This window comes from Roseospira goensis (assembly GCF_014197795.1).
GTDB classification, from domain to species: domain Bacteria; phylum Pseudomonadota; class Alphaproteobacteria; order Rhodospirillales; family Rhodospirillaceae; genus Rhodospira; species Rhodospira goensis.
Window position 1 is genome coordinate 1 of sequence record NZ_JACIGI010000021.1, and the last position, 56,745, is coordinate 56,745.

The 56,745-nt window shown below is 70.7% G+C and carries 49 protein-coding genes and 1 pseudogene (1 of these 50 only partly in view); 32 read left to right on the forward strand and 18 right to left on the reverse strand.

The window, feature by feature from the left end; all coding sequences use genetic code 11:
* Positions 1-167: 167 nt before the first annotated feature.
* From csb2 to cas3g, 4 genes are read right to left on the reverse strand one after another with little or no spacing between them, the layout of a single operon-like run.
* Positions 168-1,772 (reverse strand): type I-G CRISPR-associated protein Csb2, encoded by a 1,605-nt coding sequence (csb2, locus tag GGD88_RS12365; protein ID WP_184435884.1) that lies wholly within the window; start codon positions 1,770-1,772, stop codon positions 168-170.
* A gap of 5 nt (positions 1,773-1,777) precedes the next feature.
* Positions 1,778-2,746, reverse strand: coding sequence for a type I-G CRISPR-associated RAMP protein Csb1/Cas7g (gene cas7g, locus GGD88_RS12370; protein ID WP_184435886.1), 969 nt, complete (start codon positions 2,744-2,746; stop codon positions 1,778-1,780).
* The gene (gene cas8g1 / locus GGD88_RS12375; protein WP_184435888.1) at positions 2,736-5,168 is read right to left on the reverse strand and encodes a type I-G CRISPR-associated protein Cas8g1/Csx17; all 2,433 of its coding nucleotides are present in this window, start codon (positions 5,166-5,168) and stop codon (positions 2,736-2,738) included. Before cas8g1 ends, cas7g begins: the two co-directional genes overlap by 11 nt.
* Positions 5,161-7,581 carry a type I-G CRISPR-associated helicase/endonuclease Cas3g gene (gene cas3g / locus GGD88_RS12380; protein ID WP_184435890.1) on the reverse strand — a complete coding sequence of 807 codons (2,421 nt, stop codon included), beginning with the start codon at positions 7,579-7,581 and terminating at the stop codon, positions 5,161-5,163. The genes cas8g1 and cas3g overlap by 8 nt, the downstream gene beginning before the upstream one ends.
* 351 nt (positions 7,582-7,932) lie before the next feature.
* Here cas3g and GGD88_RS12385 point away from each other — a divergent pair, with 351 nt between their 5' ends.
* The 4 genes and pseudogenes from GGD88_RS12385 to GGD88_RS19410 all read left to right on the forward strand — a co-directional run.
* A complete protein-coding gene (locus GGD88_RS12385) occupies positions 7,933-8,307 on the forward strand; it encodes a hypothetical protein (protein ID WP_184435892.1) in 375 nt (124 codons plus the stop codon).
* Entirely contained in the window at positions 8,297-8,971 is a 675-nt protein-coding gene (locus GGD88_RS12390; protein WP_184435894.1) for a hypothetical protein, read from the forward strand. Before GGD88_RS12385 ends, GGD88_RS12390 begins: the two co-directional genes overlap by 11 nt.
* A 121-nt stretch (positions 8,972-9,092) precedes the next feature.
* Entirely contained in the window at positions 9,093-9,257 is a 165-nt protein-coding gene (locus tag GGD88_RS12395) for a hypothetical protein (RefSeq protein ID WP_184435896.1), read from the forward strand.
* A pseudogene (locus tag GGD88_RS19410) lies at positions 9,241-9,351 on the forward strand (IS110 family transposase); the annotation flags it as partial. The gene GGD88_RS12395 and the pseudogene GGD88_RS19410, both read left to right, overlap by 17 nt.
* 582 nt (positions 9,352-9,933) lie before the next feature.
* Here the strand turns inward: GGD88_RS19410 and GGD88_RS12400 are convergent.
* Entirely contained in the window at positions 9,934-10,518 is a 585-nt protein-coding gene (locus GGD88_RS12400) for a hypothetical protein (protein WP_184435898.1), read from the reverse strand.
* A 440-nt stretch (positions 10,519-10,958) separates the two neighbouring features.
* Here GGD88_RS12400 and dnaK point away from each other — a divergent pair, with 440 nt between their 5' ends.
* Positions 10,959-12,899 (forward strand): molecular chaperone DnaK, encoded by a 1,941-nt coding sequence (gene dnaK, locus GGD88_RS12405; protein ID WP_184435900.1) that lies wholly within the window; start codon positions 10,959-10,961, stop codon positions 12,897-12,899.
* 184 nt (positions 12,900-13,083) lie between these two features.
* A complete protein-coding gene (gene dnaJ / locus GGD88_RS12410; RefSeq protein ID WP_184435902.1) occupies positions 13,084-14,226 on the forward strand; it encodes a molecular chaperone DnaJ in 1,143 nt (380 codons plus the stop codon).
* Positions 14,227-14,301: 75 nt separating this feature from the next.
* Here the strand turns inward: dnaJ and GGD88_RS12415 are convergent, their stop codons facing one another.
* Positions 14,302-15,735, reverse strand: coding sequence for a cryptochrome/photolyase family protein (locus tag GGD88_RS12415; RefSeq protein ID WP_184435904.1), 1,434 nt, complete (start codon positions 15,733-15,735; stop codon positions 14,302-14,304).
* Positions 15,736-15,970: 235 nt separating this feature from the next.
* On the opposite strand from GGD88_RS12415, the gene GGD88_RS12420 reads away from it, so the two are divergent.
* Both GGD88_RS12420 and GGD88_RS12425 read left to right on the forward strand, forming a co-directional pair.
* Positions 15,971-18,166, forward strand: coding sequence for a malate synthase G (locus tag GGD88_RS12420; RefSeq protein WP_184435906.1), 2,196 nt, complete (start codon positions 15,971-15,973; stop codon positions 18,164-18,166).
* Positions 18,167-18,338: 172 nt separating this feature from the next.
* Positions 18,339-18,785, forward strand: a complete 447-nt coding sequence (locus GGD88_RS12425) for a GlcG/HbpS family heme-binding protein (RefSeq protein WP_184435908.1) — start codon at positions 18,339-18,341, stop codon at positions 18,783-18,785.
* A gap of 83 nt (positions 18,786-18,868) precedes the next feature.
* Here GGD88_RS12425 and GGD88_RS12430 read toward each other — a convergent pair whose 3' ends face one another.
* Positions 18,869-19,216, reverse strand: a complete 348-nt coding sequence (locus GGD88_RS12430; RefSeq protein ID WP_184435910.1) for a phasin family protein — start codon at positions 19,214-19,216, stop codon at positions 18,869-18,871.
* Positions 19,217-19,533: 317 nt separating this feature from the next.
* Here GGD88_RS12430 and GGD88_RS12435 point away from each other — a divergent pair, with 317 nt between their 5' ends.
* Entirely contained in the window at positions 19,534-20,160 is a 627-nt protein-coding gene (locus tag GGD88_RS12435; RefSeq protein WP_343056353.1) for a hypothetical protein, read from the forward strand.
* Positions 20,161-20,220: 60 nt separating this feature from the next.
* Positions 20,221-21,699 (forward strand): diaminopimelate decarboxylase family protein, encoded by a 1,479-nt coding sequence (locus tag GGD88_RS12440; RefSeq protein WP_184435912.1) that lies wholly within the window; start codon positions 20,221-20,223, stop codon positions 21,697-21,699.
* 234 nt (positions 21,700-21,933) lie between these two features.
* On the opposite strand, the gene GGD88_RS12445 is transcribed toward GGD88_RS12440, so the two are convergent.
* From GGD88_RS12445 to GGD88_RS12485, 9 genes are all read right to left on the reverse strand, one after another.
* Positions 21,934-22,425, reverse strand: a complete 492-nt coding sequence (locus tag GGD88_RS12445; protein WP_184435914.1) for a Dps family protein — start codon at positions 22,423-22,425, stop codon at positions 21,934-21,936.
* A gap of 147 nt (positions 22,426-22,572) precedes the next feature.
* Positions 22,573-23,013, reverse strand: coding sequence for a DUF2141 domain-containing protein (locus GGD88_RS12450; protein WP_184435916.1), 441 nt, complete (start codon positions 23,011-23,013; stop codon positions 22,573-22,575).
* Between the two features lie 112 nt (positions 23,014-23,125).
* Positions 23,126-23,413: a hypothetical protein gene (locus tag GGD88_RS12455; RefSeq protein WP_184435917.1), complete on the reverse strand. Its 288-nt coding sequence runs from the start codon at positions 23,411-23,413 to the stop codon at positions 23,126-23,128.
* 461 nt (positions 23,414-23,874) lie between these two features.
* The gene (locus tag GGD88_RS12460) at positions 23,875-25,077 is read right to left on the reverse strand and encodes an aminotransferase class I/II-fold pyridoxal phosphate-dependent enzyme (RefSeq protein ID WP_184435918.1); all 1,203 of its coding nucleotides are present in this window, start codon (positions 25,075-25,077) and stop codon (positions 23,875-23,877) included.
* A 61-nt stretch (positions 25,078-25,138) separates the two neighbouring features.
* Positions 25,139-26,104 carry an iminosuccinate reductase BhcD gene (bhcD, locus tag GGD88_RS12465; RefSeq protein ID WP_184435919.1) on the reverse strand — a complete coding sequence of 322 codons (966 nt, stop codon included), beginning with the start codon at positions 26,102-26,104 and terminating at the stop codon, positions 25,139-25,141.
* A 342-nt stretch (positions 26,105-26,446) separates the two neighbouring features.
* A complete protein-coding gene (locus tag GGD88_RS12470) occupies positions 26,447-27,601 on the reverse strand; it encodes a DSD1 family PLP-dependent enzyme (RefSeq protein WP_184435920.1) in 1,155 nt (384 codons plus the stop codon).
* Positions 27,602-27,624: 23 nt separating this feature from the next.
* A complete protein-coding gene (gene bhcB, locus GGD88_RS12475; RefSeq protein WP_184435921.1) occupies positions 27,625-28,602 on the reverse strand; it encodes a beta-hydroxyaspartate dehydratase BhcB in 978 nt (325 codons plus the stop codon).
* Positions 28,603-28,646: 44 nt separating this feature from the next.
* Positions 28,647-29,858, reverse strand: a complete 1,212-nt coding sequence (gene bhcA, locus GGD88_RS12480) for an L-aspartate--glyoxylate aminotransferase BhcA (RefSeq protein WP_184435922.1) — start codon at positions 29,856-29,858, stop codon at positions 28,647-28,649.
* Between the two features lie 473 nt (positions 29,859-30,331).
* Complete coding sequence (locus GGD88_RS12485) at positions 30,332-30,535, reverse strand: DUF4169 family protein (RefSeq protein ID WP_184435923.1); 204 nt, start codon at positions 30,533-30,535, stop codon at positions 30,332-30,334.
* Between the two features lie 174 nt (positions 30,536-30,709).
* Here GGD88_RS12485 and hisN point away from each other — a divergent pair, with 174 nt between their 5' ends.
* The 3 genes from hisN to GGD88_RS12500 all read left to right on the forward strand — a co-directional run bounded on the left by hisN (position 30,710) and on the right by GGD88_RS12500 (position 33,614).
* Positions 30,710-31,513 carry a histidinol-phosphatase gene (hisN, locus tag GGD88_RS12490; RefSeq protein ID WP_184435924.1) on the forward strand — a complete coding sequence of 268 codons (804 nt, stop codon included), beginning with the start codon at positions 30,710-30,712 and terminating at the stop codon, positions 31,511-31,513.
* 92 nt (positions 31,514-31,605) lie between these two features.
* The gene (gene mgtE, locus GGD88_RS12495) at positions 31,606-33,006 is read left to right on the forward strand and encodes a magnesium transporter (RefSeq protein ID WP_184435926.1); all 1,401 of its coding nucleotides are present in this window, start codon (positions 31,606-31,608) and stop codon (positions 33,004-33,006) included.
* A gap of 65 nt (positions 33,007-33,071) precedes the next feature.
* Positions 33,072-33,614 (forward strand): MerR family transcriptional regulator, encoded by a 543-nt coding sequence (locus GGD88_RS12500; RefSeq protein WP_184435928.1) that lies wholly within the window; start codon positions 33,072-33,074, stop codon positions 33,612-33,614.
* A gap of 7 nt (positions 33,615-33,621) precedes the next feature.
* Here GGD88_RS12500 and GGD88_RS12505 read toward each other — a convergent pair whose 3' ends face one another.
* Complete coding sequence (locus GGD88_RS12505; protein WP_184435930.1) at positions 33,622-35,013, reverse strand: hypothetical protein; 1,392 nt, start codon at positions 35,011-35,013, stop codon at positions 33,622-33,624.
* 318 nt (positions 35,014-35,331) lie between these two features.
* Between GGD88_RS12505 and GGD88_RS12510 the strand changes: the two genes are divergently transcribed.
* The 19 genes from GGD88_RS12510 (at position 35,332) to GGD88_RS12595 (ending at position 54,947) form a co-directional block, all read left to right on the forward strand.
* Positions 35,332-36,450 (forward strand): isovaleryl-CoA dehydrogenase, encoded by a 1,119-nt coding sequence (locus GGD88_RS12510; protein WP_184435981.1) that lies wholly within the window; start codon positions 35,332-35,334, stop codon positions 36,448-36,450.
* Positions 36,451-36,456: 6 nt separating this feature from the next.
* Positions 36,457-37,266: a DNA polymerase beta superfamily protein gene (locus GGD88_RS12515; protein WP_184435931.1), complete on the forward strand. Its 810-nt coding sequence runs from the start codon at positions 36,457-36,459 to the stop codon at positions 37,264-37,266.
* 41 nt (positions 37,267-37,307) lie between these two features.
* A complete protein-coding gene (locus GGD88_RS12520) occupies positions 37,308-38,450 on the forward strand; it encodes an acetyl-CoA C-acyltransferase (RefSeq protein ID WP_221237134.1) in 1,143 nt (380 codons plus the stop codon).
* Positions 38,451-38,625: 175 nt separating this feature from the next.
* Positions 38,626-39,309, forward strand: a complete 684-nt coding sequence (locus GGD88_RS12525) for an SDR family oxidoreductase (protein ID WP_184435935.1) — start codon at positions 38,626-38,628, stop codon at positions 39,307-39,309.
* A gap of 28 nt (positions 39,310-39,337) precedes the next feature.
* The gene (locus GGD88_RS12530) at positions 39,338-40,480 is read left to right on the forward strand and encodes an acyl-CoA dehydrogenase family protein (protein ID WP_184435937.1); all 1,143 of its coding nucleotides are present in this window, start codon (positions 39,338-39,340) and stop codon (positions 40,478-40,480) included.
* A gap of 124 nt (positions 40,481-40,604) precedes the next feature.
* Entirely contained in the window at positions 40,605-41,207 is a 603-nt protein-coding gene (locus tag GGD88_RS12535) for a 2-hydroxychromene-2-carboxylate isomerase (protein ID WP_184435939.1), read from the forward strand.
* Between the two features lie 38 nt (positions 41,208-41,245).
* The gene (locus GGD88_RS12540; RefSeq protein WP_184435941.1) at positions 41,246-42,853 is read left to right on the forward strand and encodes a carboxyl transferase domain-containing protein; all 1,608 of its coding nucleotides are present in this window, start codon (positions 41,246-41,248) and stop codon (positions 42,851-42,853) included.
* Positions 42,854-42,953: 100 nt separating this feature from the next.
* Entirely contained in the window at positions 42,954-43,763 is an 810-nt protein-coding gene (locus GGD88_RS12545; protein ID WP_184435943.1) for an enoyl-CoA hydratase/isomerase family protein, read from the forward strand.
* A 7-nt stretch (positions 43,764-43,770) separates the two neighbouring features.
* Positions 43,771-45,771 carry an acetyl/propionyl/methylcrotonyl-CoA carboxylase subunit alpha gene (locus GGD88_RS12550; RefSeq protein ID WP_184435945.1) on the forward strand — a complete coding sequence of 667 codons (2,001 nt, stop codon included), beginning with the start codon at positions 43,771-43,773 and terminating at the stop codon, positions 45,769-45,771.
* A 3-nt stretch (positions 45,772-45,774) separates the two neighbouring features.
* Positions 45,775-46,203, forward strand: coding sequence for a hypothetical protein (locus GGD88_RS12555; RefSeq protein ID WP_184435947.1), 429 nt, complete (start codon positions 45,775-45,777; stop codon positions 46,201-46,203).
* A gap of 52 nt (positions 46,204-46,255) precedes the next feature.
* Positions 46,256-47,161: a hydroxymethylglutaryl-CoA lyase gene (locus tag GGD88_RS12560; RefSeq protein WP_184435949.1), complete on the forward strand. Its 906-nt coding sequence runs from the start codon at positions 46,256-46,258 to the stop codon at positions 47,159-47,161.
* Between the two features lie 92 nt (positions 47,162-47,253).
* Entirely contained in the window at positions 47,254-47,769 is a 516-nt protein-coding gene (locus GGD88_RS12565; protein WP_184435951.1) for a response regulator, read from the forward strand.
* A gap of 177 nt (positions 47,770-47,946) precedes the next feature.
* Positions 47,947-48,555, forward strand: a complete 609-nt coding sequence (locus GGD88_RS12570) for an Hpt domain-containing protein (RefSeq protein WP_184435953.1) — start codon at positions 47,947-47,949, stop codon at positions 48,553-48,555.
* A 381-nt stretch (positions 48,556-48,936) separates the two neighbouring features.
* Positions 48,937-49,284, forward strand: a complete 348-nt coding sequence (gene clpS, locus GGD88_RS12575; RefSeq protein WP_184435955.1) for an ATP-dependent Clp protease adapter ClpS — start codon at positions 48,937-48,939, stop codon at positions 49,282-49,284.
* Between the two features lie 6 nt (positions 49,285-49,290).
* Complete coding sequence (clpA, locus tag GGD88_RS12580) at positions 49,291-51,642, forward strand: ATP-dependent Clp protease ATP-binding subunit ClpA (protein ID WP_184435957.1); 2,352 nt, start codon at positions 49,291-49,293, stop codon at positions 51,640-51,642.
* Between the two features lie 278 nt (positions 51,643-51,920).
* On the forward strand, positions 51,921-52,793 hold the full coding sequence (locus GGD88_RS12585) for a protein phosphatase CheZ (protein ID WP_184435959.1): 873 nt from the start codon (positions 51,921-51,923) through the stop codon (positions 52,791-52,793).
* Positions 52,794-52,863: 70 nt separating this feature from the next.
* On the forward strand, positions 52,864-52,986 hold the full coding sequence (locus GGD88_RS19180; protein WP_281392932.1) for a hypothetical protein: 123 nt from the start codon (positions 52,864-52,866) through the stop codon (positions 52,984-52,986).
* 249 nt (positions 52,987-53,235) lie between these two features.
* The gene (locus GGD88_RS12590) at positions 53,236-54,435 is read left to right on the forward strand and encodes an SPOR domain-containing protein (protein ID WP_184435960.1); all 1,200 of its coding nucleotides are present in this window, start codon (positions 53,236-53,238) and stop codon (positions 54,433-54,435) included.
* 35 nt (positions 54,436-54,470) lie between these two features.
* A complete protein-coding gene (locus GGD88_RS12595; protein WP_184435961.1) occupies positions 54,471-54,947 on the forward strand; it encodes a hypothetical protein in 477 nt (158 codons plus the stop codon).
* 103 nt (positions 54,948-55,050) lie between these two features.
* Here GGD88_RS12595 and GGD88_RS19315 read toward each other — a convergent pair whose 3' ends face one another.
* Positions 55,051-56,745 carry the 3' portion of an O-linked N-acetylglucosamine transferase family protein gene (locus GGD88_RS19315; protein ID WP_184435962.1) on the reverse strand. It continues 366 nt past the right edge of the window, so 1,695 of the gene's 2,061 nt are visible here — the last part of the coding sequence; its start codon lies beyond the right edge, outside the window — the gene reads right to left on this strand; it ends in the stop codon at positions 55,051-55,053.

Here is a 56,745-nt window from a genome sequence, read left to right on the forward strand (position 1 = left end):
CAAGGTCATCAAGCGGATGGCCTACGGTTTCCGGGATGACGCCTACTTCTTTCTCAAGATCCGCGCCGCTTACCCCGGAATTCCGTGATGAACCTGATTTTAGAGCAGAGTCACCCGCCGAAATGGGACCGTGGCGCGATTCCATTTTGGCGCGATCTGCTCTATGATCAGGGCGCAAGGGAGGGGCCGAAGAGGCCCAGGCCGAAATGACTGGCAAAGCCCAGGGCCAACGGGCCGGGTTGGTCCGTTGGAAAGGTCAGGGTCAGGAACGCGCCCAAGCTGTCCGGCTGGCGTTCGCCCCGGCGCGAGCGGACGCGGTGGAAGTGGATGGGGCGCAGGTCCTTGCCGCCCTCCAGGCGCAGGGCTGGTTCCGCGTTGACACGGAAGGCGGCTGCGTCCGTGTGGCCCACAATGCCTCGCCGGAGCAACAGGCGGCGCACCTCGGCGTCGTACCCGCCCGTCTTCAGGTGACCGGCGGCCAAGAACGGGGTCAGGCTGGTCCAGGCGCGGGACGGGCCGAACAGGCGGCTGACCGGCGCGAAATCGTCCGGCCGACCGAAGCCCTCCAGCGCCAAAGACCATTCCCGCGCCGCATCCATCCACAGCTTGCGCAGGCCGGACAGCTTGGCTTGCGCCTCGCCGTCGAACCCGCGGGGCAGCCAGACCGTGACGTGGTCGATCCAGCCGTCGTTGTCGGCGTCCTCCGGCAGCCAGAAGGCGTGCGCGTGTTCGGGGATGCGCAGCGCCTTGTTGTCCTCACCGTGGCCGGAGATCTCGGGTGGGGCCTTGAACCGCCCTGTTTCCGTGTCGCGCCCGAACCTGCTCATGGCCGCGAGGCGCATCACCTCGCCGATGTGGATGGTGTCCTCGACGCGCGGGCGGGGCCGGCCGGTCAGCACCCAGCGGGCGACAGTGGGCAGAGTCTTGCCGGTGGGGGCGGCCGGGGCACGGCGGCGCCGGCGCCGGGCGGTGGGAGAGAGCGGCGGCCGGACATAGACCACCTCGCGCGAGGCGGGCGGGCGGGTCCATCCGACCTTCTGAAGGTCGCCGGTGTCCAGCGACAGGGCATCCAGCAGGGTGTCCGGAAGGGTGCCCTTGAGGGTTCCGTCCACCTTCTGCGCCAGCGCCTTGGGTGTCGGCGGTTTCTTGCCGGCCGCGGTGTATTCCGAAGTCAATCGTGCCTCAGTCTCCCCGATCAGGCGGGCGCGCTCTTCGCAATACTTGGCCGCCTGCAGCGGCACCAGCACACGGACGGGATCGCCTTCCGCCTCCGTGGCGGCCGTACCGTTCACGGGCTTGCAGTTGGCCTTTTCGACGGGCCACTCGGTTGAAACCGTCGCCTCGACCCAGCTTTCCGCCCGGCCGAGGTAGCCGAGCCCGTCCGCCAGATCCCGGGCCAGGGCCAGCAGGTCGTCGTCCAGGGTCACGTCAGGCCATGCGGCGACGATGGCGCCGTCCCGGGGCAGATGGGCGAACGCATCGAAGACGAGCGTCGTTTTCACCGGCGCCGGCATGTAGTGGCGGGTGTGGCTGTGGACCGCGTCGTCCGGCAGGTGGAAGACGGGTGGAGTTTCCGCCAGGGCCTCGACCAAGCGCGCCAGGGTGTCACGCGGCCAGCGGTCATGGTCGCCCTTGCGCCACCAGGTGGCGACAAGCGCGCGCAGCAGCCGCCACGGCTCCGGCGGCCAGGCCACGTCCGCCTCGTTGACGTTCCGCCCCCAGGGCGTGGCGTGATAGCGCCCGGCCGGGAAGCTGAGGATCAGAGCAAACATGGAGGCTACTTCTTTTCATAGGAGACGGTCAGCACGCGGTCATCGCCGAACAGGCCCTTGGCGCCCACGGCCTCGATCAGGCCCGGCAGGGCGGCCTCAAGGTCTTTCAGCGGCGGTACCGTGAATCCGCTTTCCGGCCGGGTCACCCTGGGCTCGCCCATCGGTTCCAGGTCGCAGGCGGTGCGCAGTCGCAGACCATCGGTCAGCAAGCGACGGATCTTGAACAGGGCCAATGCAATCAGCAGGTCGCCGACGTCGGTGCCCAGACCGAAGGCGCGGATCTGGCGCAGGTCGAGGTTGAAGAAGGCGGTGATGGCGGGCGAGGTGTATTCATCGCGGGCAAAGGGAACGTTGCCGAAGCCCTTAGCCGCGTCGCCGGACGGGTTGACGGAATCGTTCTTCACACCACCGCTGGCCGCGACCTTGGCATCGCCGGCCTCGATGAACGCGGACAGGGCGCGGGGCAGGCGCAACCGCCCGCCGGCCAGCTCCTTCTTGGCCAGGAACACACCGTGCAGCAGGGCGTTGGCGTCGAACTCCAGCAGAACGCGCGCCAATTCGCGCAGGTCCACGCGTCCTTCCTCCATGGAGGCCAGGCGCGCCTTGAGCATGTCCAAAACCGTCTTGTCCTTACCTTCCAGAATATACGGCGAATTGAGCCGGTGCGCCTCCAGCAGGGAGTTGGTGAGCGGCTTGCCGTCCTTATCCACCACCTTGACCACCGGCAGGCCTTTCAGGGGTGCGACCCAGTCGTCGTTGGGCTCATCCCAGCAGACGGTCTCCAGGCGGTTGGCCATGCTCTGGGCGCTTTCGACCAGCACCACCTGTCCCTTGTCGGCGTCGGGATGGCTGTAGACGGCGGCACCCAGGTTGGGGAAACCGGTGGGCTGAAACCGCGTGCCCTGCACGGGCCGTAACGGCACCTCGATCAGCAGGCGGGATTCGGTTGCCAGGGCGGAGAAATCAAGCGGCATCGGTGGTCTCCTCGGAGGGGTTCGCTGCAGTGGGGTCGGGGTAGGCGATGTCGATCAGCGTTCTTAGGTCCCGCGAACGCAGCGGGATCAGCAGGGCGGCGGCCAGCCGGTCGCCCTCCAGGCCGGCGCCGAAACAGGTCTTTGTGTCGCCTAGGCGGGCTGGGTCGAAGGGCGAGGCCAGCCCGGAGGCGCGCGCCCGCGCCAGAGCCGACCGCACCGCCGCGTCGGTCTCGCCCGTCCGCAGGCGCGCGATCAGGCCGGGCGGCACCGGCAGCCGGGCGCCGTCCGGCAGGATCGTTTCCGCCCGCAGGGCGGCATCCGGCGTGAACAGCGGTTTCAAGGCCGCATAGGCGAAGGGCGGGTGTTGGCGTTCCCGCTGATCCACCTTGAGACGCGCTGGCTTGGCCCACACCAGCCCGGCCAGCAGGCGGGCACAGCGGGTGTCGTCAAAGCCCCGATCGGTCAGGAAGGCCAGCACGTCGGACAGGCGGGCCGGCGCGGCGGCCGCCAGGGGCTTGTCTTCCAGCCCGCGCATGGCCTGCTCAATCAGGCGGCGGTCCAGTACCGCGACCATATTGCGCACCAGCCCGCCCGCGCCCCACACGGCCAGGGGCTCGGCGCTACGCTCCCCGGCGGGTCGGTCGTCATTCCAGCGCCACCACGGTTGATCCGCCACGCTCAGGTCAAGCGGGGCGAAATGCGCGGCCATGGGAAGCCGGCGCGGTGGGTGGTCGCGCGCGGGCGCGTCGGAGGTCACCTCGGAAACATGGTCCGCGCCGTCACCATTGGCGCCGAGCGTGGCTTCGGAAGGCGGGCCGGTTCGGGTGTCGCCCCACCCCAGGCTGGCCAGCGCGGCGGCGATACGGAATTCGGCGGAGCGGTCGTCGGCTTCCTGAACCCATGCAGAGCGCAGGCGAGGCGGCGGAGAAAGCTTGTCCCGCGCCTCCTTGCTGGAGACCATCCAGGCCACCACATCGCCCAACGCTATCAGGGCAGCGCGGGCACCGTCCTCGCGTCGGTTGGCCGAGGTCATCAGAAACAACGCGTCCTCCAGCCGACGGAACGCTGTCGTGGCGCGGGCCGGCGCGGTCGTGTCGCGCGCCATGGACCGCACCCGTGCCAGCCAGTCCCCGCGGTCCAGATCGGCGATGAAGTCGTCGGAAGCCTGCCCCGGCCGGGGCGTGTGGAAGCGGCCCAGGGGCGCGGTGATGAACATGTTGCCGTAACGCGCCTCGAAGCCGACGCGCTCGAACGCGTCGAGTCCCCGGTTGACGCCCAGGGCCGCCACTGCGCGGGCAAAAGACAGTCCATCCCTCGCGGCACGCTCGCCGATGTGAGCACGGCCCTCCGCGAACAGGGCGCGCAATTCGGGGTAGAGCGCGGGCCGGGTCCACAGCGGCAGCCAGATCTCCCGTGACCGGTTGGAGTCCTCATCGGCCAGGACCACGGCACCCGATCCCGTGCCCCGATGCGAGACCGTGAACGGGAAGCTGCCGCGCGGCCGGTGGGCCTCGCCGCGGCGCGTAACCGTGCCAGCAAAGGCCAAGGAACCTTCTACGAGGAAGATGATCGACCAGGCGTCCTCGCCGCCGTCCCCAGAGAATCCGGTGGTGGCGTTGGGCGCCGCGATGCGCCCCGGCGAGAATTGGCTCAGGCCGTTTGTCTCGCCGACCATGCCGGCTTGCCCGAACAGGGCCAGGGAGAGGCCGGCGCCGTTGGTGGATGGTGCCAGACCCGTCGTCGGGTCAATCAACGACATCAGAGCCCGATGAAAGGCGCCGGAGAACTCCAGGTTCCCGTCATTGCCACCGCTGCCCAGAAGAGCCGCCGGATCGAATTCGTCGCCTGTCAATGCAACGGCGGCATCGAGCCAGTCGGCGATGCTGTCGTCCGGCATGGCACGGAGCCGCTCCATCAGGGCCACCTTCTCGGTTTCGGACGGTGCCCGATCGGCGCCCAGAGCGTCCAACAGCGCGCGAACATCCCGCATAGCCCGAGCAAGACGCTCCAGGCGTGGGGCTTCGGTCGCGCTCAAGGCGCTGATGCGGCGTGTCGCCTGCGTTTCCTGGTCCCGGACTCCGGTCTTGATCTTCTTGCCGGTTGTCGGATCCTTCTCGCTGCTTTTTCGCTCCTGGAAATAGAACCCGCTGCCCGCATTCCACGGCGCCACGATGGGCGACGGGGCGTAGTCCTCCAGGAAGAACCGCAACAGGCTCTCGCGGTCCAGGCGGGTTTCGAGGTGGAACGCCTCGTCCTTCCAGAACCCGCGCGCGGTCGGGTCGGCGGCCTCCCCCGTTGCGCTGTTGTCGGGCGTGGAGAGCAGGCGCAGCACCCCCAGGGCCTTCAGGTAGCCGGCCAGCGGGGTCGGCGTGCAGCCCTCCAGGCGGTGGGTATGCACGGGTGCCGTGCGTGTGTCAGTCATTGGTGCCCCCCTTTTGCTCCGCCTCGGACGCGCGCCAGTCGGCGAGGCGCACCAGGGCTTCCAGCCACGCCAGCCGGAACGGCCCGTATCGGTCCAGCAGGGCGCGGGTGCGCTCGGTCCAGCTTGCGCCAGTTTCGTCGTCCCACCCCAGGTCCATGACCGAAAGAACCAGCGTCCGCTCCGGCGAGGCCGTGCCGTTGTCCAGGTCCACGGCCGGCAGGGGATCGCTCTCCCACACGCCCCGGGCGAAGCGGCGGCCGTCGGGGGCCGGCTGTTCCTTGGGCAGGGCGCGCAGCGACAGCCGCACCTTGCCGTGGTGGGCGGCGATCAGATAGGCGGCCAGATCGGCCTCGCGCGCCCAGCCATGGTGGGCCAGGAACGCCAGCGCCGAGGCCAGTTCATGGCGGAAATAGGCGCGCCCCCTGTCCCGATGGTAGGCCGCCGCCTTGGCCAGCGGCGCCGCCCCCGGCTCGGCATTGCCCAGCCGCGCCTGAAATGCCGCATGCGCCTTGCCGACATCGTGCCAGCGGGCGGTGGTCACCACCGCATCGCGGTCCGCTCCGGTCACGCCCAGCGTGTCGCACAGCGCCTCGGCCTCCTTGGCCACATGGCCAAGGTGCGCGGTCAGCGGCACCGGGACGTCTTTGCTGCTGTCTGGGTCGGCGTCGGCGGTCTCGGCAGCGGAGTCCGGGTCGTGCGGGACCGGCGCCACCGGCGCCCTGCTGTCGGGGTTAAAGCCGCCGTCCGGCGTGTAGCCGCCCACTGACACATCCAGCATCAGCACCAGTCCAGGCCACGGGCCGTCCGAGGACAATGGCCGCCACGTCGGGACGCGGTCCCCGCCGTCCTTCCCGGGCCGCGCCTGCGGATCGGCGTGGTAAGCCGTCTTGCCCTTCAGCCATGTCCTGGCCCGACCGATGGGAATGGCGCACAGCTCGTCGCGCGTCGGCGCGGGCTGGGTCTCCAGGGTGTTCGCAGCATCCTCGCGCCAGAACACGCGCACGTCGGTGTCGTCGGCGTCGCGGACGTAGGGCGAGATGTCGACGTCGAAGCCGGTCAGGTCCGGGTCGGTGTCGAACAGCTCGATCAGGTCCTTGCGGCGCAGCACCCGGCGCACTGGCGTCGGATCGCCGGGTCCGCCCAGAGCCGACGGCGCGGCGTCGGACAACTCATGCAGACGGTCTCTCGCCTCTTCCAGGTCCTTCACGTCATAGGGCGCGGCGCGGGATGGCGCATCCTTGTCGTCGGCCCCGTCCAGGACGTCGATCCAGACCAGCGGGGCGCCGCCGTCGGCGCTGTACTCGCCGCGCCGATTGACGCGGCCGAAGCGCTGCACCAGCGAGGCCCAGGGCGCCAGTTCCGTCACCATGACGGCGGCGGACAGATCCACGCCGGCCTCGATGGCCTGGGTGGCGACGATGATGACATCCCGTGGCGCGCCCGGCGCGGGCAGCGCCTTGGCCTTGGCCGCTCGTTCCGCCGGCCGGAACCGGGAGTGGATCAGCAGGGTTTCCGAGCCCGATGCGGCCGATAGCACCGCGTGAACCGCCTGTGCCCGGGCCACGGTGTTGACGATGACCAAGGTGGGATGACCGGATCGGTGTTGGTCCTGCACGGTCTGCGCCAGGGCTTGCGCATACGCCTTGGCTTCGTCCTTCTTCTGGCTGGGCGGCGGCGCCTCGACTCGGGTCACCGGCTTGCGCGCCGAGACGATGGCCTGCACGCGGTCGCCGGCGGCATCCTCCGGAAAGTCCTCAGGCACGCGCCAGACCGTCGGCGTGGTCTGAAAATCCACGCTGGCCAGCCACTCTTTCTTCAGCGTCGCCGACACCCACAGGCTGCGCGCCGGCCGCGCGCTTCCCATGGACCGCCGGAACGCCTCAAGCTGGGTCGAGGTCGGCCGCGCCGCTCCCATGGCCTGCACCTCGTCGAACACCCACAGGGCGTCGGTGTGCAGCAGGGCGAAGTCCACCGGCCAACGAAACCGGCTCATGGCGTAGCCACGCATCAGCGCCCGGCTGACCAGCATGTCCTGGGTGCCGATCAGGATGGCGGGGCGGTCCGGGTCCCGGTACCACGGCGGCTCGTCCGCGCCGCCCATCAGGACATGGACATCCTCGCATCGCGGCAAACCCGGGAACGCGGCAAGGTTGGTCATCCAGCCTTGCGTTGCGCCCGCCGTCTGCTCGACCAGCGCGCGCATGGGAAGGCAGTAGACCAGCCGGCGCGGCGCCGCCGGGTCGCCCTGGGCATGGCGCCACGCCCAGCCCAGCACCACGCCGGCGGTCTTGCCGAGTCCGGTAGGCGCGATCAGGGCGTCGGGCCAGTCGGAGGCCTCCGCCAGCGCCGATTGCCACGCGTATGGATCATGTTCATGCCCAAAGGCGGTTTGGAAAAACGCGCGATACGTCATGCTCTCCCCCGACCAGGCGCCGTCCCTGCGACCCGTGAGACCCATGCGACCCATGCTGGCATTCAGTCCGGCGCATCCTGAACGATACTCATGCGTTCTCATCCACAACGCAAGGGATAGGCAGGCGACGCGGTACCGCGTTGGATTGTTGAAAGCCACGGCGACCGGGAGTCGTTCGGTTCCCCAAGCGGAGTCCATTCCTCTCATGGCGGCATGCCAGAACCGGGCACGTGCGTGTCAGGTCCAGTCGGGCATCTTGTTGATGCCATGGTCGACGGGGCGGGCGGGTCCGGCTACCCTCAACGATGGGTGGCGCCCCCCTGGTCACGGGCGATGTGGAGGGTTGGAGCGATGCTCAGCCTCATCCTGGCCGGCATAGGTGGGGTCCTGGTTCTTTACGTTGTCTGGGGCCTGCTCTTCGGTCTCTTCAGGCTGGTGTCCGGCTGGGCCGACCGGGAGACCCGCGAACGGGCGCCCTCCAAGGGCGGCCGGGAGACCCGTGAACCGCGGTCCTCCGACGACCCGGTTGAGGCTCTCGTGGGCGCCGGTGCGATGGCCCTGGCCGTCGGGATGGTCGGGGCGCCCGTCGCCTTCGTCGTGGCGCTGTTCACCAAGAGCAACGGTGCGCCCGAGTTCGGCGTTCTGCTGAACATCATGGTCCTGACCTTCTTCGGCGTGCTTGTGCTGCAGGTGTTGACGGCGAGCCGCGATGACCATGACCGCTGACCCGCGCCGGCGGCTGCGCGCGGGCCGTCTCCTGGCCCTGGCCGGGGTCGTCCTGGCCCTGCTCGCGGCCGAGCCGGCCCACGCCGACCGCGCCGGCCGGGTGCGCGCCGACGCCGACCGCCTGGTCGCCGCCATGCTGGACCACTGCCGCGACGACCCGGCCCGCACCCTCAACACCGCCGGCCTGCTGGAGCCGCTGTCCGACCCGGTCGTGTTCCGCGCCGCCTGCGGCCGGGGCCTGCACGGCCGCCCCCTGATGGGCACGGCGTACACCGCCTTCTTCCACCGCGAGAGGAACGCCACCGGCCTGTTCGAGGTGTTCGGCGCCGCGCGAGAGGTGGCGTTCGCCGGCCGCCGCTACCGGGTGGTGATCGGCCAGACCGCGCGCGCGGCGGTGCGTGACGGTGCGGTCGTCGACGCCGAGATCCGGCCGTCGGCCTATGCGATGGAATTCCAGGGCGACCGCTGGCGTCAGGTCTGGACCTTCCTGGATCCGGTCACGGGCGACCGGGTGCTGCCGCGCGGCCCGTTCACGCAGGACCCCATCGCCCCGCCGGGGGCGGATGCCTTCCTGCGCCGGCTGTGGCGCGACCACGTCACCGGCAGCTTCCACGACCTGCTGTTCACGGTGCGCGACAGCATCGGGGTGCCGCTGGTGGAGTAGCCGCCGCGACCAGCGGTGACCGAATGCGAGGTGAACCGTCCCGGGTTTGTTGGTGTGGACGGTCCACCGGCATCGACTGTGCCAAGATCAGGTCGTTCTACCAACCCGAGGAGGGCCGCCGATGGCATTCCAGCGCATTTCGATGGACACGTCCAAGCATCTCTTCACGCTTCATGGCATTGATGACGGAGAAAAGCCGGGTCTGAACCGTGAGCTGCGGCGTTCACAGGTCGAGTCATTTCTCGCGAAGCTGCCAACGACGGAGAACGACGGAGATTGCACTTGAGGCTTGCGCGGGCTCCCATCATTGGGGGCGGCTTCTCACCGGCATGGGGCATCGGGTGACGCTGATTGCGCCTCAATCCGTGAAACCGTTCGTTACAGCCGATTGCGACAAACCGGACTCGCGGCACGACTTCGGTTTGTCGCGATAATCGGCTGTAGAACCGATAATGTAGAGCCAATTTACGTTCGAAATCGGACCGCATCTGCGGTTTTGATTTCGAACAATCGGCTCTAAGCGGGGCGAGAATGATCGCAATGACGCTATCGCGACCAGTGAGGCGGCATCGCGTCCGGACGATGCGCCCGGTGCCGGTGAAGACAGGTGCCGGTGAAGACAGGTGCCGGTGAAGACAGTGGACGAGCAGGCCGCGACAATCGTTCTGCGGCATCGCGCGTTGCTGATCAGCAGGTTCAAGGCATCAGCGAAAGATGGCGATCGGTCGAACCAAGGAACGATGAAACCCGTTGCCGGCAACGACATACCATGCCATGGGTTTGTTTGGGCTTCGATCGCGGAGTCCCTCTGGGCCAGCGGTCTTGCGCCGCGTCGACAGGCCGGACACATGACCGCAGTCCAACCGGCGCCGATCTTTCGCTGTTTCGACCTTGAAACCTCCGGGCCGTCCACACGCGACCGGACGGGTCTGGCCGGGCGGGCGCCGGGATGGTCCGGGGCCTCAGAAATCCTTGAGGCCGTCGATGTCGATGGCGCTGAAGTAGGCTTCCTTGTCCTCGGCCCCGGCGGAGCCGCCGATTTGCACCAGAATGCGGTTGTTGACCAGGGCCTGGAGCTGGCCGTCGTTGGTCAGGACCACCTTCTGACGGTTGATGCGCTTGACGGTGCCCATGGCCCCCATGGCGGCCGAGTTGCCGAACATGCCGGCCATGGCGGTAACCATCGGGTTGTCCGCCAGGAACTCGATCGTCACCGTCTCGCCGCCGTCCTTCTCGTAGGCCGCGCTGGCGCTCAGGCCGCCGCCCATCATGGCCGCGCCCATGGCCTGGGTCTCGGCGTCCTGGCGCGTCCAACCGGCCAGCGGCTGGGGCAGGAAGTCGGCCAGGCCCGCCGCCTTCATTTGCGACAAGAGTTGGCTGGCGAAGTCCAGTTCCTCCTTGGCGAGGGCGATGTCGCCGGCCTGATACGCCTCCAGGGCGGCCTGGATCGAGTCCTCGACGTCGTCGGCGTGGGCGGGCAGGGCGGTGACGGACATCAGCGCGGCGCCGGTGAGGGCGGCGGCCAGAACCTGGGCAAAGCGGGTCATCGCGGGCGTCCTTCCTTGGTCTCGACTCCTGGCTGCGGGATGCAGGCCGCCGGCGACCGTCGTGACCGCCGGGTGGGGCCCGCGCGCGGTCCGGACCGCCGTGCCCGGACGAGTGGGATCCGGTGGCCCGGACACAGGCCGGCTCGGCGTCAGCGTCCTCCGGTCGTCGGGCATCGTCAAGGTTCTGGCACCGCGGATCGTGGGCCGCGGCGCGGACGTGCCGGGCGGCTCGGGTTTCTGTTGCGGCCCTCCGGCCCGGTTCTTATATAGCGCCCAGCTTACGCCCGCCCCCGGGGCCGCGCCCGGCCCGTGGCCGGCTCCGGGCCAGCCCGGGGGGCGATCGCAGACGGACCACGGTCCCCGAGCGCGGGGATCAGCCTCCGGGAATCGCCGCGGTGCCTGATGGGGCCGCCGCGCTTCGCCAGAATGGAGAAATGCAGATGAGTAAGGTGATCGGTATCGACCTGGGGACCACGAACTCCTGTGTCGCGGTGATGGACGGCAAGGATGCCCGCGTGATCGAGAACGCCGAGGGTGCCCGCACGACGCCGTCGATGGTGGCGTTCTCCGACGGCGGCGAGCGCCTCGTCGGCCAGCCGGCCAAGCGTCAGGCGGTGACCAATCCCGAGAACACGCTGTTCGCCATCAAGCGCCTGATCGGCCGCCGCTACAGTGATCCTACGGTCGAGAAGGACAAGGGTCTGGTCCCGTACAAGATCGTCAAGGGCGACAACGGCGATGCCTGGGTCGAGGCGCACGGTGAGGCCTACGCCCCCAGCCAGGTGTCCGCGTTCATCCTGGGCAAGATGAAGGAGACCGCCGAGGCCCATCTGGGGGAGACCGTCACCCAGGCCGTGATCACCGTGCCGGCCTACTTCAATGACAGCCAGCGCCAGGCCACCAAGGATGCCGGCAAGATCGCCGGCCTGGAGGTGCTGCGCATCATCAACGAGCCGACCGCGGCCGCGCTGTCCTACGGCATGGACAAGAAGACGTCGGGTACCATCGCGGTCTACGACCTGGGCGGCGGCACCTTCGATGTCTCGATCCTGGAGATCGGCGACGGCGTGTTCGAGGTGAAGTCGACCAATGGCGATACCTTCCTGGGCGGCGAGGACTTCGACGCCCGCGTCATCGACTACCTGGCGACCGAGTTCAAGAAGGAACAGGGCATCGACCTGCGCCAGGACCGCCTGGCCCTGCAGCGCCTGAAGGAGGCCGCCGAGAAGGCCAAGATCGAGCTGTCCTCGTCGATGCAGACCGAGGTCAACCTGCCGTTCATCTCGGCCGACCAGAGCGGGCCCAAGCACCTCAACATCAAGCTGACCCGCGCCAAGCTGGAAGCCCTGGTCGATGATCTGGTCCAGCGCACCGTGGAGCCCTGCCGCAAGGCGCTGTCCGACGCCGGCATGAAGGCCTCGGAGATCGACGAGGTGATCCTGGTCGGCGGCATGACCCGCATGCCGAAGGTCCAGCAGGTGGTGAAGGACTTCTTCGGTCGCGAGCCGCATAAGGGTGTCAACCCGGACGAGGTGGTCGCCATCGGCGCCGCCATTCAGGGCGGCGTGCTGAAGGGCGACGTCAAGGACGTGCTGTTGCTCGACGTGACCCCGCTGTCGCTGGGCATCGAGACCCTGGGCGGTGTGTTCACCCGTTTGATCGACCGCAACACCACCATCCCGACCCGGAAGAGCCAGGTGTTCTCGACCGCCGAGGACAACCAGAGTGCCGTGACGATCCGCGTCTTCCAGGGCGAGCGCGAGATGGCGGCGGACAACAAGCTGCTGGGTCAGTTCGATCTGGTCGGCATCCCGTCCGCGCCGCGCGGCGTGCCGCAGATCGAGGTCACGTTCGACATCGACCCGAACGGCATCGTCAACGTCTCGGCCAAGGACAAGGCGACCGGCAAGGAGCAGACCATCCGCATCCAGGCCTCGGGCGGGCTGTCCGACGACGACATCGAGCGCATGGTCAAGGAGGCCGAGCAGAACGCGGCCGCCGACAAGCAGAGGCGCGAACTGGTCGAGGCCCACAACCAGGCCGACGGTCTGGTCCACACCACCGAGAAGACGCTGTCGGAATACGGCGACAAGATTCCGGCCGAGGACAAGGCCAAGATCGAGTCCGACGTCGCCGCCCTGCGCGAGGCCATGAACGGCGAGGATCTCGCCGACATCAAGGCCAAGACCGACGCCCTGCAGCAGTCCGCCATGAAGCTGGGCGAGGCCATGTACAAGGCCCAGCAGGAGGCGGGTCCGGACGGCGGGGCCGCCGGCGGGGACGCGACCGGCGGTGGGACCGGCTCCGGGTCCGGCAAGGGCGACGAGGGCGTCGTTGATGCCGACTTCGAGGAAGTCGACGACGGCAAGAAGACCCAGTAGGCCCGGCCTGCTTTGGTGACGGAGGCCGCCACCGGGACCGCGCGCGGATCCGGGTGGCGGCCCCTTCACGTGACGGACGGGCCCGTTGCGGAAGGACCCGTCACGCAAGGGGGCGCGCCCCGCCCGCCCGGCGGTGCGGGGCCGGCCGGAGACGACAGCATCGCCGCCGGAAGGGCCAGACGGGATGAGCAAACGGGACTACTACGACGTACTGGGGGTCGGCAAATCGGCCGGGGCCGACGAGATCAAGAAGGCCTACCGCAAGCTGGCCATGAAATACCATCCGGACCGCAACCCGGATGACCGGGATGCCGAGCAGAAGTTCAAGGACCTGAACGAGGCCTACGAGGTCCTCAAGGACGACCAGAAGCGGGCCGCCTATGATCGCTTCGGGCATGCCGCGTTCGAGGGCGGCGGACCCGGGGGCGGCGGCGGCTTCCATGGCTTCGGCGGCGCCGGCGGCTTCGCCGACATTTTCGACGAGATGTTCGGCGAGTTCATGGGGGGCGGCCGGCGTGGCGGCGGCCGTCAGAGCACGCGCGGCGCCGACCTGCGCTACAACATGGAAATCGCGCTGGAAGAGGCGTTCGCCGGCAAGAAGACGTCGATCAACGTCCCGACGTCCGTGACCTGCGACACCTGCGAGGGCAGCGGCGCCAAGGCCGGGACCCAGCCCAAGACCTGCGGCACCTGCGGAGGCATGGGCCGGGTGCGCGCCCAGCAGGGCTTCTTCACGATCGAGCGCACCTGTCCCACCTGTGGCGGCCAGGGCAAGACGATCGCTGACCCGTGCACCGCTTGCGGCGGCGCCGGCCGGGTGCGTCGCGACAAGACGCTGGAGGTGACCATCCCGGCGGGCGTCGAGGACGGCACCCGCATCCGTCTGGCCGGCGAGGGAGAGGCCGGGTTGCGCGGCGGGCCGCCCGGCGACCTCTACATCTTCCTGTCGGTCGCCCCGCACCGCCTGTTCCAGCGCGACGGCGCCAACATCCAATGCCGGGTGCCCATCGCCATGACCACCGCGGCCCTGGGCGGGTCGATCGAGGTCCCGTCCATCGACGGCAGCCGCGCCAAGGTGACGATCCCGGCCGGCACCCAGACCGGCACCCAGTTCCGGCTGCGCGGCAAGGGCATGACCGTGCTGCGCAGCTCGGCGCGCGGCGACATGTTCATCCAGGCCGTCGTCGAGACGCCGGTGAACCTGACCAAGCGCCAGAAGGAGCTGTTGGAAGAGTTCGCCAAGGCCGGCGGGGACGATTCCCACAGTCCCGAAAGCCATGGCTTCTTCAAGAAGGTCAAGGAGTTCTTCGAGGACCTGACGGACTGATGCCCCCGCGGCGGCGCCCCCGTCCGGCGTCGCATCCGGGGCTGCGCGCCGTGGCGGGGCCTGAGGCGGGCCGCTCTATCCGTCGCCGCCCTGCGACGGGCCTTTGATCGTCTCCAGCGCGGCCAGGGCGCGGTCGCGGGCGGCCTTGTGGTCCAGGATCGGGGCGGGATAGGTCTCGCCCAGCGTCACCCCGGCCTCGCGCAGCACCAGCGCGGGCGCGTCCCAGGGCTTGTGCAGCACCCGGTCCGGCAGGCCGGCGAGTTCCGGCACCCAGCGCCGCACATAGGCGCCGTCGGCGTCGAACTTCTCGCCCTGCAACACCGGATTGAAGACGCGGAAGTACGGGGCCGCGTCGGCGCCGCAGCCGGCGATCCACTGCCAGGAGCAGGTGTTGTTGGCCGGGCAGGCGTCCACGAGCGTGTCCCAGAACCAGCGTTCGCCGGCCCGCCAGTCGATCAGCAGGTCCTTGACCAGGAACGAGCCGACGATCATGCGCGCCCGGTTGTGCATCCAGCCGGTCTCCCAGAGCTGGCGCATGGCGGCGTCGACCACCGGATAGCCGGTCCGGCCCCGCGCCCAGGCCCGCAGGCCCTCCGGGTCGTCGCGCCAGGGGAAGGCGGCGAATGCCTCCTGAAGGGGCTCGTCATGCATGGCCGGATGCTGGTGCAGCAGGTGATACGAGAACTCGCGCCAGCCCACCTCGCGCAGGAACGACTCGGCGCCGCGGTCATACGGCCGGTCGCGCACTGCATGCCAGATCTGGCGCGGGCTGATCTCCCCGAAGCGCAGGTGCGGGGACAACAGCGAGGTGGCGTCCGCCCCCAGCGCGTCGCGCTGGTCGGCGTACGCTGGCGCCTGATCGTCCAGGAAACCCTCAAGGACGGTGTGTGCGGCATCCTCCCCCGGAACCCAGGTGGCGCGCAGGCCGCCGGCCCAGTCCGGCTGCGTCGGCCGCAGGCCCCAGTCCTCCAGCGCATCGCCGTCCGGCCAGGCCGTGGGTGCCGGGATGGCGTCGGGGGCGGGCAGGGGGCGTGGCGGCGGGTCCAGGGTCTGGAGGTGCTTCCAGAACGGCGTGAAGACGCGGAACGGCTGGCCCTGCTTGTTCCGGACCGCCTCGGGTTCGTACAGCAGCGACCCGGCGTAGCGGCGCGCCGTCACCCCCAGCCCGGCGAGGTGGTCGGCCAGCGGTGTCTCGTCCGACCCCGCCATCCGGGTCCAGAACACGGCGTCGGCCCCGGTCTCCCGGACCAGATCGGTCAGCACCGTGCGCACCGGCCCGCGTCGCAGCACCAGCCCGGCGCCGCGCGTGTCCAGGTCCGCGGCGAGCGCCGCGAGCGAGCCGTGCAGCCACCATCGCGCCGCCCCCCCCAGGGGGCGGGCATCCTCGCCCTCGCCGTCCAGGATGTAGACCGGAACGACCGGCCGGCCGGTGGCGACGGCGGCGCTCAGCGCCGGGTTGTCGGAGAGCCGCAGGTCGCGGCGGAACCAGAGAACGACGGGGGCGGTCATGCGGCGGGCCTCGGCGCAGGAGGAGACGAGCGATCCCGTACCGGTGCCTTGCCCCGGCCGCCCGGTCAAGCCGCCGCCGCATCCGCCGGCGAAAAGAAAGTGCTTTCCGCAATGCGGAAAGGGGGGCTCACGACGCCGGCCGACCTGTCCATATGGAGAGGTCATGAGGCGCCAGACGAGCAGGGCCGATCCTGCCCGCAAAGGCGTGGTCCTGAACCGGAAGAGGAGACCTGTCGTGACCGGCACTGTGCAACGGGGTGGCCTGCGCGTCGCCGAGAGCCTGGACCGCTTTGTCACCGAGGAGGCGTTGCCCGGCACCGGCATCGAGGCGGCGTCCCTGTGGGCGTCGCTGGAGTCGATCCTGACCGATCTGGCCCCGCGCAACCGGGCGCTGCTGGCGGAGCGCGACCGGATGCAGCGCGCGATTGACGCCTGGCATGCGGACCGGCGCGGCCAACAGCACGATCACGCGGCCTATGTCGCCTTCCTGCGCGACATCGGCTACCTGCGGGCGGAGCCCGACGCCGCGGCGGCGCAGGCGACCACGGCCCACGTCGATCCCGAGATCGCGTCGATCGCCGGCCCCCAGCTCGTGGTGCCGGTGATGAACGCGCGCTACGCCCTCAATGCCGCCAACGCCCGCTGGGGCAGCCTGTACGATGCCCTCTACGGCACCGACGCGATCCCGCAGGACGCGGGCGCGCCGGCCGGGGCGGGGTACGACCCGGCGCGCGGTGCCCGGGTGATCGCCGAGGCGCGGCGTCGCCTGGACACGGCGGCGCCGCTGGCGGCGGGCTCGCACGCCGACGCCACCGGCTATGCCATCCGGGACGGCGCCCTGGCGGTGACGCTGGCCGACGGTCGCACCAGCGGTCTCGCCGATCCGGCCGCCCTGGCGGGCTATACGGGCGAGGCCGCGGCGCCGGCCTCCGTGCTGCTGCGCCGTCACGGCCTGCACCTGGAAATCGTGATCGACCGCACCCATCCGATCGGCCGCACGGATCCCGCCGGGGTCGCGGACGTGGTGCTGGAATCGGCGGTTACCACCATCCAGGACGCCGAGGACAGCGTCGCCGCCGTCGACGCGGCCGACAAGGTGGCGGTCTACCGCAACTGGCTGGGCCTGATGAAGGGCGACCTCGCGGCCACCTTCGAGAAGGACGGCCGCCGGCACACCCGCCGCCTCAACCCGGACCGCGTGTTCACTACCCCCGACGGCGCCGGCACCCTCACCCTGCCTGGGCGCGCCCTGATGCTGGTGCGCAACGTCGGTCCCCTGATGACCAGCGACGCGGTGCTGTTGCCGGACGGCTCGGAGGCGCCCGAGGGCATCCTGGACGCCCTGTTTACCAGCCTGATCGCGTTGCATGACCTCAAGGGCACCGGCCCGCTGCGCAACAGCCGCGCCGGGTCGGTCTACATCGTCAAGCCGAAGATGCACGGCCCGGACGAGGTGGCGTTCGCCGACACCCTGTTCGCCCGCGTCGAGGACGCCCTGGGGCTGGCCCGTAACACCCTCAAGATGGGCATCATGGACGAGGAGCGGCGCACCACGGTGAACCTCGCCGCCTGCATCGCCGCCGCGCGCGCCCGCGTGGTGTTCATCAACACCGGCTTCCTGGACCGCACCGGCGACGAGATTCACACGTCGATGGAGGCCGGCCCGATGATCCGCAAGGCGGACATGAAGGGCACCGCCTGGATCCAGGCCTACGAGGACCGCAACGTCGACGTCGGCCTGGCCTGCGGGCTGCGCGGCCGCGCCCAGATCGGCAAGGGCATGTGGGCCATGCCGGCGCGCATGGCGGATATGCTGGCGGCCAAGATCGGCCATCCGGAGGCCGGCGCCAACACCGCCTGGGTGCCGTCGCCCACCGCGGCCACGCTGCACGCGCTGCATTATCACCAGGTGGACGTGGCGGCGCGCCAGGCCGCGCTGGCCGACCGCCCGCGCGCCAGCCTGGACGACATCCTGACGATTCCGCTGGCGGCCGATCCGTCCTGGTCGGCCGAAGAGATCCAGCAGGAGCTGGACAACAACTGCCAGGGGATCCTGGGGTATGTGGTGCGCTGGGTGGATCAGGGCATCGGCTGCTCGACGGTGCCGGACATCAACGACGTCGGCCTGATGGAGGACCGCGCCACCCTGCGCATCTCCAGTCAGCATCTCGCCAACTGGTTGCGCCATGGCATCTGCGCGCGGGAGCAGGTGATGGCGACCCTGACCCGCATGGCCGCCGTGGTCGACCGCCAGAACGCCGGCGATCCGGCCTATCGCCCGATGGCGCCCGATCCGGCCGGCAGCGTGACGTTTCAGGCGGCCTGTGACCTGATCTTCGACGGGGCCGCCCAGCCCAACGGCTATACCGAGCCGGTGCTGCACCGCCGCCGCCGCGAGGCCAAGGCGCGCCTGCATACGCTGGCGGCGTAGGGCAGATCGTGGTCAATCTGAACCACAGCGTGGGTCTGATGGATGACGTGAATCTGCCCTGAATCACATAGTCGGGGCGGCCGTCTGACACGCCACGGCCGTCCATACACGACGGCGCGGCTGGCCGGCCCTCCTTCCTTCCTCCGTTGGACACGACCCAAGGACAGGTTTCATGTTCGAACACTCCCTCTCGCTGGACACCGCCGATGCCATCGCCGACGCCGTGCTGGAGGCCGGCCGCGCCGACGGCCTGCAACCGCTCACCGTGGCGGTGCTGGACGACGGCGGCCGCCTCAAGGTGCTGAAGCGCGCCGACGGGTCCAGCGTGCTGCGGCCCGAGATCGCCCTGGGCAAGGCCTTCGGTGCGCTCTCGCTCGGCATGGGCGGGCGTGAGCTGGCGCGCCGCTCGCAGAAGATGCCGGGCTTCATGAACGCCCTGTCCGACCTCGCCGGCGGTCTGGCCGTGCCGGTGCCGGGCGGCGTGCTGGTCCGCTCGGCCGAGGGCCGCATCCTGGGCGCCGTCGGCGTGACCGGCGATCTGTCGGAGAACGACGAAGCGTGCGCCGTGGCGGCGATCACCAAGGCCGGCCTGGTGGCCGACACCGGCGATCCGGCCTGAGTCCCCGGACCATGGCCCGGATACGACGCGACCCCCGCGCCGCTGGGCACGGGGGTCGTGGCGTGTTCCCGGGGTCCCGGTGATCAGGCGCGGGCGAAGCCGTCGATGACCGCCTTGGTGCGCGCCTGCAGCGGCTCCATGGTGCTCTTCATGACGCTGTTCGACAGGTCCACCATCTTCTTGGACTGGGCCACCATGGCATCCCAGTTGTCCTTGACCAGCTTGGTCTGAAGGTTGGTGAAGTCGGCGGGCGTCTTGCACGCGCCCAGCTGCTTGCTGGCCGCGACCGCGCCGTCCATGGACTTGGACGAGAAGGCCACCGCCTCCTTGCTCATGTCTTCCAGGCCCTTCGCCAGGACCTTGCTGGCGGCACTCGCGGCGTCCAGGTTGTCCTTGTTGAAGGACATCAGATCTTCGTAGGTGCGGATCATGGCATGTGCCTTTCGTGTCTGCGGACTCGCGGGTCTCTCGGTCTGCGCCGGCCCGGCCGGCCGGCGGGTGCGCCCTGAGCGCCGGGCGTCTTGGCATTCCGTTTGAGGCGCAGGGCAGCCGGTGATGCCTCGTGGGCTCGCCATGCTGCACTGCAATATACTCCCTGAGTTTAGTGCGTTTCGGGGCCGTGTCAATGGGTTTTTGTGCGCTGCACAATAACGGCCAGGTTGAACCTGAAACGATTGATTTTCCAAGAGAATGTAGGGTGCTAAAGTGGGCTCGCGGACAGAATGTTACAGCATAGGGGAGGCGGGCCATGACGGATGCGCGCGCCACCAGGGCTTCCGAGCCGGCGCCCGCCGAAGCGGCGTCGACGGACAAGGCCGCGGACGACGGCACGCCTGGGACCACGGACGACACGACGGACGACACGACGGACGACACCCGCGCGACCGCGCGCCCGGACTCGGCCGCCTGTGTCGCGGTGCGGGCGCGGCTGGCGGGCACCAACATCAACCCGGAGACCCTGCTGGCGACCGACTATCTCAATCATTTCAATGAGATCATCATGATGCTGGAGATGGTCCCGGATATGCCGGACCTGGTCGAGGACTGCAAGGAGTGGCAGCCGAAGTCCTACACCGACCACTTCGCCGACAGCGCGTTCCGCGACAAGGCGCTGGCCATCGAGGCATTCGCCCTGTGCCCGCCGCGGTACCGGGTGCCCTTCGATGAGACCATCGCGCAGATGAACATGTTGGCGCTGGCCACCGTGGAGCGCATGGAGGCCGCGCTGGCCGCCGGCGAGACCGAGGCCGTGGCGATGCAGGCGCGCAGTGCGAGCCAGGCTCTGCAACGCCTGATGGACATGGCGGGCGCGATCATCCACGGTGCCCAGACCACCCTGGACCAGAGCGAGATCGACGCCATCCTGGGCTCGTGACGCGCGCGGATCCCGGGGGGTGACACCCCGTGACCCCTGAGCACCGATCCCGGAGCCGCCATGCCCGCCTCCCTGCAGACCGCCCCGCTGGCCACGCTGGTGCCGGCGGACCCCTGGCGCCGGCCGCCGTTCCCGGACCTGACCGACGGCCGCCTGACCCTGCGCGGCCAGACCGCCGACGCCCTGGCCGCGCGCTACGGCGCACCGCTGTTCGTGTTCGACGGCCCGGGCATCGAAGCCGCGCTGGCGCGGCTGCGGGCGGCCCTGGACCGGCACCATCCCAACACCCGCATCGCCTATGCGGCCAAGGCTTGTGGCCTGCGGGCGGTGCTGGAGCTGATGCGCGCCGCCGGCGCCGACATTGAGGTCAACAGCGGCGGCGAACTCGAAAAGGCCATGCTGGCGGGCTTCCGCCCCGACCAGGTGGTGTTCAACGGGGTCGCCAAGACCGACGCCGACCTGACGCACGCGATCCGCCTCGGCGTGGGGGCGATCAACATCGACTCGGTGCACGAACTGGAGCGGGCCGCCGCGATGGCCGGCGATGTGGGCCGGCCGGCCCGCGTGGCCCTGCGCCTGGTGCCGGACCTGACCGGCGGCACGGCCCCCGGGCAGGAGACCGGGGGCGCGGCGACCAAGTTCGGCTGCACCCCCGGTGAATTGCCGGCGCTGGCGGCGGTGCTGGCGGGGGCCGGCGACCGGATCGACCTGGTCGGCGTGCACGTCCACGCCGGGTCGCAGATCACCGACGCCGCCACCTTCGCGGCGGTGGGGCAAAGGGTGGTAGACCTGGTCCGCATGGTCACCGCCGCAACCGGCCGTGCGGTGCCGAGCGTGAACGTGGGCGGCGGCCTGCCGGTGGCCTATGTGGCCGCGCCGGCCCCGGGGGCGGTGCCCGACTACCTCCACGCCGGCATCGGGCCGGACGAGGCGGCATCGGCCCTGCTGACGCCGATCCGCGACGGTCTGGGCGAGGCCGTGACGGTGGTCCTGGAGCCCGGGCGGTCGCTGGTGGCCGGCGCGGCGGTGCTGCTGGCCCGCGTGGTGAACGCCAAGGCCCGCGACGGGGCGCGCTGGCTGCTGCTGGATGCGGGCTTCAACGTCCTGGGCGATCAGTTCGGCTACAAGTGGTACTTCCACATGGTCAACGCGACCCGGGCCGGGGCGTCGCACGACACGCCGTTCCGGGTCGGCGGACCGCTGTGCGACGGCGGCGACGTGTTCTTCGATGTGGACGGGGAAAGTCAGGTCGCCGCGCTGCTGGCGGCGATGCCGGCGCTGGCCGAGCGGGCCGAGGATCTGCGCCGGTTGCTGGTGCGGCTGCCGACGCATCGGGCGCTCCCGCTCGGCAGCACCGTGGGGGACGTGCTCTGTCTGCTGGACGTGGGCGCCTATGCCGTCGACCAGGTGACGCACTACAACGGCCGGCCGGCACCGGCGGTGGTGATGCTGGACGCCGACGGCGCCGACCATCTGGTGCGCCGGCGCGAGACGGTCATGGACCTGATGGTGCATGACGCCGGTTGGCCGCCGGCCTGACGCGGCGCGCCCCCAAGGGAGCGGGGGCGCGAGAACCCCGGTTTCTGGGTCCCACGCTCCGGCGTGGGACCGGTTTGCGCGCTGCGCCCCCGCGGGAGCGGGGGCGCAAGAACCCCGGTTTCTGGGTCCCACGCGCCGGCGTGGGACCGGTTTGCGCGCTGCGCCCCCGCGGGAGCGGGGGGCGCGAGAACCCCGGTTTCTGGGTCCCACGCTCCGGCGTGGGACCCGCCGCCGTCAGCCCGCCGTGGCGCGCAGCATCCAGGCGGTCTTCTCGTGCACGCCCAGGCGGTCGGTGAGCAGCCCGGCGGTGACCTCGTCGGAGACCTCGGCCGCCTCCGCGATCAGCGGCCGGATGGCGCGGGCCAGCGCGTCGTGATCCTTCGCCAGGGTGCTGACCATCGCATCGGCGGCCGGCGGCGTCTCGGGCGCATCCTCGATCACGCTCAGCGCGGCATAGCGGCCCAGGCCGCCCGGGGCCACGCTGCCGAGGGACCGGATGCGCTCGGCGATCTCGTCCACGGCACCGTACAGGTCGGTGTATTGCTCCTCGAACAGGGCGTGCAGGCCCTGGAAGCGCGGCCCGGTGACGTTCCAGTGGAAGTTGTGGGTCTTCAGGGCCAGGGTGAAGGTCGCCGCAAGCACGCCGGTCAGCCCCTGCGCCACACTGGTGCGGGCGTTCTCCTCAAGGCCGGTCTCGATCGGCGTGGCAAGCCTCTGGTCGGTCATCGTTTTCCCTCCGTCGGTGATTCGGGAAGCCGCGCGCACCGCAGGTGCGGGCTTGTGCGATGAACATATGGAGCGCCCGCCGGCTAATCCAACAGAAAATGTGTGTCAATTTCAGTGACCGAACCGATCGCCCCGGCGGCGCCGGCCCTACAGGGCGTAGCGCATGCGGAAGGTGTGGCGCGTCTCGGGCGCCGTGACCGTGACCGCGGCATCCGCGAAGGTGGGCCGCGCCGGCACCACGCTGGGGTCGCGGGTGAAGCCGAAGCCTTCCAGCGGGATACCGAAAAGCCCCGTATCGAAGCGGCCGTTGTCGTTCTGGTCGTGATAGGCCGCGACGGCGTAGCGGCCCGGCGCCAGGTCCGGGATACGCACCGTGACGCGGTCGCCGCGGACCGTGGCCTTGGTGCCCGCCCGCTTGGCGTCGGCGTCCAGGAAGGCGGCGGGGTCGTCGTAGACGGCGACGTAGACGGTGCCGCCCGACTCCGCCAGGTCCGTGATGGTCAGGGCCAGCGTGGCCGTGGGCGCCGGACCGGGCTCGGCACCGGCGAGGGTTGGCAGCACGGCCATCAGCGCCAGCAGGACGGGCACCCATCTCCGCCGGCACCGTCCGCCGGGGGGTGTGAGGGGCATCGGGGTCTCCATGTCAGACGGGAGGCTACGGATCGGGCAATGATCCTATCCGTCGCGCGGCCCGGCGCCGTCACGGATGGGGGCCGCGCTTGTTGCGACTGCGCAGGCCGTAGCCGCAGTCGCATTTCTCCGATCCCTTGACCAGCCGGGCCGACCACTCGGTGCCCGGGCTGCCCGGCTTGTCGGCGCGTTCCCAGGCGAACTCGGCGCCGCAGCGCTGGCACACCATGTTGGCGGGTTGCTGGCGCTCGGCGAGGCTGCGCCCGACCGGCCGGGCGGCGCGCGAGCGCAGGCCGGCGCGCTTCGGGGGCGGGACCAGGACCCCTTTCTCGGGTTTTCCGGACGGCGGAGCGGCCACCGTAGCCTCCGTGGCTGTGCAGGATCGACGCCCGTAGCGTAGCGCGGCCCGCCCCGCCATGCCACAGGGCCGCAAACGAAACGCCCGCCGCGGGGAGGCGCGGCGGGCGTTGCGTGATGGGACCGACCTGACGTGTGGCTGAGGCACGCGGGCCGGTGAGGGTCCATCTCTGGGGACCGGCGGCTGGCTGGACCGACCGGACCCGGCGGGACCGAACGTGGCTGAGGCGTGCGGTCCCAGGAGGGGTATGGCTGGATATCGAGCATCCCCCTTGTCGGGGGTTTAGGCCGGTCCGTGGAGCGCCCGACCTGATGATGGGAGACTATACCCGACTGCCTTACTGTGTCTTGTCCGTCCGATGACAGATTTGTAATTGTTCAAAAAAGGGGGCGGGGTGCGGACGGCCCGACGCGCCGGCCGCGGCCGACTCGGGCGGGCGGCCGCTCCGCCGGACCACCGTGCTACAGCAGGGGCCGGATGCGGCGCAGCGCGGCCTCGACGGTGGCGGCGTCGTGCACCAGGGCGAGGCGGATGTAGGGGGCGCCCGGGTTGACGCCGTGGGCGTCGGGGCGGCCGAAGTAGGCGCCCGGGACCACCTTGACCCCGGCCTCCGCCCACAGGCGCCGGGCGGTCGTCTCGGCCCGGTCCGCGCCGACCTCCAGCCACAGGAAGAACCCGGCCTCCGGGCGGGCGTAGCCCGGATGATCGCCGAGCACGGCATCGGCGATCTCGACGTTGCGGCGGTAGTAGGCGCGGTTCTCCGCCACATGGGCATCGTCCGCCCACAGTCGGGCGGCGGCGGCCTGGGAGGGCAGGGGGATGAACACCGCGCCGTAGTCGCGCAGCTTCAGGAACGGCCGGATCACCCCCGGGTCGCCGGCGCAGAAGCCGGCGCGCAGGCCGGCCAGGCTGGAGCGCTTCGACAGCGAGTGGAACACGACCACGTTGTCCAGCGTGCCGTCCAGGGCGAGGGCGGCCTGGAGCGCCGTCGGCGGCGGGGCGCCGTAGTACAGTTCGGCGTAGCACTCGTCGACCACGAGCACGAAGTCGTGGGTTCGCGCCAACTCCACGGCGCGCGTGAGGTAGTCCAGGTCCGCCACCGTGCCGGCCGGATTGGTCGGCGAGCACAGGTAGAACAGCGACGTCCGCGCCCAGGTGTCGGCGTCCACCGCGTCCAGGTCGGGCAGGTGCCCGGTCTCCCGGGTGGTGTTCAGGAACACCGGCTCGGCGCCGGCGGTGAGGGCGGCACCCGCATAGGTGTGGTAGAACGGGTTCGGGATCAGAACCGCGGGCGGCCGGTTGGTGCCCTCGGCGCGGCGCGGGGTCACCACCTGCGGCAGCATGAACAGGCCCTCGCGGGTGCCGGCCAGGGGCGCGATCGACTCGCCCGCCCGGATCACGCCGGCAGGCAGGCCGAAGCGTCGCTCCAGCCACCCGACCATGGCAGCGTTGAGCGCGTCGGTGCCGCGCGGGCTGACGTACTTGCCCCACAGGTGGGCGTTCTCGGCCAGGGCCTCGGCCACGAACGCCGGGTAGCGGTTCTGCGGCTCGCCCACCGACATCAGCAGCGGCGGCGGATCGTCCGGCGGCGTGACATCGGCGATCAGCGCGTTCATGCGCGCAAAAGGGCTGTCGGGCAACTGGTCGAGGGCAGGGTTGAGCATCGGGGCACCACGAACGGTGGGGGAACAGGGCGGATCGGTCCGCACTGTCCCCGATGCCGGCTCACATGTCCACGCTCTGCGCCAGCCCCTGCGCGCGCGCCAGCCGCACCGCCACGGCGGCGACCGCCAGATCCTGGAGGCCAACACCGGTGCCGTCGAACAGGGTGATCTCGTCGGCGTCGACCCGGCCCGGGCGGTCGCCGGTGAGGACCGCGCCCAGCGGCGTGATCGCCGCCGGCGTCAGCAGCCCGGCCTCGACCGCGTGCTGACACTCGCCGAGCCGCACCGCCTGGTCGATCTCGTCGGTGAACACGTGGGCGGTGCTGACCAGGGCGGGGTCCAGCTCCTGCTTGCCCGCGGTGTCGGTGCCCATGCAGGCGATGTGGGTCCCCGGCCGCACCTGGCCGCACATCAGCAGGGGTTCGAAGCACGACGTGATGGTGATGATGACGTCGGCGCGCGCGCCCAGGGTGTCGCGGTCGACGGCCTCGAACGGCAGGCCGACCGCGGCGGCGGCCTCGGCCAGGCGGTCGAGCATCGAGGGATCGACGTTCCAGCCCAGAACGCGGGAGAACGTTCGCTGCGCGGCGGCGGCGTGAAGCTGGAACGGGGCCTGATGGCCGGCGCCGACGATGCCGAGCACATGGGCGTCGGGGCGCGCCAGATGCTTGATCGAGACCGCGCTGGCGGCGGCGGTGCGCAGCGCGGTCAGATGATTGCCGCCGACCACCGCATGGGGGCGGCCGGTATCGGGGTCGAACAGCACCACCGTGGACTGGTGGTTGGTCAGGCCCTTGTCCGCGTTGCCGGGCCAGTAGCCGCCGGATTTCAGGCCCAGGACCTGCCCGGCGCGGTCGAAGCCGGACTTGAAGCCGTAGACCGCGTCGGCATGCCCCAGGGTTTCGCGCACGACCGGGAAGTTCCAGGCGTCGCCGCGCGCCATGGCGGCAAAGGTGGCCTCGACGGCCGCGAAGGCGGCGGCGGGCGTCACCAGGTCGCGGGCGACCGATTCGGGCACCAGGAACATGGGTTGGTTTCCTTCTTGGGTGCGTGTTTCGGTGGACGGCCCCGCCGTCAGAGCCACATCACTGCGAACCCGCGTCGCAGATGCGGGCGACGCCATCCAGAGCAGAAAGGCAGAGATCCGCCCTGGATGGCTTCGTTGCCGCGCCGTGCCCGGCCGTAGGTTGGGGTGACGCCCGCAGGGCGGAACCCCAACAGCGCCGCGACGATCGCGGTGCGCGTTGGGGTTCGCTGCGCTCACCCCAACCTACATCCGTTGGAACGGATCATCCGGATTGGGTATGACAGGAACAGAGCCAACGTCTGTATTGGATGGCGCCGGGACGTCGCCTGTCGCGGCGCGCCCCTACAGGGCCAGGCCGCGCGCGGTGACCGGCCACACCGCCTCGACCACGCCGCCGCGCACCGCGACGTACCAGTCGTAGACGTTGCAGGTCGGGTCGCAATGGCCCGGCACCAGCTTCAGCTTCTCGTTGAGCTTGAGGACACCCTGGGGGTCGCTGATGACGCCGTGCTCGTCCGAGCACTTGATGTATTCGACGTCGTCGCGACCGAAGATGACCGGCAGCCCCGAGTCCACGCTCTGGGCCTTCAGGCCGGCGTCGCAGATGGCCTTGTCCGCCTTGGCGTGCGACATCACCGAGGTGAGGATGAACAGGCTGTTCTCGAACTCCGAGATGACCCGGCCGTCGGGGTCGAGGACCCGCTGATAGTCGGCGTCCATGAACACGTAGGAGCCGCACTGCAACTCGTTGTACACGCCACTGGCGCCCTCGAAGTAGTACGTCCCGGTGCCGGCGCCGCCGACGATGGCGCAGTCCAGCCCGGCCGCCGTGAGCAGGTCCACGGTCTCGCGCACCTTGGCGATGGCGGCCTCGATCTTGGCCTTGCGCTCCGCGAAGTCGTGCACGTGCTGGGCCGCGCCCTGGTAGGCCTGGAGGCCGGAGAAGGCGAGGCCGGGGGCCGCCGCGATCGCCTGCGCCAGCGCCACGGCCGGGGCGCCGGGGGCGACGCCGCAGCGGCCGGCGCCGACGTCGATCTCCACCAGGCACTCCAGGGTCACGCCGTGGCGGGTGGCGGCGGCCGACAGGTCCGCGACGTTGCCGGCGTCGTCGACGCAGACCAGCACCCGGGCTTTCTTCGCCATGGCGGCGAGGCGGTCGATCTTGCCCGGGTCGACGACCTCGTTGGAGACCAGCACGTCCTTGACCCCGGCGTCGACCAGGGCTTCGGCCTCGGCCACCTTCTGGCAGCACACGCCGCAGGCGCCGCCGTGCTCGATCTGATACAGCGCGATATCGGCGGACTTGTGGGTCTTGGCGTGGGCGCGCAGGCGCAGGCCGTGCGCCTCGATGAAGGCCTTCATGGTCTGCACGTTTTTCTCGAAGGCGTCCAGGTCGACGATCAGGGCGGGGGTGCCGATCTCGTCGATCGTCATGCCGACGGCGGCCGGCACGGTGTAGCCGACGACGGGCGGGGCGGTCTTGGTGATGGCGTTCATGGCGGGTCTCCTGCGGGGGGCGGTCAGGGCGTCATCCAGGGCAGCCTGTCGAGATCCACGTTGCCGCCGGTGATGATGACGCCGACGCGCTTGCCGGCGAACACGGCGGGATTCTTGAGGATGGTGGCCAGCGGCACGGCGCAGGACGGCTCCATCACGATCTTCATGCGCTGCCAGGTCAGGTACATGGCGTCGATGATCTCCTGCTCCGTGGCGAGCAGGATGTCGGTGACGTAGCGTGACACGAAATGCCACGTGTATTCCTTCAAGGGCACCTTGAGGCCGTCGGCGACGGTCTGGGGGGCATCGTCGGCGATGATGTGGCCGGCCTTCAGCGAGCGGCAGGCATCGTCCGCGTTCGCGGGCTCGGCGGCGTAGATCGCGGTCCGGGGCGACAGCGTGGACAGCGTCAGGCAGGTGCCCGAGACCATGCCGCCGCCGCCGATCGGCGCGATCACCGCATCCAGCGACCCGATGTCCTCGAGCAGCTCCTTGGCGCAGGTGGCCTGCCCCGCGATGACGCGCGGGTCGTTGTAGGGGTGCACGAAGTCGGCGCCGGTTTCGGCCACCACCTCGGCGAACACGGCCTCGCGCGACGACGTGCTGGGCTCGCACTCGACCACCCGGCCGCCGTAGCCCATGACGGCCTCCTTCTTGGCCCGCGGCGCCGTGCGCGGCATGACCACCGTGCAGGCGATGCCGCGCCGGCCGGCGGCGTAGCTGAGCGACAGGCCGTGATTGCCGGAGGAATGCGTGGCGACGCCCCGGGCCGCCTGCTCGTCGGACAGACCGAAGACGGCGTTGCTGGCGCCGCGCGCCTTGAAGGCCCCGGCCTTCTGGAAGTTTTCGCACTTGAAGAACAGCCGCGCGCCCGTCATGCGGTCGAAGGTCTCTGACGTCAGCACCGGCGTGCGGTGGATGTAAGGCCGGATGCGGTCGTGCGCCGCCAGGACATCGTCGAAGGTGGGAACGGCGGCGGGAGGAGCGGTGAGCGCGGTCATGATCGTACCCTCTGGGGCGGTGTCTCTGTGCAACGGGACCCGGGTCAGGCGGCGGCGGTGGCGGCCGGGGCAGGGGCCGTGGCGGCCTCGGCGGCGGTCTCGCGGTACCAGGCCTGGGCGGCGGCGACGCCGCTGCCCAGGGTGACGGGATAGCCCAGGTCCGCCATGGCCATCTCGGCGGTGGCCAGGCCGGACAGCGCCATCACGTCGGTCATCTGGCCCAGGTGGCCGATCCGGAACAGCGTGCCGGCGACGTCGCCCAGGCCGCCGCCGAAGGACACGCCATAGCGGTCGTAGGCATGCCGGACCAGGGCGTCGGCGTCATGGCCCTCGGGCACCATGATGGCGGTCACGCTGTCCGAGCCGATCTCGGGCCGGCGCGCGCACAGCGGCAGGCCCCAGGCCGCCACCGCGCGCCGCACCCCCTCGGCGATGCGCCGGTGACGGGCGAACACCGCGTCCAGCCCTTCCTCTTCCAGCATCGCCACGGCCTCGCGCAGGCCATACAGCAGCGGCACCGGCGGGGTATACGGGTAGCCACCGCCGGCCGTGGTGCCCAGCATGTCGCGCATGTCGAAGTAGCAGCGCGGGCAGCCGGCGGTCTCCATGGCGGCGCGGGCCTTGGTGCTGACGCCGACGATGGCGAGCCCGGTCGGCAGCATCAGGCCCTTCTGCGAGCCGGTCACGGCCAGGTCGACCCCCCAGTCGTCCATGCGGAAGTCCATGGCGCCAATCGAACTGACGCCGTCGACGAAGAGAAGCGCCGGGTGCCCGGCGTCGTCCAGCGTGCGGCGGACGGCGGCGACGTCGCTGCGCACGCCGGTGGCAGTTTCGTTGTGGGTGACCAGGACAGCCTTGATGCGGTGTTCGCGGTCGGCGGCGAGGGCCTCGGCGTAGGCGTCGAGCGGCACGCTCTCGCCCCAGGGGGCCTCGATGACCTGGACGTCGAGGCGGTGGCGCCGACACAGGTCGATCCAGCGGTGCGAGAACATGCCGTGGCGGGCCGCCAACACCCGGTCCCCGGGGGACAGCGTGTTGGTGACCGCCGCCTCCCAGCCGCCGGTGCCGCTGGACGGGAACACCACGATCTCGCCGCGGGTGGTCTGGAACACCGCCTTCAGGCCCTCCAGCAGCGCGGCCAGGAACGCCGGAAAGTCGGACGCCCGGTGGTCGTGCGTCGGCACATCCACGGCGCGGCGCAGGCGCTCCGGGATGTTGGTCGGGCCGGGGATGAACACGGGGTTCGGGCTGGACATGGCGGTTTCCCCCTGATGGCGTCGCGCCTCGCGTGGCTTGGTTCGTTTCGAAGGAGTATGGGACGCGGCAGGCTTGCGGCCTACGTGGTTTTCCATATGGTGGAACCGGTTTTCAGAATTGTGCGGCGCAGCAGGCTGCGGCGCGGCTGTCAAGTCGTTGCGCCACAACGCAAACGTGGCTGCCGGCGTGGTTTCCATGATACGGAATGCAGGGCCGTGCGCCAGCGCCCACGCGGGAGCGTGGGCGCAAGACCTGAAGAAAGCGCCCACGCTCCCGCGTGGGCGCAAGACCCAGTCCTCGTTTCTCGGTCCCACGCTCCGGCGTGGGATTTCTCGGTCCCACGCTCTGGCGTGGGACCGCGTGCCGCTGCAACACGGGCGCCCCCGCGGGAGCGGGGGCGCAAGACCCCAAGAATGAGCGTGGGCGCGAGGTCCTCGCTCCGGGTCCCACGCTCCGGCGTGGGACCCGACCGTCACGTCGGGTCCGAGTCCCGGCCGGACCCGTCGCCCAGCCGATGCCCGTCCAGATGCCGGCGCGCCCGCGCGCGATCGTCGTCCGCGCGGTCGCGCTCCGCCTTGCTGCGGCCGAAGCGGCTCCGGTTGGTCTCGGCCGCGGCCTCCTTCTCGGCGCGCGCGCGCTGCTTGCGGGCCTGGCGCAGGTTGACGATTTCGGCCATGGGGACGTCCTCGCGGTTCGGTCGCGTGCCACGATCCAAGCTTCGCCGATCCGACGGGCGCCGGCAATGCTCGGGACCGGCGGGCACCTTGATCGGCGCGCCGTTTCCCCGCACTGTGCGCAGCGCGTGCCGCCCATCCGCCCCGTCCTATCCGCCCCGTCGCGAGGAAACCCCATGGACGCCATGACCGACCGCCTGCGGGCGGACATCCAGGCCCTTGTCCCCTTCGCCGAACGCCTGGCCGATGCGGCACGGGGCGAGACCCTGCCTCGGTTCCGGTCGGCGGGTCTGGCCGTGGAGACGAAAGGCGACCTGTCGCCCGTGACGGCCGCCGATCGCGCCGCCGAGGCGGCCATGCGGACGCTGATCGCGGCCGAATACCCGGATCACGGCATCCTCGGCGAGGAACAGGACTCGGTCGGCCTGGACCGCGAGTTCGTGTGGGTGCTGGACCCGATCGACGGCACCCGGTCGTTCGTGACCGGCAGCCCGCTGTGGGGAACCCTGGTGGCGCTCAGTTGGCATGGCCAGCCGGTGTTGGGCATCATCGACAGCCCCGCCGTGGACGAACGCTGGATCGGCTGCATCGGGCGTGCGACCACTTACAATGGCGAGCCGTGCCGGACCCGGACGCTGCCGACCCTGGGTCAGGGCTTCCTGTTCACTGCGGCGCCGGACCTGTTCACCGCCACCGACCGGCCGGGTTTCGAGGCGCTGTCGGCGCGAGTGGCGGACCGGCGCTACTCCGCCGACTGCTACGCCTACGGCATGGTGGCCTCGGGCTGGATCGACATCGCGCTGGACCCGGACACCAAGCCTTACGATTACATGGCGCTGGTGCCGGTGGTGGAGGGCGCCGGCGGTGTGATGACCGAGTGGTCGGGCGCGCGCCCCCGGATCGACGGATCCGGCTGGGTCGTCGCGGTCGGTGATCCGGCCCAGCACGACGCCGTGCTGGCCGCGCTCGCCGGGGCCTAGCGGACGCGGCATGCGTCCCCATATCGAACGCCCCCGTCCCCCGTCCCCCGTCCCCGTCCCCGTCAGAGCCCCTTCGGTCCAGGACAGCGCCCATGACTGACCCCTCGGTCCGCGACCAGATCCACCGCGACGTTCTGCGCAGCGACGACTCCTACGGTCTGCTGCCGGAGTTCGTGACGATGGTGCACGACGCGCTGGAGGCCGAGGACGACGCCACGGTGCGCGAGCTGGTGGCGCCGCTGCACTACGCCGACATCGCCGACCTTATCGAGACCCTGGGGAGCGAGGACCGGGCGCGGTTCGTGCGCGCCGTCAAGAGCGTGTTCAACGCCGAGATCCTGCCGGAGCTGGACGATGCCGTCCGCGCCGAGGTGATCGAGGAACTGGGCTTCGAGGATTTCGCCGCCTGCCTGCGTGAGGTGGAATCGGACGACGCGGTCTATCTCGCCGGCCAGATCGAGGACGAGGACGAGCGCGCCACGGTCCTGGCCAAGCTGCCGGCGGAGTTGCGCGCGGTCATCGAGCAGGCGCTGGCGCTGCCGGAGTTCAGCGCCGGGCGCCTCATGCAGCGCGAGCTGGTGGCGGTGCCGAGCTACTGGACGGTGGGCGAGACCATCGACTACCTGCGCTCGGGCGCGCGCCTGCCCGACGAATTCTATCAGATCTTCATCGTCGACCCGCGTCACCGGCCGGTGGGCAACGTGCGGCTGTCGGCGCTGCTGCGGGCGCGTCGGCCGGTGCGGCTGCGCGAGATCATGGACCCCAAGACGGCCGAGATCCCGATCACCATGGACCAGGAGGAGGTGGCCTTCCTGTTCCGCCAGCAGAACCTGTTGTCGGCGCCGGTGGTGGACGCCTCCGGCCGGCTGGTCGGGCGCGTCACGGTCGACGACGTGGTCGACGTCATCGACGAGGAGGCCGAGGACGACATGTTCCGCCTCGCCGGTCTGTCGGAGGGCGACCTGTTCTCGGCCGTCGTCGATACCGTCAAGAGCCGGTTCACCTGGCTGCTGCTCAACCTGGGCACCGCCGTGCTGGCCTCGCTGGTGATCGGCCTCTTCGAGAGCACCCTGGAGGCCGTGGTGGCCCTGGCGGTGCTGATGCCGATCGTCGCCTCGATGGGCGGCAACGCCGGCACCCAGACCCTGACCATCGCGGTCCGGGCGCTGGCCACCAAGGAACTGACGGCGGCCAACGCCACGCGCATCGTCGGCAAGGAGGTGGCGATCGGCCTGATCAACGGCCTGGTCTTCGCCGTTCTGACCGGGGCCGTCTCGTGGGTCTGGTTCGGCAACCCGGCCATCGGGGTGGTGATCGGGGCGGCGATGATCATCAACATGGTGGCGGCCGGCCTGGCGGGGATCGCGATTCCCCTGGTCCTGGACCGCCTGAAGGTGGACCCGGCGGTGTCGTCCGGCGTGTTCCTGACCACGGTCACCGACGTGGTGGGCTTTTTCGCCTTCCTGGGGCTGGCGGCGGTGTTCATCCTGTGACCGGAAGGCACGCGGCGGCCGGGTCGGTCTCGACAGCGGGTTTACGTTTACGTAAACTGCCGGCCATGATCGAGACAACCCCCGAGATCGGCCCTCACGGTGAGCCGCACGGTGTCCCCGACGACGATAGCCGCGGGTGCAGCGACGGCGAGGGCGACGGCGACCAGGAGCGCGACCGCACCTACAGCATCGCCGAACTGGCGCGCGAGTTCGGGGTGACGGCGCGGGCGATCCGGTTCTACGAGGACAAGGGCCTGCTGACCCCGCGGCGGGCCGGGCAGCGTCGCGTCTACTCGGAGCGCGAGCGGGTGCGTCTGCTGCTGATCGTGCGCGGCAAGCGCCTTGGTTTCTCGCTCAGCGAGTGCCAGGACATTATCGACATGTACGGCGCCGAGCCCACGGAGGGCGCCCAGCTTCGCCGCCTGGTCAAGACCATCCGCCAGCGCCGGCGCATCCTGCAGGAGCGCATGGAGGACATGCGGCTGACCCTGGACGAGCTGGACCAGGTCGAGGCTCAGGCCCAGCGCATCCTGGACGGGGGTGAGCGCGGGGCCGCGGTGACCCCGACCGTGCGCCGGCCCATGGTCAATCCTGATCCGGGGGTGTGATCGGGGCCTACTTCAGCGCCATGAACTTGAGGATGTGACTGTCCAGGAGGTCGGAGTTGGCGACGATCTGGGTCAGATCCTCCGCGCCCTTGACGGACCCGCGCTCCTTTAGCCCCACCAGGTCGAGCATCATCAGCCGCAGAGCCTTGGCCCCTTCAGGGGTGCCGATCACGGTCTCGAAAAATTTGCGACCGTAGCCCTTTTTACCCCACAGGCCTTCGAGGATGAAGAACACCTCCGAGATCGTCGGCCGCAGCGGGGCCGGCGTGCGGGCTTGGTCGTCCGGTGCCAGCAGGAACAGAGCCACGATCGAGTCCTCGGTCAGGTAGCTCATGTAGCGTTGGCAGAACAGCGACATCTGTTCGACCCGCGCCTGCCGGGGCGCAATGTCCAGCCCGCGCAGGTCGCGCGCCGCTACGCCGAACACGGCGAGCAGCGGCGCCGGGAACTCCAGCAGGTGGTTGAACTCGGCGCCCAGCACGCCGCGCAGCGTGCGAATGTCCGTGCTGTAGACGTGACCGGCGACCGCCGGTTGCCCGCGGCGCTCCCGCTCCTGGTTCACGCGCTCGGTGATGTCATGAATGTCCCAGGCGGCGACCGCGCGCACCGCCTCCGGCGTCGTCAGCAGGAACAGTTCCGGACCCAGATCGCGGACCTGCTCGGGTACGGTGAACGATTCCGCGATGGCGCTCAGGTAGGCCGGGCCGGCGGTCACCAAGCGCGGGAAGTCCTGCGTCAGGGTTTCGCGCAGCGCCTTCAGCACCGGCGGCCGTATCTGTGACAGCGTGAGCAGCAGCGCCTCGTCGGTCTCGAACAGGGCGCGGCGGATATTGCCCTCGAAGCCGCGGACCAGTTCGGTGACCACCGCCGAGGGCAAGGCGGCGATGCGCCGCAGCCGCGGCAGCATCTCGACCTCCGTCAACTCGGCGGCGAGGCGATCGTACACCTTGGGCAGGCGGCGCAGGATCAACCGCGCCGCGCGGTCGACGAAGTAGCGCCGCGCGTGCTGCACCGAATAGCCGCAGGCCGGCACGATAACCCGGCTCCGAGTCGGCGGGATCAGCTTGCCATTGGCCGCCCGCAGCGCGATGGCCCCGGACTTCCAGGCTTCATCGAACACCGCCAGGCCGCGCTCGATGGCGCGGTCATCGTTCACCGCGCGCTGGAACGGCACGCCGTCCAGGCGGCACTCCGCCTCGGTCCCGTGCATCTGGCGTTCGACCTGGCACAGGGTGGGGTACAGGCTCGCCACGGTGCGGACCATGCGGGCGTTGCGCCGGCGTTCGTCGCGCCCGTCCAGGCCGCGGGCCACCCCGCGCATGAAACGCGGCATGGACACGACCCAAGGGCTGTCCCCATGGCTCTGTTCAATGGTCAGGCGATTCTGGATCTCACCCATCGGGCGTCTCGCGGCATGTCGGGGATCGGTCGGAAAAACCCGCCCGACCAGTAAGTCTATCCTGCCTGTCTGGCCCTAACAACATGAGACTCAATTGCTTTTACCGTGTTCTTCACGTTGTGTCTTGAGGATCGGTTGCCGTCGGTTCCGGTTGACGTTTACGTAAACGTCATATACGGTGCCGCACAGAATGAAGAGCCGCGCCGGGCCGGGGACTGGGCGCCCCGGTCGTGCCGGGCCGAGAACGAATCCGGTCGAGGAGACGCCGCCGTGATCAGCTTTCCCACCCTGAACTTTGACCTCGGCGAGACCGCCGACATGATCCGCGATACCGTGGCCGCGTTCGCCGCGGAGGAGATCGCGCCGCGGGCCGCCGACATCGACCGCGACAATGTGTTCCCGGCTGACCTTTGGCGCAAGTTCGGGGATCTCGGTCTGCTCGGCATCACGGTGGACGAGGCCGACGGCGGGTCCGGGCTGGGCTATCTCGAGCACATGATCGCGGTCGAGGAAATCAGCCGCGCCTCGGCGTCGGTCGGCCTGTCCTACGGTGCGCACTCCAACCTCTGCGTCAACCAGATCCGGCGCAACGGCTCGGCCGAGCAGAAGGCCCGCTATCTGCCCAAGCTGATCTCGGGCGAGCACGTGGGCGCGCTGGCGATGAGCGAGCCCGGGGCCGGCTCCGACGTGGTCGGCATGCGCACGCGCGCCGAGAAGAAGGGCGATCGCTACATCCTCAACGGCACCAAGATGTGGATCACCAACGGTCCCGACGCCGACGTGCTGGTGGTCTACGCCAAGACCACGCCCGAGGCCGGGCCGAAGGGCATCACCGCGTTCCTGATCGAAACAGGCTTCAAGGGCTTCTCGACGGCCCAGAAGCTGGACAAGCTGGGCATGCGTGGCTCCAACACCTGCGAACTGGTGTTCGAGGACTGCGAGGTCCCCGAGGAGAACGTGCTGGGCCAGGTCGACAGGGGTGTCCGGGTCCTGATGAGCGGCCTGGACTACGAGCGCGCCATCCTGGCCGCCGGGCCGCTGGGCATCATGGACGCCTGCCTGGACGTGGTTCTGCCCTACGTGCACGAGCGCAAGCAGTTCGGCCAGGCGATCGGCGAATTCCAGCTTATGCAGGGCAAGATCGCCGACATGTACACCACCATGAACGCGGCCAAGGCGTATGTGTATGCCGTCGGCAAGGCCTGCGACCGGGGCGAGACCACCCGCAAGGACGCCGCCGGGGCCATCCTGTTCGCGTCCGAGAAGGCGACCTGGATGGCGCTGGAGGCGATCCAGTGCCTGGGCGGCAACGGCTACATCAACGAATATCCCACCGGCCGGCTTCTGCGCGACGCCAAGCTCTACGAGATCGGCGCCGGCACCAGCGAGATCCGCCGCATGCTGATCGGCCGCGAGCTGTTCGCCGAGACGGCGTAGGCCGCCATGACCCCTGACCTCGCCGACCACGTCCGAGCCCAGGGCGCGCGCCTGCTGTTCGCCTGCCGCGTCGGCGAGGCGGTCGAGGGCACCGTGGCCGCGCCCAACCGGCCCGCGCCGCCCGGGGTGCGCTTCGTCTATGTGCGCCCCGCCGCCTGGTACCTGACCCTGGCCGAGCGGGCCGACACCCTGGAGGGTCCTGGTGAGGACGGCTGGGGCTGGGACCTGCGCAAGGTGCTGCGGCTGCTGTTGCGCTCGAATCCCATGGTCTGGTCCTGGCTGGCCAGCCCGGACGTCCTGTACGATCCGGTCGGGCTGGGCGATGACCTGCGCCGGCTGGCGGACGAGGGCTATTCCCGCCGTGCCTTGGGGCATGCCCTGTGGGGCGAGGCCCGCAAGGCGCTGACCGCGTTCCTCGACCGGGGCGAGGCCATGACCGCCACCAAGTCGCTGAAGGCGGCGCGCGCCCTCCTGGCGCTGCGCTGGCTGGAGGCGGGGGGCGGCCTGCCCCCGCTGGCATTGTCGGTGCTGCTGAACCAGGACGCGACGCCGGCCGATGTGCGCGCCGAGATCGAGGCCCTCCGCGCCGCGCCGACCGACCGCCATCCGGCGCTCTACCGCTGGATCAACGCCGAACTCGACACGGCCGCCGACCGCTGCGCCGCGCTGCCCGAGGGGGCGCCCGATCCGGCGGCGGCCGATGCGCTTTACCGCGCCCATGTGTTGCCCGAGAATGACGCCCAGGCGGCCGCAGCGGGCGCGGCACGTCATCCCCAAGCAAGCACGCTCGCATCAGGAGGAGATCCGTCCCCGTGACCACAGATCCCGTCGTCATCGTCGGGGCTGCCCGGACCCCCATGGGCGGCTTCCAGGGTGAACTGGCCGGCGCGACCGCGTCCGCGCTGGGCGCCCATGCCATCGCCGCCGCGCTGGAGCGGGCGGGTGCGGCCGCCGCGGACACCGACGGCGTGCACATGGGCTGTGTGCTGCCGGCCGGGCAGGGCCAGGCGCCCGCGCGTCAGGCCGCCCACGGCGCCGGCCTGCCCTGGAGCGCAGGCTGTACCACCGTCAACAAGATGTGCGGCTCGGCCATGAAGGCGGCCATGATTGCCCACGACGAGCTGGTGGTCGGCTCCGCCGACGTGCTGGTGGCCGGCGGCATGGAGAGCATGACCAACGCCCCGTACCTGCTGGACAAGGCCCGCGGCGGCTACCGCATGGGGCACGGCGCGGTGCGCGACCACATGTTTCTGGACGGCCTGGAGGACGCCTATGAGCCGGGGCGCCTGATGGGCACCTTCGCCGAGGACTGCGCCCAGCATTACCAGTTTTCCCGCGAGGATCAGGACGCCTTCGCCATCTGCTCCCTGGACCGCGCCCAGCGCGCCACGCGGGACGGCGTGTTTGCGCGCGAGATCGCGCCCATGACCCTGACGGCCGGCAAGGCCGAGACGGTCGTGGACACCGACCAGAACCCGCGGCTGGCCCGGCGGGAGAAGATCCCGACGCTGAAGCCGGCCTTCCGCGCGGGCGGCACCGTGACCGCCGCCAACAGCTCCAGCATTTCGGACGGGGCGGCGGCCCTGGTGCTGACCCGGGCCTCCGTGGCCGAGCATCGGGGCTGGACGCCGCTGGCCCGTGTGGTCGGCCATGCCACCCACGCCCGCGAGCCGCACTGGTTCACGACCGCCCCCATCGGCGCCATCGAAAGCCTGATGGCCCGCACCGGCTGGACCGTCGGCGACGTCGACCTGTGGGAGGTCAACGAAGCCTTCGCCGTGGTGACCATGGCCGCCATGCGCGACCTGGGCATCCCCCACGACATCATGAACGTGCACGGCGGCGCCTGCGCACTCGGCCACCCCATCGGCGCGTCGGGGGCGCGCATCCTCGTCACCCTGCTAAACGCGCTGCGGGAACACGGCCAGCGGCGCGGCGTTGCCTGCCTGTGCATCGGCGGCGGCGAGGCCACCGCCATGGCTCTGGAGATGATGCACTGATCTTTTTTCGGCCGGGGACCGGGACCGCCCGGTGCCCGGCCTCCGCCGCTGCGCGGCGCCGACGCGGTCGCGTCGGCCGCCCCAGGGAAGACGACGCGTCCTCCCGCGGGCGGACAGGGCGCAGCATCGCGTTCGTGCGCGCATGAGGACCCCCGGACAGCACAGGAGACCGACCATGCCCACCGTTCTGATCACCGGCGCCAGCCGTGGCCTGGGCCTGGAGTTCGTGCGCCAGTACCGCGCCGACGGCTGGGACGTCATCGCCACCTGCCGCGATCCCGCCAAGGCGCCGGAGCTGACCGCCACCGGGGCGGAGGTTCACGCCCTCGACGTGACCGACGACGCGGCCGTCAAGGCGCTGGGCCGCACCCTGGCCGGGCGCACCCTCGACGTGCTCATCAACAACGCCGGGGTCTATCCGCTGAAGGGACCGCAGGGATCGTTCGGCGACATCCCGGTCAAGCCCTGGATGGAGGCCCTGCGCACCAACGTGATCGCGCCGTGGAAGGTGGCCGAGACCTTCGTTGCCAACCTGGAGCAGGCCGAGCGCCCGGTGCTGGCCACCATTTCCTCCAAGATGGGCAGCATCGGCGACGCCGCGTCGCCGGGGTCCGTGGTCTACCGGTCGTCCAAGGCCGGCGTGAACATGGTCGTCAAGGGCTTGTCCATCGAGCTGGGGCCGCGCGGCATCATCTGCCTGGCGTTCCATCCGGGCTGGGTGAAGACCGACATGGGCGGTCCGAACGCGCTCATCACGCCGGAACAGAGCATCACCGGCCTGCGGCGCCTGATCGCCGCCGCCACGCCGGCGGACAACGGCCGCTTCCTGGCCTACGACGGCCAGGAGGTCCCGTGGTGAAGCGGTCCGGCGGAACGGAGGGCCGTCCATGGACCTGAGCGAGGACCAACGCCTGATCCGCGACACGGCGCGCCAGTTCGCGCGCGAGCGGCTGGCGCCCCATGCCGCCGCCTGGGATCGCGACCATGCCTTCCCGGCCGAGGCGTTGGCGGAGATGGGCAGCCTTGGCTTCCTGGGCATGGTGGTGCCGGAGGCCTGGGGCGGGGCCGGCACGGACTACGTCGCCTATGCCCTGGCGCTGGAGGAAATCGCCGCCGGCGACGGGGCCACCAGCACCATCATGAGCGTGCATACCTCGGTGGGCTGCGTGCCGATCCTCAGATTCGGGACCGAGGATCAGAAACGCCGCTTCCTGCCCGCCATGGCGCAGGGCCGGACCATCGGCGCCTTCTGCCTGACCGAGCCGCAGGCCGGCTCCGACGCTGCAAACCTGAAGTGCAGGGCAGTGCGCGACGGGAACCAATACGTGCTGTCCGGCACCAAGATGTTCATCACCTCGGGCGCCAACGCGGGCGTTGCCATCGTGTTCGCGGTCACCGATCCGGAGGCCGGCCGCAAGGGGATCTCGGCCTTCATCGTGCCCACGGACACCCCGGGCTGGGAGGTGGTGCGCATCGAACACAAGCTGGGCCAGCATGCCTCCGACACCTGCCAGATCGCGTTCAACGATCTGCGGCTGCCGGCCGACCTGCGGTTGGGCCAGGAGGGCGAGGGCTACCGGATCGCCCTCGCCAACCTGGAGGGTGGGCGCATCGGCATCGCCGCCCAGGCGGTCGGCATGGCGCGGGCGGCGTTCGCGTACGCCCGCGACTATGCCGCCGAGCGGACCGCGTTCGGGACCGCGATCGTCCACCACCAGGCCGTTGCCTTCCGACTGGCCGACATGGCGACCCGCATTGAGGCGGCGCGCCATCTGGTGCTGGAAGCCGCGCGCCTGAGGGACCTCGGCCGGCCGTGCCTGAAGGAGGCCTGTATGGCCAAGCTGTACGCCAGCGAGATGGCCGAGCGGGTGTGCTCGGACGCGATTCAGACCCTGGGGGGCTACGGCTATCTGGCCGATCACCCGGTGGAGCGGATCTATCGCGATGTGCGGGTGTGCCAGATCTACGAGGGCACATCCGATGTGCAGCGCATGGTGATCGCGCGCGAGCTGATGGGCGAGGCGGGGTGACGGGCGGTCGAGTGGCGCGCCCACGTGGAAGCGTGGGCGCCAAACCGGGAAAACCATGGTCCCACGCGCCCGCGTGGCACCACGAAAAGCGCCGTCCAGCGGGTTGTCAGGGGGGACACGGAGCATGCCCGAGCCGATCGACTTCTATTTCGACTATTCCTCGCCCTACGGCTATGTGGCCGCGCATCTGATCGAGCCACTGGCGCAGCGGCACATCCGCGAGGTCACCTGGCATCCCATCCTGCTGGGGCCGGCCATGAAGCTGTCCGGCAACACGCCGATGGCGGGCCAGCCCCTCAAGGGCGCGTACATGCGCCAGGACGTGCCGCGCCTGTGCCGGCGGTACCGCCTACCGTTCACCTGGCCCGAGCCGTTCCCGGTCGCCACGGTGGCGGCGGTGCGTGCGACCATCTGGGTGGGGGACCGCGACCCGGCCCTGGCCGTGCGGTTCGCCAAGGCGCTGTACCGGGCCTATTTCGGCGACGGCCGCAACATCGGGGAGACCGAGCAGGTGCTGGCCGTGGCCGCCGAGACCGGCCTGGATGCGGCGGCCCTGGCGGCGGCGCTCCAGGACCCGGCCCTGAAGGACCGCACCCGCGCCGCCGTGGACGCCGCCCTCAAGCTCGGCGTGTTCGGTTCGCCCTTCTTCCTGGTCGACGAGGAGCCGTTCTGGGGCGTGGACCGCCTGCCCCTGATGGACGAGTGGCTGGCCCGCGGCGGCTGGTAGCCCGCGTCCCGAGAGACCGAACAGCAGGAACAGAGCGCATGACCGTCCTCAAGAGTGCCATCAACACCCGCTCCGCCGAGTTCAAGGAGAACGCGGCCCACATGCAGGCCCTGGTCGACGACCTGCGCGCCAAGGTCAGCGGCATCAAGCTGGGCGGCGGCGAGCGCGCCCGGGCCAAGCACCTGGAGCGCGGCAAGCTGCTGCCGCGCGAGCGCGTGCGCACCCTGCTGGACGTGGGTTCGCCGTTCCTGGAGTTCTCCCAGTTCGCCGCCTGGCGGGTGTACGAGGACGACGTGCCGGCCGCCGGCATCATCACCGGCATCGGCACGGTCGAAGGGGTCGAATGCGTGATCGTCGCCAACGACGCCACGGTGAAGGGCGGCACCTACTACCCGCTGACCGTCAAGAAGCACCTGCGCGCCCAGGAGATCGCGCGCGAGAACCATCTGCCCTGCATCTATCTGGTGGACTCCGGTGGCGCCTTCCTGCCGCGCCAGGACGAGGTGTTCCCCGACAAGGAACACTTCGGCCGCATCTTCTACAACCAGGCCACCCTGTCGGCACAGGGCATCCCCCAGATCGCGGTGGTGATGGGAAGCTGCACCGCCGGCGGCGCCTATGTGCCGGCGATGTGCGACGAAAGCATCATCGTGAAGGGTCAGGGCACCATCTTCCTGGGTGGCCCGCCGCTGGTGAAGGCCGCCACCGGCGAGGTGGTCTCGGCCGAGGACCTGGGCGGGGCGGACGTGCATTGCCGCACCTCCGGGGTGACGGACCACTACGCCCAGGACGACGCCCACGCCCTGCATCTGGCGCGGCGGGTGGTCGCCAATCTGAACCGGCGCAAGACGGTGCCGCTCGACATCCGGTCGCCCGAGGATCCGCTCTACGATCCGGCCGAGATCTACGGCCTGATCCCCAAGGACACCCGCAAGCCCTACGACGTGCGCGAGGTCATCGCCCGGCTGGTGGACGGCTCCCGGTTCGACGAGTTCAAGGCGCTGTACGGTCCCACCCTGGTCACCGGCTTCGCCCGCATCCTGGGCTACCCCGTCGGCATCGTCGCCAACAACGGCATCCTGTTCTCGGAGAGCGCGCTCAAGGGCGCCCACTTCATCGAGCTGTGCAATCAGCGCGGCATTCCGCTGGTGTTCCTTCAGAACATCACCGGGTTCATGGTGGGCCGGAAGTACGAGAGCGGCGGCATCGCCCGCGACGGCGCCAAGATGGTGACCGCGGTGTCCTGTGCCGCCGTGCCCAAGTTCACCGTCATCATCGGCGGCAGCTTCGGCGCCGGCAACTACGGCATGTGCGGTCGCGCCTACGGGCCGCGCCTGATGTGGATGTGGCCCAACGGGCGGGTGTCGGTGATGGGCGGGGACCAGGCCGCCGGCGTGCTGGCGCAGGTCAAGCGCGACGGCCTGGAGGCCCGGGGCCAGAGCTGGTCGGACGCGGATGAGGAGGCGTTCAAGGCCCCGATCCGCGACCAGTACGAGACCCAGGGCCATCCGTACTACGCCTCCGCCCGGCTGTGGGACGACGGCATCATCGACCCCGCCGAGACCCGGATGGGTCTCGCCTTGGGCATCTCGGCGGCGCTCAACGCGCCCATCGGCGAAACCCGCTACGGCGTGTTCCGGATGTGAGGTGCCGTCTTGAGCGCCACAGCCCCGCGCGCCGGCGGCGCGGCGGGACGCGGCTCAAGGACCGCGCCGGCTGGACCGACCTTTCAAAGGACCCCGACCGATGACCGATAGCCCCGAGACCCGGCCCTCCGAGACGCTGGACGTCGTTCGCGACGGCCGCGGCGTCGCCACCGTCACCCTGACCCGGCCGGCGCTGCACAACGCCTTCGACGACGCCCTGATCGACCGCCTCACCCGCACCTTCACCGACCTGGGCGCGGACGACGCCGTGCGCGTGGTCGTGCTGGCGGCGGAGGGCAAGAGCTTCTCCGCCGGGGCCGATCTGAACTGGATGCGCCGCATGGCGGGCTATACGCGCGACGAGAACGTGGCCGACGCCCGGGCGCTGGCGACCATGCTGGAGGCCATCGACCGCTGCCCCAAGCCGGTGATCGCGCTGGTGCAGGGGGCCGCTTTCGGGGGCGGGGTCGGGCTGGTGGCGGCCTGCGACATCGCCATCGGCACCGCCGACGCCACCTTCGCCCTGTCCGAGGTCAAGCTCGGCATCATCCCGGCGGTCATCAGCCCCTACGTCCTGGCCGCCATCGGGCCGCGCGCGGCGCGGCGCTACATGCTCACCGGCGAACGCTTCGACGCCGAGGAGGCGCACCGCCTGGGCCTGCTGCACGAGGTGGTGGGCCGCGAGGAACTGACGGGGGCGGCCGAGGTGATGATCGCCGCCCTGCTCAAGGCCGGCCCGCAGGCGCAGGCGGCGGTCAAGGACCTGATCCGCGCCGTCGCCTTCCGCGCCCCGGATGGCGTGATGGACGAGACCGCCGGCCGCATCGCCACGATTCGGGCGTCGGCCGAGGGTCAGGAGGGCCTGGGCGCCTTCCTGGAGAAGCGCACGCCGGGATGGATCAAGGAGTAGCCGGGGCATGTTCACCAAAGTCCTGATTGCCAACCGCGGCGAGATCGCCTGTCGCGTGGCCCGCACCTGCCGCCGCCTCGGCATCAAGACGGTGGCGGTCTACTCCGACGCCGACGCCGCCGCCATGCATGTCGACCTGTGCGACGAGGCGTGGCGGCTGGGGCCGCCGCCGGCGCGCGAGTCCTACCTGCGCGGCGACGCCATCCTGGAGGCGGCCCGGCGCACCGGGGCCGAGGCCATCCACCCCGGCTACGGCTTTCTGTCGGAAAACGCGGCCTTCGCCCGCGCCTGTGCCGAAGCCGGGATCGTCTTCATCGGGCCGTCGCCCGAGGCCATCGACGCCATGGGCTCCAAGTCCGAGTCCAAGCGCCTGATGGAGCGGGCCGGCGTGCCGCTGGTGCCCGGCTACCACGGGACCGATCAGTCGCTGTCCGCGCTGCGGGCGGCCGCGGACGACATCGGCTACCCTGTGCTGGTCAAGGCGTCGGCCGGCGGCGGCGGCAAGGGCATGCGGGTGGTGCGCGCACCGGGGGAGCTGGACGCGGCGGTCGAGGGCGCGCGTAGCGAGGCCGCCAGCGCCTTCGGCGACGACACCCTGCTGGTCGAGAAGTATCTGGATGCGCCGCGCCACGTGGAGATCCAGGTGTTCGGCGACACCCACGGCACCGTCGTGCACCTGTTCGAACGCGACTGTTCGATCCAGCGCCGGCACCAGAAGGTGCTGGAAGAGGCGCCGGCACCCGACCTGCCTGACGACATCCGCGCCGCCATGGGCGCGGCCGGCGTGGCGGCGGCCCAGGCGATCGGCTATGTCGGCGCCGGCACCGTGGAGTTCCTCTACCAGGACGGCCGCTTCTACTTCATCGAGATGAACACCCGCCTTCAGGTCGAGCACCCGGTGACCGAATTGATCACCGGCCAGGATCTGGTGGAGTGGCAGCTCCGCGTCGCCGCCGGCGCCCCGCTGCCGGTGGCGCAGGCGGATCTCGCGGTGACCGGGCATGCCATCGAGGCCCGGGTCTACGCCGAGGATCCGGCCGGCGGGTTCCTGCCCTCCATCGGCAAGCTGCGCCACCTGCGCCCGCCGGCGGAGGGGCCGCACGTGCGCGTCGACACCGGGGTGCGCGAGGGCGACCGGGTGTCCATGCACTACGACCCCATGATCGCCAAGCTGATCGTCTGGGACGCCGACCGTCCGGCGGCGCTGCGCCGGCTGCGTGCGGCGCTGGAGGCCTACCAGGTGGTCGGGGTGTCGACCAATCTGGAGTTCCTGGGCAGCGTGGCGGCGCATCCCGCCTTCGCGGCGGAGCGGGTGGGCACCCGCTTCATCGAGACCTTCGAGTCCGACCTGTTCCCGGAGGCGGTCCCGGCCGACGACGGCGTGCTGGCGCTGGCGGCCCTGGACGTGCTGCTGCGCCGCCAGACCGAGGCGTCCGCGGCGGCGGCGCGCTCGGGCGACCCCCATTCGCCCTGGCACAACACCGACGGCTGGCGCCTGAACGACGACAATTACCAGCGCATGGCGTTCCTGGACGGCGACCAGACCCGGGCGGTGACGGTGCACTACCGCCCCGAGGGCTATCGGCTCGACCTGCCCGGTGGCTCGGTGCTGGCGCGCGGGGAGATCGACGCCGACGGCAATCTCGTCAGCGATCTGGACGGGTTCCGCCGCCGCGTCACCGTGGTGCGCCAGGGCCTTGATCTGATCATCCTGGATCGCGGCCGCCAGCATCGCCTGACCCTGGACGATCCGGCCTCGCGGGCCGCCGAGCGCGACCAGGGCGGCGGCGGCCTGGTGGCGCCGATGCCGGGCAAGGTCACCCGCCTGCTGACCGAAGCCGGTCAGGCGGTGGAAAAGGGCGATCCGCTGGTGGTATTGGAGGCGATGAAGATGGAGCACACGATCGTCGCGCCCGATGACGGCACGGTGACCGCGCTGCACTTCCAGGCCGGCGATCAGGTCGAGGACGGCGCCGCGCTGCTGGAGTTCGAGCCCCGGGGAGACTGACCGATGACCGCTGGTGCGCCCACCCTGACCGATATCCTGGTGTCCTACGCCCGACGCGTGCGCGACGGCCAGGAACTGGCCCGCCGGCTGGGCTATCTCGCCGCCAGCGTCGAGGAGAACATAGAGGACGTGACGGATTTCCACGCCGCGGTGGAGACCCTGATCGGATCGGCGCCGGTCTCGGAGAGCGCGCGCCGCCTCAACGCGGTGCTGACCGACCATCACCGCCGCCTGCTCCAGGAGACCCGGCGGGCGCGCAACGATTTGGTCTACGACTTCTTCATCGACTACCCGGTGGAGCGGTCCGACGGCACCGTGGACGAGGCGGCCCTGGCGCGCGCGGGGGCCCACCTGGCCGCCATCGACGAGACCCTGCGCGAGGCCCGGGAGCTGGTCGATCGGCTTGAGGTCACGGTGATGTCGCCGACGTGACCATCGCGCCCCGGCGCAGCCGGCATTCGCGACAGAAGGGAGGGACGGCCGCATGCTGCCGCAAACGGTGAAGCTGGTCGAGGTCGGGCCGCGCGACGGCCTGCAAAACGAGCCCGGCACGGTGCCGACGGCGACCAAGGTCGCGTTAATCGACCGGCTCGGGGCGGCCGGGCTGACGGTCATCGAGGCCGGCAGCTTCGTGTCGCCGAAGTGGGTACCGCAGATGGCCGATACCGCCGCCGTGCTGGCCGCGATCCAGCGCCGGCCGGGCGTGTCCTACCCGGTGCTGGTGCCCAACATGAAAGGGCTGGAGGCGGCCCTGGCGGCGACCGGGGTCGAGGAGATCGCGGTGTTCGGGGCGGCCTCGGAAAGCTTCTCGCAGCGCAACACGAACTGCTCGATCGACGATGGTCTGGCCCGCTTTGCGGACGTGACCGCGGCGGCGCGAGAGAAGGGCCTGCGGGTGCGCGGCTATGTCTCCTGCGTGCTGGGCTGCCCCTACGAGGGCAGGATCGCTCCGGAGGCCGTGGCGCGGGTTGCCGGGGCGCTGGTCGACATGGGGTGCTACGAGATCTCCCTGGGCGACACCATCGGCGCCGGCACCCCGCTGGCGGCCCAGGCGATGGTGGAGGCGGTGGCCGAGCGGGTGCCGCGCGAGCGGCTGGCGGCCCATTTCCACGACACCTACGGCCAGGCGCTGGCGAACATCCTGGCCGTGATGGAGCGCGGCGTGGCGGTGGTGGACTGTTCGGTCGCCGGGCTCGGCGGCTGTCCCTACGCCAAGGGCGCCAGCGGCAACGTGGCCACGGAGGATGTGCTGTACATGCTGGACGGCATGGGCATCGCCACCGGCGTGGACATGTCCGCCCTGCTGGACGCCAGCGCGATGATTTCGCAGGCGCTGGGCCGGTCCCCGGCCTCGCGGGTGGCGCGCGCCATGGGCTGTGCCGCGGCCTGAGGCCGTCCCGATCGGATTTCGCTTGACACCGCCGGGGATGGACCGAGGGTGAGACCGGTGCGGCGGCGGAGCGGACGGCCGAAGGACGGAGCATGGGCGGGTACACCCTGGAGCGCCTGAACTTTCTGATCGTCGACGACAGCGGCCACATGCGGACCCTGGTCAAGACGATCCTGGGTGCCCTTGGCGCCACCCAGGTGCAGGAGGCCCGCGACGGCGCGACGGCCCTCACCGAGATGCGGCACTTTCCGGCCGACATCGTGGTCTGTGACCGGCACATGGCCCCCATGGACGGTCTCGCGTTCGTCCGTCGCGTGCGCACCGGGTCCGACAGCCCCAATCCGTTTGTGCCGATCATCATGCTCACCGGCGAGACCGCCATGACCAGTGTGGTCGAGGCCCGCGATGCCGGCGTGCACGAGTTCCTGGCCAAGCCGATCTCCGCGCGCTCGCTCTATGCCCGCATCCAGGCCATCATCGAGCGTCCACGCCCCTTCGTGCGCACCCCGACCTACTTCGGTCCCAACCGCCGCCGTCGCCAGGTGCCCTGGGCGGGGCCGGAACGGCGGCGCACGGGCCGGGTCACCGGGGGGCGGACACCGCCGTAGCGCATGGCGGGAGCGCAGGGCGGGCGGTCTGTTCAGGGTCCTGTGGGGGCGGTTCCTTGGCTCCGGCGGCGATGGTACAAAGGAGGGTCATGGCGCGGGCGTCCCGCCGGGGCGGACCGATGCCCGGCGTGGCGGCTGCCAGGGACCCTGGAGTGCGAAGTGGGGCGGGAGAGACGCATGGCGGGCCAGGCCGATGGTCAGGGCACTCGCGATCGCCCGGAAGGCGGGGATGGGTCGGCCGCGGCCGGCGGTCCTGCGGCCCGGGGCGCGGCTGTCGACGGTCTGTCGTCCGATGCCCCAGCTTTCGATGACGGGGTGGCGTTCATCGACCCGCCGGCCACCCTGCGCGAGAAGGTTCAGGGGGGAACGGCGGCCGTCGACGGCGCCGCCTTGGCGCGGGCGGAGGCCGTCATCACCGCCTTGCGCGCGGACTACCTCGCCTGGGCCGCCGACGATGTCGAGCGGCTGGCGCGGGCGCTGGTCGTGGTCGAGTCGGCGCCGCCCGACATCGAGACCGCCAAGGGTGACCTGTTCCGCATCGCCCATGATATGAAGGGGCAGGGGGGCAGCTTCGGCTATGATTTGGTGACCGTGGTCGGGGATCGGCTGTGCCGCCTGGTGGAGCGCATCGAGGGTCCGCCGTCCGCCCCGCAGGTGCAGGCCGTCCGCTTGCACGTGGAGGCGCTGCGGCTGATCATCGGCCGCCGGATGGAGGGCAATGGCGGCCCCGCCGGAACCGACCTGGTGGCCGGTCTGGATCGCTTGGCACGCAAGGTGACCGCCTGAGGTCAGCGATCAGCGGCCATCGACCAGCGGCCATCCACCGACGGCCATCGACGATGGCCGGTGAGGCCGGGGGTGGCCAGCTCGGCCCGGCGGACGGCCCAGGCGGATCCGCCGCGGATCGGGTCCGGGACCGGCGACTCGGCAGAGGGCCGGGGCCGGTTGCGGGCTTCCGGGGCGGCTCCCATATCGAAGCGGGCGGCGGGTCTGTGCGCTTTTGCGCCGCAGCGGTGTGATGGGTCTTTATCGGGTCCGTTGCAAGACCGTACAATACCGGTCGCGTGGAACGACCGGGGTCCTGGGCCGGGGTTCGGGCGCGCTGTGAGTCCCGCGCGACCTTCCGGCGTCGGTGACGGCAAGGGAAATCAGGAGCAGGACGAACCCATGACTGTTCCATTGCATGGATCGGACAGCGACGACGGCAAGGACGGGGGCGGCCCGAATACGGGGGTCGTCATCAAGACGCGGCCGAAGACCAAGAAACCGGCCATGTACAAGGTCCTGATGCTGAACGACGACTACACGCCAATGGAGTTCGTCGTGATGGTCCTGGAGCGGTTTTTCGGCAAGACGCACGAGGAAGCCACCCGCATCATGCTTCACGTGCATCAACGCGGCGTGGGCATCTGCGGTGTGTACACCTACGAGGTGGCCGAGACCAAGGTGACCCAGGTCATGGACCTGGCGCGTAGAAACCAGCACCCGTTGCAATGCACCCTTGAGAAGGAATAGCGGCCCATGCTCTCCCGCAACCTGGAAATGAGCCTTCACCGGGCGCTGGCGCTGGCGGCCGAACGCAACCATGAGTACGCAACGCTTGAGCATCTGCTGCTGTCTCTGGTGGACGACCAGGACGCCGTGGCCGTTCTGAAGGCGTGTTCCGTCAGCACGGAGCGCCTGCGCGAGCAGTTGACCGCGTTTGTCGACACCGAACTCAACGGCCTCGTGGTCGACCGTCTGGACGGCGACCCCAAGCCCACGGCCGGGTTCCAGCGCGTGGTGCAGCGGGCCGCCATCCATGTCCAGAGTTCCGGCCGCGAGCAGGTCACGGGCGCGAACATCCTGGTCGCCATTTTCGCCGAGCGGGAGTCTCATGCCGTCTACTTCCTGCAGATGCAGGACATGACCCGCCTGGACGCGGTCAACTACATCTCGCACGGCATCGCCAAGGCCCCGGACAAGACCGAGGCCCGCGCACCGCAAGGCACCACCGAGGGCACGCGGGAGGAAGAGGTCGTGAAAAAGGGCCAGGAGGCGCTGGACACCTACTGCGTGAACCTCAACAAGAAAGCGGCCGAGGGGCGAATCGACCCGTTGATCGGCCGTGATCTGGAGGTCGAGCGCACCATTCAGATTCTGTGCCGTCGCACGAAGAACAATCCGCTGCTGGTGGGCGATCCGGGCGTCGGCAAGACCGCGATCGCCGAGGGGCTGGCCAAGCGCATCGTGGACAACGCGGTGCCCGCGGTGCTCAAGGAGGCCACCATCTTCGCACTCGACATGGGCGCGTTGCTGGCCGGCACCCGCTACCGGGGCGACTTCGAGGAGCGCCTGAAGGCGGTGATCAAGGAGCTGGAGGCGTTCGACGGCGCCATCCTGTTCATCGACGAGATCCATACGGTGATCGGGGCCGGGGCCACGTCGGGCGGGTCCATGGACGCTTCGAACCTGCTCAAGCCGGCGCTGGCCGCCGGCGCCCTGCGCTGCATCGGGTCGACCACCTACAAGGAGTTCCGCAATCACTTCGAGAAGGACCGGGCCCTGGTGCGGCGGTTCCAGAAGATCGACGTCAACGAGCCCAGCCTGGACGACGCCATCAAGATCGTCACCGGCCTGAAGCCGTACTACGAGGAACATCACCGGGTGCGCTACACCAACGAGGCGGTGCGCGCCGCGGTGACGCTGTCCTCGAAGTACATCAACGACCGCAAGCTGCCCGACAAGGCCATCGACGTGATCGACGAGGTCGGCGCGGCCCGCATGCTGGTGCCGGAGAGCAAGCGGCGCAAGACCGTGACGGTCAAGGACATCGAGGACATCATCGCCAAGATTGCCCGCATCCCGCCGAAGACCGTCTCGCGCGACGATCAGGCCGCGCTCGCCAACCTGGAGCGCGACCTCAAGACCATGGTGTTCGGCCAGGAAGGCGCCATCGAGGCCCTGTCGAGCGCGATCAAGCTGGCCCGCGCCGGCCTGCGCGAGCCGGAGAAGCCGATCGGCTGCTACCTGTTCTCGGGTCCGACCGGCGTCGGCAAGACCGAGGTTGCCCGCCAGCTCGCCCACACCCTGGGGGTGGAGCTGGTCCGCTTCGACATGAGCGAGTACATGGAGCGCCATTCGGTCTCGCGCCTGATCGGCGCGCCGCCGGGCTACGTCGGCTTCGACCAGGGCGGGCTGCTGACCGACGCGGTGGATCAGCACCCCTACAGCGTGCTGCTGCTGGACGAGATCGAGAAGGCCCACCCGGACCTGTTCAACATCCTGTTGCAGGTGATGGACCACGGCAAGCTGACCGACCATTCGGGCAAGACCGTCGACTTCCGCAACACGATCCTCATCATGACCACCAATGCCGGCGCCCAGCAGCTCGCCAAGGCGGCCATCGGGTTCAACCGCACCGATCGCCAGGGCGAGGACCGCGAGGAGATCGAGCGCATGTTCTCGCCGGAGTTCCGCAACCGGCTGGATGCGGTCATCCCGTTCGCCAGCCTGTCCGGCGAGGTGGTCGCCAAGGTCGTCGACAAGTTCGTCATGCAGCTCGAAGCCCAGTTGGCCGACCGCGATGTGACCGTCGAACTGTCCGACGAGGCGCGCCAGTGGCTGGCCAAGAAGGGCTACGACAAGCTCATGGGCGCGCGCCCGCTGGGCCGCATCATCCAGGAGAGCATCAAGAAGCCGCTGGCCGAGGAACTGCTGTTCGGTCGCCTCACCAAGGGTGGCGTGGTGCGCGTCAACATCGAGGACAACAAGCCGGTGTTCGAGATCGACGAAGCCCGCGGCGGCCGCAAGGGGGGCTCGTCGGGTCCGTCCGGCGACGGCGGCGAGCCCAACGGTGGCGGCCACGGCAAGACCCCGGAACTGGTGGAGTAGATCGGGGGACCACGGATCGGGCGGACGCGCACGCTGTGTCCGTCCGGAGCTGCCGCGCGGCGCCGGACCCGCCAGGGTTCGGCGCCGTTCGCGTGTGGTGGTCACCACACAGGCGATGGTCGCAGGGCCGACGGTCGGGTGCTACACTGCGGTGCGAAACAAGGAAATCGGCCTCTGGCGGTGCGAGCGGTAAAGATCGCGTCAATCTTCGCACGGTATAACAGGTCGACTCGACGGCGGACCGGATGGGGGCTGCCAGGGACAGAAGGAACGGGATCATGGACGAGGGGCCGGTCAGGACGAGACGGTCCGCGCAGAAGCGCACCTTCTCCATCGAACGGCACCTGCGGCGCGCGGCCGCCGGGGCCGAACCGGGGGCCGAACCGGGGGCCGAACCGGGGGGCGATCCGATCGACCGGATCCGACCGCCCGATGGCACCAACGCCGCCGACCTGGCGACCCTGATCGGCGAGGTGCGGGCGATGCGGGCCGAGATGGGCGGACTGCGCCAGACTCTGGCCGAGATGGCCACGCCGATGTCGGTTCCGGCCGAGGCGCCGTCCCCACCCCGGCCGTCGCCGGTGCGCGCGATGGCGTTCCCCGGTTGCGAGGAAGAGGCCCAGATCCTGCGCGTCGAGATCGCCCGCATGGTGCGCAGTCTGGCGACAGCCAAGCGCGAGATCGCCGAGATCAAGCACCCGCTGCGCGAGCCCGACGACGACCGCATGACCAAGGCGGCAAGCGAGCTGGACGAGATCGTCGCGGCCACCGAGGAGGCGACCAACGCCATCCTGGACTCGGGTGAGATTATCAGCAGCCACTGTCAGACCATCCTGGCCGAAGTCGGCGACATGGACGCGATGGCTCCCTACCTGCACGACGTGGGCGAGCAGGTGGCCCGGATCATGGAGGCCTGCAATTTCCAGGACATCACCGGCCAGCGCATCAACAAGGTGGTCCATACCCTGGAGTTCATCGAGGAGCGCATCAAGGCCATCGTCGAGGACTGGGGACGCGATGCCTTCCTCGATCTGCCGCTGCCCGACGATGACATCGAGGCTGCGGCCGAAGACGAGAGCCAGCTTCTGAACGGCCCGCAGCTCAAGAACAAGGGGCTCAGCCAGGATGATATCGACGCCCTGTTCGATTGAGCCGGACAGCGGGTGGCGGCGGCGCGACCGGGCGTGTGGCGGTCGGCCCCCGGCGCGGGCGGCCGGGCGCGTGCTGCGGGCGGGCGTCGTCGGGCTGGCCGTACTGGTGGCCGCCTGCGAGTGTGTGTCCGTGCGCGGAGAGGCGGGCAGCCGCTCCGGCGTGGAGGACGTGGAGATCGCCATCCCGCTGTGACCTTGTCGGCGCCCGTGGCGGTCTGGGCCGGGTGCCGGACGGGCCCAGTTCCGAGTCCGGGGCGCTGTATTATCGGTCGGGTTGTGTTCCTGGATTTTTCTTCTTGATTGGCTGCGATTCCGATGATTCCCTGCGTGGGGGACGAGGGATCGGGGACCGGTTCGGCCCGGGGCGAGCCTGTGGGCGCGCGTGCCCGCAAGGCCCTGAAAGGCCCCGCCAGCCCCCCGCAAGAGAAGGAGGACACCGCCGATGGGACACTCCAGCGAGGTGCAGCGGGCGGGTGACGCGCGGCCGTCGCGGTGGCGCCGATGGCGGGGGGCCGGGGCGGCGGTGTGCCTCGGCCTGACGCTCGGTGCCTGCGAAATGGCCGCAGACGGCGGCGCGGGGACGGAGTCCGGGGCCGTCGCATCCGGAACCATCGTGGATCCCCCAGGGGCGATCGGGCCGGCACCGCTGCCGAGCTATGCCGTCGGCGATCAATACGTGTTCGACAATCCGCGCGAGACCTGGACCGTCAGCGCCGTGGCGGACGATCGCGTCACCTGGACCAGCGATCGGGGTGGTCGGCGGGTGACGCCGCGCGACCCCCTGATGCCCAGCCTGAGTTCGACCGCCGCCGACGTCGGCACCATCACCCGCACTGTTAAGGAACAGACCGGCGCGCTGTGGCCGCTGGCCGTCGGCAACGAGGCCAGCTTCGTCGTCCACGTGGCCATGGAGGGGCGCGCGCCGCAGGCCCTGGCGTGGAACTGCCGGGTCGTGGGCACCAGCCGCACGGCGGTGCCGGCCGGGACGTTCAACACCCACAAGGTGGCTTGCGCGCGCTCGGACGGGCTGCGGCTCAACACCTATCACGCCCCCACCGTCGGCTATTTCGTCCGTCGTGAGGTGACGACCCCGGATCAGGAGGAACAGGCACGGTCCCTCGTCGCGGTCCGCACCGCGGCGGTGACCGCCGCGCGCGTGCCCGAGGCGCCCCCCCCGGAGGCGGCTCCGGCCGGCCAGGCGGATGCCCAGCCGCTACCACCCCCCGCGACCGGGGACAGCCCGGCGCCGGCCGCCGCGCGCCGCCCTCCCGCCGCGGTGCCGCCGCCCGCCGCCGTGCCGGCCGCCACCCCCGCCCCGCAGCCGACCGCGACGCCGGCCCCGGCTCCGGCCCGCGCGGCCGCCCCGGCGGCGGCGACGGGGACCGGCTGGACCGGGGCCGGGGTGCGGCTGGCCTCCTTCCGCAGTGCCGAGGGCGCGCGCCAGGGGTGGACCAACCTCAAGGGTGCCTATCCGGGGCTGCTCGGGCCGCTGGCGCCGCGCGTTGTTCCGGTAGACCTGGCGGGCAAGGGGACGTATCACCGGCTGTACGCTGGGCCGTTCCCGTCGGCGCAGGAGGCGCGCGGCCTGTGCGGTCAGATCCGCGAAATGGGGTCGGTCTGCGACGTCCGCACCTTTAACTGAGCCGTCGCCCCCTGTCCCCCGCTCGAAAGACTCCGATGCCGTCCCCTGCCTCCCGCGCCGCGATCCTGATCGCCACCCTGGCCGTCCTGACCCTCGCGGCCGGGGCGGCGGTGGCGTGGCAGGCGCTGGCGGACCGCGACGCTCACATTGCGCGTCTGGCGACGGAGCGGCAGGCTCTGCGAGACCAGGTCGCGGCGCTGGAGGCCCGGCGGGCGACGCTGGTGTCGGAGCTGGAGGCCGCGCTGCGGATCGGAGAGCGCCTCAGCGATCGGGTCGATGTGCTGGAGGCGGATCTCGCCGAGGCCCGGGCGACCCAGCTTGAGGTCCGAGAGGTGCGCGGCACCGCCGACTTCCCGATCCAGCGCGCGATGGCGCAGGCGGGCGACACGGTGGCCGGATTCGCGGACCGCGAGGGCACCACCGCGGCGATGGTGCGGGCGCTCAACCCGTGGCTGGACGGCACCGAGACGCTGGACGGCTTCCAGACGCTCTGGATTCCCAAGCCGCGGTGACCCGACAGCCCGACCCGTGAGATCCCGTTAGCGCCGATCGCCCGAATTCGAAATCACCATGCGAGTCCGTATTCGGGCGTTCCGCTCTATGGGCCGGCCCGGATCAGCAGTCCGACGATCCAGGGCGGCGCCCCGCAGCGTGGTCGGCCCAGAGCGCGCGATAGGCGTCTTCCAGTTGGGCGGCGTAGGCGGCCGGGTCGCACAGCGGCAGCGCCGCCAGGCGCGGCCGCAGCGCCGCCCGCACGCTGGCCAGGGTGGCGGGATCGGCGGCCGCCGCAACCGCGCGGGCGACGTAGGCATCGGGGCTGTCGGCGACCCAGTCGGCCAGCCCGGCCCGTGTCAGGTGCGAGACCGCATGGCGACCGCATGGGTGATATCCCGCCAGGGTCACGACGGGAATCCCCATCCAGAGCAGTTCGAGCACGGTCAGCCCGCCGGACCAGGGGTCGCTGTCCAGGGCGATGTCGACGCTCCGGTAAAGGTCCATCATGCCGGCGCGGTCGCGGCCGCCCTCCAGGGACACGCGGTCGAGCGGAACGCCGAGCCGGGTCAGGCGGTGCCGCATCGACTCGCGTACGGCGGCGCGGTCGAACGCCCGGGCCTGGATCAGCAGGCGCGCGTCCGGCACCGCGGTCAGCACGCGACCCCAGCGGGCCAGCAGGCCGTCATGGGTCTTGTCCAGGCGGTTGAAGGCGCCGAACGTGATGTGCCCCCGCTCGTGGCAGGGCGGCGGGCCGGGGTGCGGCGCATCGGCCGGCGGGCTGAAGAAATAGGCGCCGTGCGGCAGGCACACCGCGGGCTCCGACAGCCGCGCCGGATCCGGGACGTGGTGGGCGTCGGTCAGCAGGGCGTCGAGGCCGGGCAGGCCGATGCTGCCGAACACGTCGCCCCACATCACCTGGACCGGGGCCAGACGTTCGGCCAGGGCCGCCAGGGCCTGCGGCAGGGTGGTGGGCGTGACCAACACCACGACGTGCGGCGCCAGCGCCCGTACCTGGGCCCGCAGCGTGGTGGGGCTCGGGTCGGCAACCGTGTGCAGGCGGGCGGGGGAATGGCTCAGGATGTCCGGCGGTGGGGCCGGCGGGCGGTCGGGGGGCACCGCATGGATGACGTGCGCCGCGATGTCGCCGGGCGCGTCGGGCCGGTCGTGGGCGAGGATGGCCGGCAGGGCGAGGGCGGCCACCTGCGGGCGCGTCATGTCGCCGACATAGGCGATGCGCAACGGCGGCGTGGGCGGGGCCGGCAGGTCCGCCCGCCACAGGCCGGTGCGCGCGGCCCAGCCGTCGCGTTCGGCGCGGATCACGGCCGGGTCCACGGCGGGCGCGTGATGCAGGATCGACAGCAGGTCGCCGATGTGGGCGACGTCACGGCGCACGGCGGCCGGCACTCGTAGCGCCGCGGCGGCCGCGGCGTCGGCGGCGCCCTCGGACAGCGCCAGGCTGGCGCGGGCCAGCAGCGCGCCGGGGTGGCCCGGCACCAGGTGCAGCGCGCGATCCAGGGCCGGTGCCGCGCCCTCGCCGTCGCGGTGGCGCAGCGTCAGGGTGGCGCGGGTCACCCAGGCGTCCGCGTACGGCGGGGCGAGGGCGAGGGCGGTGCGGATCGAACGGTCGGCCAGAGCGGGGGCGCCGTCGCGCAGGGCCAGCAGGGCGCGGGCATGCCACAGGGTCGGGTCGGTGCCGGCCGGCGGTGCCGCGTCGAGGACGGCGCGCGCCGCCGCCGTGTCGCCGGCCGCGAGGGCGGCCATCGTTGCCGCCCCGGCGGCGCGCGGATCGTCGGGCAACAGGCGCCACCAGGTGCG

Bases quoted from the DNA above. Each gene is read 5' to 3' on its own strand.
- GGD88_RS12390 (WP_184435894.1), top strand. From the start codon at position 8,297: ATGACCGCTGACCCGCGCCGGCGGCTGCGCGCGGGCCGTCTCCTGGCC.
- GGD88_RS12550 (WP_184435945.1), top strand. From the start codon at position 43,771: ATGTTCACCAAAGTCCTGATTGCCAACCGCGGCGAGATCGCCTGTCGC.
- dnaK (WP_184435900.1), top strand. From the start codon at position 10,959: ATGAGTAAGGTGATCGGTATCGACCTGGGGACCACGAACTCCTGTGTC.
- GGD88_RS12555 (WP_184435947.1), top strand. From the start codon at position 45,775: ATGACCGCTGGTGCGCCCACCCTGACCGATATCCTGGTGTCCTACGCC.
- GGD88_RS12590 (WP_184435960.1), top strand. From the start codon at position 53,236: ATGGGACACTCCAGCGAGGTGCAGCGGGCGGGTGACGCGCGGCCGTCG.
- GGD88_RS12460 (WP_184435918.1), bottom strand. From the start codon at position 25,077: ATGCTCAACCCTGCCCTCGACCAGTTGCCCGACAGCCCTTTTGCGCGC.
- GGD88_RS12430 (WP_184435910.1), bottom strand. From the start codon at position 19,216: ATGATCCGCACCTACGAAGATCTGATGTCCTTCAACAAGGACAACCTG.
- bhcD (WP_184435919.1), bottom strand. From the start codon at position 26,104: ATGTTCCTGGTGCCCGAATCGGTCGCCCGCGACCTGGTGACGCCCGCC.
- GGD88_RS12470 (WP_184435920.1), bottom strand. From the start codon at position 27,601: ATGAACGCCATCACCAAGACCGCCCCGCCCGTCGTCGGCTACACCGTG.
- GGD88_RS12525 (WP_184435935.1), top strand. From the start codon at position 38,626: ATGCCCACCGTTCTGATCACCGGCGCCAGCCGTGGCCTGGGCCTGGAG.
- dnaJ (WP_184435902.1), top strand. From the start codon at position 13,084: ATGAGCAAACGGGACTACTACGACGTACTGGGGGTCGGCAAATCGGCC.
- GGD88_RS12545 (WP_184435943.1), top strand. From the start codon at position 42,954: ATGACCGATAGCCCCGAGACCCGGCCCTCCGAGACGCTGGACGTCGTT.
- clpA (WP_184435957.1), top strand. From the start codon at position 49,291: ATGCTCTCCCGCAACCTGGAAATGAGCCTTCACCGGGCGCTGGCGCTG.
- GGD88_RS12440 (WP_184435912.1), top strand. From the start codon at position 20,221: ATGCCCGCCTCCCTGCAGACCGCCCCGCTGGCCACGCTGGTGCCGGCG.
- GGD88_RS12445 (WP_184435914.1), bottom strand. From the start codon at position 22,425: ATGACCGACCAGAGGCTTGCCACGCCGATCGAGACCGGCCTTGAGGAG.
- cas8g1 (WP_184435888.1), bottom strand. From the start codon at position 5,168: ATGACTGACACACGCACGGCACCCGTGCATACCCACCGCCTGGAGGGC.
- GGD88_RS12485 (WP_184435923.1), bottom strand. From the start codon at position 30,535: ATGGCCGAAATCGTCAACCTGCGCCAGGCCCGCAAGCAGCGCGCGCGC.
- GGD88_RS12415 (WP_184435904.1), bottom strand. From the start codon at position 15,735: ATGACCGCCCCCGTCGTTCTCTGGTTCCGCCGCGACCTGCGGCTCTCC.
- GGD88_RS12585 (WP_184435959.1), top strand. From the start codon at position 51,921: ATGGACGAGGGGCCGGTCAGGACGAGACGGTCCGCGCAGAAGCGCACC.
- cas7g (WP_184435886.1), bottom strand. From the start codon at position 2,746: ATGCCGCTTGATTTCTCCGCCCTGGCAACCGAATCCCGCCTGCTGATC.
- GGD88_RS12565 (WP_184435951.1), top strand. From the start codon at position 47,254: ATGGGCGGGTACACCCTGGAGCGCCTGAACTTTCTGATCGTCGACGAC.
- GGD88_RS12530 (WP_184435937.1), top strand. From the start codon at position 39,338: ATGGACCTGAGCGAGGACCAACGCCTGATCCGCGACACGGCGCGCCAG.
- GGD88_RS12595 (WP_184435961.1), top strand. From the start codon at position 54,471: ATGCCGTCCCCTGCCTCCCGCGCCGCGATCCTGATCGCCACCCTGGCC.
- hisN (WP_184435924.1), top strand. From the start codon at position 30,710: ATGGACGCCATGACCGACCGCCTGCGGGCGGACATCCAGGCCCTTGTC.
- GGD88_RS12515 (WP_184435931.1), top strand. From the start codon at position 36,457: ATGACCCCTGACCTCGCCGACCACGTCCGAGCCCAGGGCGCGCGCCTG.
- mgtE (WP_184435926.1), top strand. From the start codon at position 31,606: ATGACTGACCCCTCGGTCCGCGACCAGATCCACCGCGACGTTCTGCGC.
- GGD88_RS12520 (WP_221237134.1), top strand. From the start codon at position 37,308: ATGGGCGGCTTCCAGGGTGAACTGGCCGGCGCGACCGCGTCCGCGCTG.
- GGD88_RS12435 (WP_343056353.1), top strand. From the start codon at position 19,534: ATGACGGATGCGCGCGCCACCAGGGCTTCCGAGCCGGCGCCCGCCGAA.
- cas3g (WP_184435890.1), bottom strand. From the start codon at position 7,581: ATGACGTATCGCGCGTTTTTCCAAACCGCCTTTGGGCATGAACATGAT.
- bhcA (WP_184435922.1), bottom strand. From the start codon at position 29,858: ATGTCCAGCCCGAACCCCGTGTTCATCCCCGGCCCGACCAACATCCCG.
- GGD88_RS12500 (WP_184435928.1), top strand. From the start codon at position 33,072: ATGATCGAGACAACCCCCGAGATCGGCCCTCACGGTGAGCCGCACGGT.
- GGD88_RS12540 (WP_184435941.1), top strand. From the start codon at position 41,246: ATGACCGTCCTCAAGAGTGCCATCAACACCCGCTCCGCCGAGTTCAAG.
- GGD88_RS12510 (WP_184435981.1), top strand. From the start codon at position 35,332: ATGATCCGCGATACCGTGGCCGCGTTCGCCGCGGAGGAGATCGCGCCG.
- clpS (WP_184435955.1), top strand. From the start codon at position 48,937: ATGACTGTTCCATTGCATGGATCGGACAGCGACGACGGCAAGGACGGG.
- GGD88_RS12385 (WP_184435892.1), top strand. From the start codon at position 7,933: ATGCTCAGCCTCATCCTGGCCGGCATAGGTGGGGTCCTGGTTCTTTAC.
- GGD88_RS12425 (WP_184435908.1), top strand. From the start codon at position 18,339: ATGTTCGAACACTCCCTCTCGCTGGACACCGCCGATGCCATCGCCGAC.
- GGD88_RS12505 (WP_184435930.1), bottom strand. From the start codon at position 35,013: ATGGGTGAGATCCAGAATCGCCTGACCATTGAACAGAGCCATGGGGAC.
- GGD88_RS12560 (WP_184435949.1), top strand. From the start codon at position 46,256: ATGCTGCCGCAAACGGTGAAGCTGGTCGAGGTCGGGCCGCGCGACGGC.
- GGD88_RS12395 (WP_184435896.1), top strand. From the start codon at position 9,093: ATGGCATTCCAGCGCATTTCGATGGACACGTCCAAGCATCTCTTCACG.
- GGD88_RS12535 (WP_184435939.1), top strand. From the start codon at position 40,605: ATGCCCGAGCCGATCGACTTCTATTTCGACTATTCCTCGCCCTACGGC.
- bhcB (WP_184435921.1), bottom strand. From the start codon at position 28,602: ATGACCGCGCTCACCGCTCCTCCCGCCGCCGTTCCCACCTTCGACGAT.
- GGD88_RS12570 (WP_184435953.1), top strand. From the start codon at position 47,947: ATGGCGGGCCAGGCCGATGGTCAGGGCACTCGCGATCGCCCGGAAGGC.
- GGD88_RS12400 (WP_184435898.1), bottom strand. From the start codon at position 10,518: ATGACCCGCTTTGCCCAGGTTCTGGCCGCCGCCCTCACCGGCGCCGCG.
- csb2 (WP_184435884.1), bottom strand. From the start codon at position 1,772: ATGTTTGCTCTGATCCTCAGCTTCCCGGCCGGGCGCTATCACGCCACG.